At 77.4% G+C, this 56351-nt stretch carries 53 protein-coding genes; 23 read left to right on the top strand and 30 right to left on the bottom strand.

Annotated features, from left to right (window positions below; all coding sequences use genetic code 11):
- Window positions 1-4: 4 nt before the first annotated feature.
- From cydB to D0Z06_RS19495, 3 genes are read left to right on the top strand one after another with little or no spacing between them, the layout of a single operon-like run.
- Window positions 5-1015 carry a cytochrome d ubiquinol oxidase subunit II gene (gene cydB / locus D0Z06_RS19505; RefSeq protein ID WP_117379205.1) on the top strand — a complete coding sequence of 337 codons (1011 nt, stop codon included), beginning with the start codon at window positions 5-7 and terminating at the stop codon, window positions 1013-1015.
- Window positions 1012-4407, top strand: a complete 3396-nt coding sequence (gene cydC, locus D0Z06_RS19500; RefSeq protein ID WP_117379204.1) for a thiol reductant ABC exporter subunit CydC — start codon at window positions 1012-1014, stop codon at window positions 4405-4407. The genes cydB and cydC overlap by 4 nt, the downstream gene beginning before the upstream one ends.
- Before the next feature lie 60 nt (window positions 4408-4467).
- Window positions 4468-5025, top strand: a complete 558-nt coding sequence (locus tag D0Z06_RS19495) for a dihydrofolate reductase family protein (protein ID WP_117379203.1) — start codon at window positions 4468-4470, stop codon at window positions 5023-5025.
- A 1-nt stretch (window position 5026) separates the two neighbouring features.
- On the opposite strand, the gene D0Z06_RS19490 is transcribed toward D0Z06_RS19495, so the two are convergent.
- Window positions 5027-5671, bottom strand: a complete 645-nt coding sequence (locus D0Z06_RS19490) for a hypothetical protein (RefSeq protein ID WP_117379202.1) — start codon at window positions 5669-5671, stop codon at window positions 5027-5029.
- 19 nt (window positions 5672-5690) lie between these two features.
- Between D0Z06_RS19490 and D0Z06_RS19485 the strand changes: the two genes are divergently transcribed.
- The 3 genes from D0Z06_RS19485 to D0Z06_RS19475 all read left to right on the top strand — a co-directional run bounded on the left by D0Z06_RS19485 (window position 5691) and on the right by D0Z06_RS19475 (window position 7888).
- Complete coding sequence (locus tag D0Z06_RS19485) at window positions 5691-5921, top strand: hypothetical protein (protein WP_117379201.1); 231 nt, start codon at window positions 5691-5693, stop codon at window positions 5919-5921.
- A 48-nt stretch (window positions 5922-5969) separates the two neighbouring features.
- The gene (locus tag D0Z06_RS19480) at window positions 5970-7256 is read left to right on the top strand and encodes a PP2C family protein-serine/threonine phosphatase (RefSeq protein WP_117379200.1); all 1287 of its coding nucleotides are present in this window, start codon (window positions 5970-5972) and stop codon (window positions 7254-7256) included.
- 239 nt (window positions 7257-7495) lie between these two features.
- Window positions 7496-7888, top strand: a complete 393-nt coding sequence (locus D0Z06_RS19475) for a nuclear transport factor 2 family protein (protein WP_117379199.1) — start codon at window positions 7496-7498, stop codon at window positions 7886-7888.
- 21 nt (window positions 7889-7909) lie between these two features.
- Here D0Z06_RS19475 and eutC read toward each other — a convergent pair whose 3' ends face one another.
- The 3 genes from eutC to eat are packed head-to-tail and all read right to left on the bottom strand — an operon-like array spanning window position 7910 to window position 11573.
- Window positions 7910-8656, bottom strand: coding sequence for an ethanolamine ammonia-lyase subunit EutC (gene eutC / locus D0Z06_RS19470; protein WP_117379198.1), 747 nt, complete (start codon window positions 8654-8656; stop codon window positions 7910-7912).
- Window positions 8657-8682: 26 nt separating this feature from the next.
- Complete coding sequence (locus D0Z06_RS19465; RefSeq protein WP_117379197.1) at window positions 8683-10095, bottom strand: ethanolamine ammonia-lyase subunit EutB; 1413 nt, start codon at window positions 10093-10095, stop codon at window positions 8683-8685.
- Window positions 10092-11573 (bottom strand): ethanolamine permease, encoded by a 1482-nt coding sequence (gene eat, locus D0Z06_RS19460; protein ID WP_199522427.1) that lies wholly within the window; start codon window positions 11571-11573, stop codon window positions 10092-10094. The genes D0Z06_RS19465 and eat overlap by 4 nt, the downstream gene beginning before the upstream one ends.
- A gap of 198 nt (window positions 11574-11771) precedes the next feature.
- Between eat and D0Z06_RS19455 the strand changes: the two genes are divergently transcribed.
- Window positions 11772-12497 (top strand): GAF and ANTAR domain-containing protein, encoded by a 726-nt coding sequence (locus tag D0Z06_RS19455; protein ID WP_117379196.1) that lies wholly within the window; start codon window positions 11772-11774, stop codon window positions 12495-12497.
- A gap of 4 nt (window positions 12498-12501) precedes the next feature.
- On the opposite strand, the gene D0Z06_RS19450 is transcribed toward D0Z06_RS19455, so the two are convergent.
- Both D0Z06_RS19450 and D0Z06_RS19445 read right to left on the bottom strand, forming a co-directional pair.
- A complete protein-coding gene (locus D0Z06_RS19450; protein WP_117379195.1) occupies window positions 12502-13389 on the bottom strand; it encodes an SDR family NAD(P)-dependent oxidoreductase in 888 nt (295 codons plus the stop codon).
- A gap of 59 nt (window positions 13390-13448) precedes the next feature.
- Window positions 13449-13865: a hypothetical protein gene (locus tag D0Z06_RS19445; protein WP_117379194.1), complete on the bottom strand. Its 417-nt coding sequence runs from the start codon at window positions 13863-13865 to the stop codon at window positions 13449-13451.
- Between the two features lie 75 nt (window positions 13866-13940).
- On the opposite strand from D0Z06_RS19445, the gene D0Z06_RS19440 reads away from it, so the two are divergent.
- Window positions 13941-14210: a DUF2277 domain-containing protein gene (locus D0Z06_RS19440; protein ID WP_117379193.1), complete on the top strand. Its 270-nt coding sequence runs from the start codon at window positions 13941-13943 to the stop codon at window positions 14208-14210.
- A gap of 201 nt (window positions 14211-14411) precedes the next feature.
- On the opposite strand, the gene D0Z06_RS19435 is transcribed toward D0Z06_RS19440, so the two are convergent.
- Entirely contained in the window at window positions 14412-15062 is a 651-nt protein-coding gene (locus D0Z06_RS19435) for a hypothetical protein (RefSeq protein WP_117379192.1), read from the bottom strand.
- A 194-nt stretch (window positions 15063-15256) separates the two neighbouring features.
- On the opposite strand from D0Z06_RS19435, the gene D0Z06_RS19430 reads away from it, so the two are divergent.
- Window positions 15257-15784 (top strand): DUF6328 family protein, encoded by a 528-nt coding sequence (locus D0Z06_RS19430; RefSeq protein ID WP_117379191.1) that lies wholly within the window; start codon window positions 15257-15259, stop codon window positions 15782-15784.
- 4 nt (window positions 15785-15788) lie between these two features.
- Here the strand turns inward: D0Z06_RS19430 and D0Z06_RS25920 are convergent, their stop codons facing one another.
- Window positions 15789-16673, bottom strand: coding sequence for an ABC transporter substrate-binding protein (locus D0Z06_RS25920; RefSeq protein ID WP_199522426.1), 885 nt, complete (start codon window positions 16671-16673; stop codon window positions 15789-15791).
- A gap of 23 nt (window positions 16674-16696) precedes the next feature.
- Window positions 16697-17299: a TetR/AcrR family transcriptional regulator gene (locus D0Z06_RS25915; RefSeq protein WP_199522425.1), complete on the bottom strand. Its 603-nt coding sequence runs from the start codon at window positions 17297-17299 to the stop codon at window positions 16697-16699.
- Window positions 17300-17380: 81 nt separating this feature from the next.
- On the opposite strand from D0Z06_RS25915, the gene D0Z06_RS19420 reads away from it, so the two are divergent.
- A complete protein-coding gene (locus tag D0Z06_RS19420) occupies window positions 17381-18931 on the top strand; it encodes a DHA2 family efflux MFS transporter permease subunit (RefSeq protein WP_117379190.1) in 1551 nt (516 codons plus the stop codon).
- 95 nt (window positions 18932-19026) lie between these two features.
- Here D0Z06_RS19420 and D0Z06_RS19415 read toward each other — a convergent pair whose 3' ends face one another.
- Window positions 19027-19254: a hypothetical protein gene (locus D0Z06_RS19415; RefSeq protein WP_117379238.1), complete on the bottom strand. Its 228-nt coding sequence runs from the start codon at window positions 19252-19254 to the stop codon at window positions 19027-19029.
- A gap of 170 nt (window positions 19255-19424) precedes the next feature.
- On the opposite strand from D0Z06_RS19415, the gene D0Z06_RS19410 reads away from it, so the two are divergent.
- Window positions 19425-20891 carry a glycosyltransferase family 39 protein gene (locus D0Z06_RS19410; RefSeq protein ID WP_233517819.1) on the top strand — a complete coding sequence of 489 codons (1467 nt, stop codon included), beginning with the start codon at window positions 19425-19427 and terminating at the stop codon, window positions 20889-20891.
- Here D0Z06_RS19410 and D0Z06_RS19405 read toward each other — a convergent pair.
- The 6 genes from D0Z06_RS19405 to D0Z06_RS19380 are packed head-to-tail and all read right to left on the bottom strand — an operon-like array spanning window position 20854 to window position 26945.
- Window positions 20854-21579: a glycosyltransferase gene (locus D0Z06_RS19405; RefSeq protein WP_233517818.1), complete on the bottom strand. Its 726-nt coding sequence runs from the start codon at window positions 21577-21579 to the stop codon at window positions 20854-20856. The genes D0Z06_RS19410 and D0Z06_RS19405 overlap by 38 nt on opposite strands.
- Window positions 21576-22442 (bottom strand): NAD-dependent epimerase/dehydratase family protein, encoded by an 867-nt coding sequence (locus D0Z06_RS19400; RefSeq protein WP_117379189.1) that lies wholly within the window; start codon window positions 22440-22442, stop codon window positions 21576-21578. The genes D0Z06_RS19405 and D0Z06_RS19400 overlap by 4 nt, the downstream gene beginning before the upstream one ends.
- Window positions 22439-23233, bottom strand: coding sequence for an aldolase (locus tag D0Z06_RS19395; protein WP_117379188.1), 795 nt, complete (start codon window positions 23231-23233; stop codon window positions 22439-22441). The genes D0Z06_RS19400 and D0Z06_RS19395 overlap by 4 nt, the downstream gene beginning before the upstream one ends.
- Window positions 23234-23254: 21 nt before the next feature.
- Window positions 23255-24346 carry an ABC transporter ATP-binding protein gene (locus D0Z06_RS19390; protein WP_117379187.1) on the bottom strand — a complete coding sequence of 364 codons (1092 nt, stop codon included), beginning with the start codon at window positions 24344-24346 and terminating at the stop codon, window positions 23255-23257.
- Window positions 24343-25887, bottom strand: a complete 1545-nt coding sequence (locus D0Z06_RS19385) for an ABC transporter permease (RefSeq protein ID WP_233517817.1) — start codon at window positions 25885-25887, stop codon at window positions 24343-24345. The genes D0Z06_RS19390 and D0Z06_RS19385 overlap by 4 nt, the downstream gene beginning before the upstream one ends.
- A gap of 35 nt (window positions 25888-25922) precedes the next feature.
- On the bottom strand, window positions 25923-26945 hold the full coding sequence (locus D0Z06_RS19380) for an iron ABC transporter substrate-binding protein (protein ID WP_117379186.1): 1023 nt from the start codon (window positions 26943-26945) through the stop codon (window positions 25923-25925).
- Window positions 26946-27038: 93 nt separating this feature from the next.
- Here D0Z06_RS19380 and D0Z06_RS19375 point away from each other — a divergent pair, with 93 nt between their 5' ends.
- Window positions 27039-27482, top strand: coding sequence for a GNAT family N-acetyltransferase (locus D0Z06_RS19375; RefSeq protein WP_117379185.1), 444 nt, complete (start codon window positions 27039-27041; stop codon window positions 27480-27482).
- Between the two features lie 6 nt (window positions 27483-27488).
- Window positions 27489-27800 carry a hypothetical protein gene (locus D0Z06_RS19370; RefSeq protein WP_117379184.1) on the top strand — a complete coding sequence of 104 codons (312 nt, stop codon included), beginning with the start codon at window positions 27489-27491 and terminating at the stop codon, window positions 27798-27800.
- Window positions 27801-27912: 112 nt separating this feature from the next.
- On the opposite strand, the gene D0Z06_RS19365 is transcribed toward D0Z06_RS19370, so the two are convergent.
- Entirely contained in the window at window positions 27913-28452 is a 540-nt protein-coding gene (locus D0Z06_RS19365) for a DM13 domain-containing protein (RefSeq protein ID WP_199522424.1), read from the bottom strand.
- A gap of 71 nt (window positions 28453-28523) precedes the next feature.
- Between D0Z06_RS19365 and D0Z06_RS19360 the strand changes: the two genes are divergently transcribed.
- The gene (locus D0Z06_RS19360; RefSeq protein WP_117379183.1) at window positions 28524-29204 is read left to right on the top strand and encodes a hypothetical protein; all 681 of its coding nucleotides are present in this window, start codon (window positions 28524-28526) and stop codon (window positions 29202-29204) included.
- A gap of 31 nt (window positions 29205-29235) precedes the next feature.
- On the opposite strand, the gene D0Z06_RS19355 is transcribed toward D0Z06_RS19360, so the two are convergent.
- The gene (locus D0Z06_RS19355; protein WP_158580041.1) at window positions 29236-29925 is read right to left on the bottom strand and encodes a maleylpyruvate isomerase family mycothiol-dependent enzyme; all 690 of its coding nucleotides are present in this window, start codon (window positions 29923-29925) and stop codon (window positions 29236-29238) included.
- Window positions 29926-30145: 220 nt separating this feature from the next.
- On the opposite strand from D0Z06_RS19355, the gene D0Z06_RS19350 reads away from it, so the two are divergent.
- Both D0Z06_RS19350 and D0Z06_RS19345 read left to right on the top strand, forming a co-directional pair.
- Window positions 30146-30529, top strand: coding sequence for a PaaI family thioesterase (locus D0Z06_RS19350; RefSeq protein ID WP_117379181.1), 384 nt, complete (start codon window positions 30146-30148; stop codon window positions 30527-30529).
- Between the two features lie 74 nt (window positions 30530-30603).
- On the top strand, window positions 30604-30873 hold the full coding sequence (locus D0Z06_RS19345) for a DUF4242 domain-containing protein (RefSeq protein WP_117379180.1): 270 nt from the start codon (window positions 30604-30606) through the stop codon (window positions 30871-30873).
- Here D0Z06_RS19345 and D0Z06_RS19340 read toward each other — a convergent pair.
- Window positions 30856-33795: a helix-turn-helix transcriptional regulator gene (locus D0Z06_RS19340; protein ID WP_158580040.1), complete on the bottom strand. Its 2940-nt coding sequence runs from the start codon at window positions 33793-33795 to the stop codon at window positions 30856-30858. The genes D0Z06_RS19345 and D0Z06_RS19340 overlap by 18 nt on opposite strands.
- A 147-nt stretch (window positions 33796-33942) precedes the next feature.
- Between D0Z06_RS19340 and D0Z06_RS19335 the strand changes: the two genes are divergently transcribed.
- From D0Z06_RS19335 to D0Z06_RS19325, 3 genes are all read left to right on the top strand, one after another.
- A complete protein-coding gene (locus tag D0Z06_RS19335) occupies window positions 33943-35313 on the top strand; it encodes an FAD-binding oxidoreductase (RefSeq protein ID WP_117379178.1) in 1371 nt (456 codons plus the stop codon).
- Window positions 35314-35326: 13 nt separating this feature from the next.
- Window positions 35327-35683: a cupin domain-containing protein gene (locus D0Z06_RS19330; protein ID WP_117379233.1), complete on the top strand. Its 357-nt coding sequence runs from the start codon at window positions 35327-35329 to the stop codon at window positions 35681-35683.
- 66 nt (window positions 35684-35749) lie between these two features.
- Window positions 35750-36031, top strand: coding sequence for a DUF427 domain-containing protein (locus D0Z06_RS19325; RefSeq protein WP_117379177.1), 282 nt, complete (start codon window positions 35750-35752; stop codon window positions 36029-36031).
- Here D0Z06_RS19325 and D0Z06_RS19320 read toward each other — a convergent pair.
- The 8 genes from D0Z06_RS19320 to D0Z06_RS19290 form a co-directional block, all read right to left on the bottom strand.
- On the bottom strand, window positions 36024-36464 hold the full coding sequence (locus D0Z06_RS19320; protein WP_117379176.1) for a hypothetical protein: 441 nt from the start codon (window positions 36462-36464) through the stop codon (window positions 36024-36026). The two genes, D0Z06_RS19325 and D0Z06_RS19320, sit on opposite strands and share 8 nt — an antisense overlap.
- A gap of 167 nt (window positions 36465-36631) precedes the next feature.
- Entirely contained in the window at window positions 36632-37609 is a 978-nt protein-coding gene (locus tag D0Z06_RS19315; RefSeq protein ID WP_233517816.1) for a ferritin-like domain-containing protein, read from the bottom strand.
- 105 nt (window positions 37610-37714) lie between these two features.
- Entirely contained in the window at window positions 37715-37888 is a 174-nt protein-coding gene (locus D0Z06_RS25500; RefSeq protein WP_158580039.1) for a hypothetical protein, read from the bottom strand.
- A gap of 148 nt (window positions 37889-38036) precedes the next feature.
- Entirely contained in the window at window positions 38037-38498 is a 462-nt protein-coding gene (locus D0Z06_RS19310; protein WP_117379175.1) for an NUDIX domain-containing protein, read from the bottom strand.
- A gap of 82 nt (window positions 38499-38580) precedes the next feature.
- Window positions 38581-39210 carry an isochorismatase family protein gene (locus D0Z06_RS19305; protein ID WP_233517815.1) on the bottom strand — a complete coding sequence of 210 codons (630 nt, stop codon included), beginning with the start codon at window positions 39208-39210 and terminating at the stop codon, window positions 38581-38583.
- Entirely contained in the window at window positions 39207-41084 is a 1878-nt protein-coding gene (locus tag D0Z06_RS19300) for a hydantoinase B/oxoprolinase family protein (protein WP_117379174.1), read from the bottom strand. Before D0Z06_RS19300 ends, D0Z06_RS19305 begins: the two co-directional genes overlap by 4 nt.
- 3 nt (window positions 41085-41087) lie before the next feature.
- On the bottom strand, window positions 41088-43151 hold the full coding sequence (locus tag D0Z06_RS19295) for a hydantoinase/oxoprolinase family protein (RefSeq protein WP_117379173.1): 2064 nt from the start codon (window positions 43149-43151) through the stop codon (window positions 41088-41090).
- Window positions 43148-43777 (bottom strand): GntR family transcriptional regulator, encoded by a 630-nt coding sequence (locus D0Z06_RS19290; RefSeq protein ID WP_233517814.1) that lies wholly within the window; start codon window positions 43775-43777, stop codon window positions 43148-43150. The genes D0Z06_RS19295 and D0Z06_RS19290 overlap by 4 nt, the downstream gene beginning before the upstream one ends.
- Before the next feature lie 158 nt (window positions 43778-43935).
- Here D0Z06_RS19290 and D0Z06_RS19285 point away from each other — a divergent pair, with 158 nt between their 5' ends.
- On the top strand, window positions 43936-44826 hold the full coding sequence (locus D0Z06_RS19285) for an isocitrate lyase/PEP mutase family protein (protein WP_117379171.1): 891 nt from the start codon (window positions 43936-43938) through the stop codon (window positions 44824-44826).
- A gap of 40 nt (window positions 44827-44866) precedes the next feature.
- Here the strand turns inward: D0Z06_RS19285 and D0Z06_RS19280 are convergent, their stop codons facing one another.
- From D0Z06_RS19280 to D0Z06_RS19270, 3 genes are all read right to left on the bottom strand, one after another.
- Window positions 44867-45478, bottom strand: a complete 612-nt coding sequence (locus D0Z06_RS19280) for a DUF4234 domain-containing protein (protein WP_233517813.1) — start codon at window positions 45476-45478, stop codon at window positions 44867-44869.
- A gap of 137 nt (window positions 45479-45615) precedes the next feature.
- Window positions 45616-46410, bottom strand: coding sequence for an enoyl-CoA hydratase/isomerase family protein (locus tag D0Z06_RS19275; RefSeq protein ID WP_117379170.1), 795 nt, complete (start codon window positions 46408-46410; stop codon window positions 45616-45618).
- A 298-nt stretch (window positions 46411-46708) separates the two neighbouring features.
- Entirely contained in the window at window positions 46709-47188 is a 480-nt protein-coding gene (locus D0Z06_RS19270) for a hypothetical protein (protein ID WP_117379169.1), read from the bottom strand.
- Between the two features lie 170 nt (window positions 47189-47358).
- Between D0Z06_RS19270 and D0Z06_RS19265 the strand changes: the two genes are divergently transcribed.
- The 3 genes from D0Z06_RS19265 (at window position 47359) to D0Z06_RS19255 (ending at window position 56096) form a co-directional block, all read left to right on the top strand.
- Window positions 47359-49314 (top strand): sensor histidine kinase, encoded by a 1956-nt coding sequence (locus D0Z06_RS19265; protein WP_117379168.1) that lies wholly within the window; start codon window positions 47359-47361, stop codon window positions 49312-49314.
- Window positions 49311-49967, top strand: coding sequence for a response regulator transcription factor (locus D0Z06_RS19260; protein ID WP_199522423.1), 657 nt, complete (start codon window positions 49311-49313; stop codon window positions 49965-49967). Before D0Z06_RS19265 ends, D0Z06_RS19260 begins: the two co-directional genes overlap by 4 nt.
- Window positions 49968-50111: 144 nt before the next feature.
- Window positions 50112-56096: a DUF3320 domain-containing protein gene (locus D0Z06_RS19255; protein ID WP_117379167.1), complete on the top strand. Its 5985-nt coding sequence runs from the start codon at window positions 50112-50114 to the stop codon at window positions 56094-56096.
- The last annotated feature ends 255 nt before the right edge of the window (window positions 56097-56351 follow it).

Here is a 56351-nt window from a genome sequence, read left to right as displayed (position 1 = left end):
ACCCGTGGACCTGCAGACCCTCTGGTTCATCGCCGTCGCGGTGCTCTGGACCGGCTTCCTCCTCCTCGAGGGCTTCGACTTCGGCGTGGCGGCCCTGCTGCCCGTGCTGGGCCGCCGCGCCGCCGACCGGCACCTGATGCTGCGGACCATCGGCCCGGTGTGGGACGGCAACGAGGTCTGGCTGATCACCGCCGCCGGCGCCGTCTTCGCCGCGTTCCCCGGCTGGTACGCCACCTGGCTGCCGGCGCTGTACCTGCCGTTCGTGCTGGTGCTGTTCGGGCTGATCATCCGGGCGGTGGCCTTCGAGTGGCGGCACGCCCACCACACCGCCGCGTGGGACACCACCTGGACCCACGTGATCACCGCCGGGTCGCTGATCGCCGCGCTCGGCGTCGGGGCCGCGCTGGGCGCGACCACCCTCGGCCTGCCGATCGACGCCGACGGCACCCGGGTGGGCGGGGCGTTCTCCGGCCTCGGCTGGCCGGCGCTGCTCGGCGCGGTCGCCGTCGGCGCGTTCTCGGTGGTGCACGGCGCGATGTTCCTGGCGCTCAAGACCGACGGGCCGGTCCGGGAGGCCGCGCGGCGGTTCGCGGTGCGCTGGGCGCCGATCGCCGCGGTGCCGCTGCTGGGCTGGGCCGGCGTGGTGCACCTGCGGTACGGGACGCCGGCGACCGCGGTGCTGTGGCTGGTGGCGGCCCTGGCCGTGGTGGTGGCCTGGGCACGGATCCGGGTCGGCCGGGAGGGCCAGGGCTTCGCGGCGTGGGGCACGGTGCTCGTCGCCGCGGCGGCCACGCTGTTCGGTGCCGCCTACCCGGTCGTCGTCCCCTCGACCGTGGACCGGGCCTTCGACCTCACCGTGGCGCAGGCGTCGGTCAGCGACTACACGCTCACGGTGATGACCTGGGCGGCCGCGGTCGGCCTGCCCGTGGTGCTGGCCTACCAGGCCTGGACGTACTGGGTGTTCCGCCGGCGCCTGACCGCCGAGCCGCAGCACGAGGAGCCGGTGCACGCGTGAGGAGGAGCTCACCGCACGCGGAGGCCCGCGAGCCGCGGGGCCCGCTCGCCCCGCTGGCGGGTGTCCCGGGCGTGACCGGCGCACTGGCCCGGCAGGCGGCCGCGGCGCTGGGCGCGGCCACCGGGCTGGTGCTGCTGTCGGCCGGTCTGGCGCACGCGATCGCGCGGGCGGCCGGCCAGGCCGAGGGCACGGTGACCGGCCCGCTGGCACTGGCCGTGGCCGGCATCGCGCTGCGCTCGGCCGCCGGCGCGCTCGGCGAGCTGGCCGCGGCGCGGGACGCCCGCCGCGCCGAGGAGGAGCTGCGGGCCCGGCTGGTCGAGCGGCTGGCCGCCTCCCCGGCGGCGGTGGCAGCGGCGGGTGGCCCGGGTCCGGCGGCGGCCCTCGCCACCACCCGGCTGGCCGGCCTCGCCCCCGGCCTGGCCACCTACCTGCCGGCCCTGGCCCAGACCCTCGTCGTCCCCCCGGCCCTGCTGCTGGTGCTCGCCCGGACCGACCTGCTCTCCGCCGTGCTGGTCGCGGTGACCCTGCCCCTCGTGCCGGTGTTCCTGGCGCTGGTCGGGCTGGCCACCCGCGACGGCAGCACCTCCGCGGCGCGGGCGCTGGACCGGATCGCCGCGCACGTCGCCGAGCTGGTCCGGGGCCTGCCCGTGCTGGTCGGGCTGGGCCGGGCCGCCGAGCAGGCCGCCGCGCTGGCCGAGCTCGGCGAGACCTCGCGCCGGCGCACGCTGGCCACCCTGCGGCTGGCCTTCCTCTCCTCCCTGGTGCTGGAGTTGCTGGCCACGCTGTCGGTGGCCCTGGTCGCGGTGACCGTCGGCCTGCGGCTGGTGCACGGCGAGCTGGCGCTGGCGGTCGGCCTGACCGCGCTGCTGCTGGCCCCGGAGGCCTTCGCCCCGCTGCGGGCCCTCGGTGCGGCGCACCACGCCACCGAGGACGCCGCGCTCGCCGCGGCCGAGGCCCGGGCGGTGCTCGGCGCTCCCGTCACGCCGGCCGCCCCGGCCTCCGGCGAGGGTGCGGACGCCGACCCGCGCGGTGCCGACGTCGCGGTCACCGGCCTGGGCGTCCGCTACCCCGGTCGCACGGTGCCCGCGCTGGCGCCGGTGGACCTCGCCGTCCGCCCCGGCGAGCTGGTGGCGGTGCGCGGGCCGAGCGGCTCGGGCAAGTCGACGCTGCTGGCCGCGCTGGCCGGGCTGCTCCCGCCCGGGGCCGACGTCGAGGGCCGGGTCACCGGTGTCCCGGCCGGCGGGGTCGCGTGGGTGCCGCAGTCCCCGCGCACCACCGGGGAGACCGTCGTCGACGAGCTGCGCCGGCACGCCGGGGACGACCCCGGGGACGACGTCCCCGCCGCCCTGGCGCAGGTGGGCGCCGCCGACCTCGCCGCCCGGCGCTGCACGACCCTCTCCCCCGGCGAGCTGCAGCGGGTGGCGGTCGCCCGGGCCCTCCTGCGCGTGCGCCGCGGCGCCCGGCTGCTGCTGCTCGACGAGCCCACCGCCCACCTCGACACCGCGAGCGCCGCGCGGGTCGCCGCCGTCCTGGCCGGGCTGCGCGGCACGGTCACCGTGCTGCTGGTCACCCACGACCCCGCGCTGGCGGCGCTGGCCGACCGGGGCGTGGACCTGCCCGCGCCGGCCCTCCCCGCCGCCGACCCGGCCGCGCCGGCCACCGGGGACGCCGCCCCGGCGACCGCGACGAGGCCGTGGCCGTCGGCGCCCGAGGGCCACGGGTCCGCCGCACCGGCGGGCGGGCACCGGGCACCGGGCACCCGGCTCGGCTGGCCACCGCGCGCGCTGGCCCGCGCCGTGGCGGCCGGCACCGCCTCGGCCGGGGCGGGGGTCGCCCTCGCCGCGGTCTCCGGCTGGCTGATCGTGCGGGCGGCCGAGGCACCGCCGGTGCTCACCCTCCTGGTCGCCATCGTCGGGGTCCGGTTCTTCGGCCTGGGCCGGGCCGGGCTGCGCTGGCTGGAGCGGGTGGCCGCCCACGACGCGGCGCTGCGCACGGCCGCCGACCTGCGGGTCCGGGTCTGGCAGGCCCTGGCCGCCCAGGGCGTGGCCGCCGACCGCACCCCCGGCGCCGCGCTGGCCCGCGTCGTCGGCGACGTGGCCCTCGTGCAGGAGCTCTCGGTGCGCGTCGTGCCCCCCGCCCTGGTCGCCGGCGCGGTGACGGCCGGCACGGTCGGTGCCCTCGCGCTGGTCTCGGCACCGGTCGCGGGCGTCGTCGGTCCCGTGCTGCTGGCCACCGTCGCCGCGGTGCTGCTGCTGCACCGCGGCGTCGACGCCGGCGCCGCGCGCACCGAGGCGGCCCTGCGGGTCGCGGCTCTCCGCGACACCGCCACCGTGCTCGAGGGCGCACCGGACCTGCGGGCCCACGGCCTGGCCGGCCGCACCGCCGCCGACCTCGCCGCCCCGGCCCGCCGCCGGGCCGGGGCCGCGCGCACCGGCGCCCGCGCCGGGGCGCTCGGCACCGCGGTCGTCGCGCTGGGGACCGGCCTGGCCGCGGTCGCCGGGGCCGCCACCGGCGCCGCGGCCGGCGTGCCGGGCACGACGCTGGCGGTCCTCGCGCTGGCCCCGCTCGCGCTGGCCGACCCGCTGGCCGGGCTGGTCGCCGCCCTCCAGCGGCGGGGGGCGCTCGCCGACGCCCGGGGCCGGCTGGACGCCGTCCTCACCGCACCGGTGCCGGCCGACCCCGCCGACCCGGTGCCGGCCCCGGCGCGGGTCGACCGCCTGGCGGTGGCGGACCTGACCGCCGGCTGGCCCGGCGGCCCGGACGTGCTGCGCGCGCTGTCGGCCGACGCCGCGGCCGACGGCGGCTGGCTGGTGGTGCGCGGGCCGTCGGGCTCGGGCAAGTCGACGCTGCTCGCCGTGCTGCTGGCCGCGCTGCGCCCCCGCGCCGGCCGCTACGAGCTCGCCGGGGTCGACACCGCGCGGCTCACCGGGGAGACCGTCCGCGCGGCGACCGCCTGGGTACCGCAGGAGTCGCACGTGTTCGCCTCGAGCATCCGGGCCAACCTCGCGGTCGCCGCGCCCCGCGGCGCGCTGACCGGCCCGGGCGGCGAGGCCCGGATGCGGGCCGCGCTGGCCGCGGCGGGGCTGCTCCCGCTCGTGGACCGGCTGCCCCGCGGCCTGGACACGCCGGTGGGTGCCGGCGGCACCGCGCTCTCCGGCGGGGAGCGCCGCCGGCTGGCCGTGGCGCGGGCGCTGCTGGCCGACCGGGACGTCGTGCTGCTCGACGAGCCGACCGCCCACCTCGACCCGCCCACCGCGGCCGCGCTGCTCGCCGACCTGCGGGCGGCCCTGGCCGGCCGGGTGGTCGTCTGCGTCACCCACGACGACGCGGTCGAGCGGGCCGGGGACGCCGTCGTCCGGCTGGGCGGGCGGGCCGCCGCGCTGGTGGCCTGACCGCCGTCCCGGGGGGCCGGCTCCCGGGAACCGTCGTACCGCTGCGGCACGCTGCGCGCCATGGACGCGCCCTTCACCGCAGCGGTCTTCCTCGGCATGAGCGTCGACGGGTTCATCGCCCGCACCGACGGCGACCTCACCTGGCTCACCGGCGGCCCGGCGGAGGCCGGCCCGCCGGACGACGGGGCCGGCGGCGACTTCGGCTTCGGCGAGTTCGTCGCCGGGGTCGACGCCCTGGTGATGGGCCGCGCCACCTACGAGTTCATCGCCCCGTTCGCCGAGTGGCCCTACCAGGGCCGGCCGGTGCACGTGCTGAGCACGACCCTGGAGCCGGGCGCCGACGCGCGGATCACCGTGCACCGCTCGCTCGGCGAGGTGGTGGCCGCGCTCACCGCCGCCGGCTGCCGGCGCGTGTACGTCGACGGCGGCCGCACGGTGCACGCCTTCCTCGCCGCCGGGCTGGTCGGGGAGCTGACGCTCTCGCGGGTGCCGGTCCTCATCGGCACCGGCCTGACCCCGTTCGGGGCGCTGCCGGCCGACGTCCCGCTGGAGCACCAGGGCACGCGGACCTTCCCGGGCGGGATGGTCCAGTCGACCTACCGGGTGCGGCGCGGGTGAGTCACGCCCGCCGGCCCGGGGGCACCGGCACCTCGACCGGGATCTCCGGGCCGAGCCGGGCGCCCTGCTCCAGGCGCAGGTCGTCGCCGGACCAGAAGCTCCCCGGGTCGTAGGCGTTGCGCGGCAGCCCGCCGTCGAGCAGGCCCATCGCGGTGTACGTGGCCGCGACCAGCTCGGCGCAGTAGACGGTCTCGGCGGGCGTGCCCCGGCGCAGCCGGCCGTTGACCCACCCGCGGACCAGCCCGGGCGTGGTCGGGAACGGCCGGCCGTCGAAGCGGGCGATGGTGCGCAGCACGGCGTCCTCCATCGCCGGGGTCACGCCGCCGTCGTCGGCCGGGCCCACCAGCTGGCGCAGCCACGGCCGCTGCCCGTAGCGGTGCACCCACGTGCGGACGGCGTCGGCCAGGTCGTGCAGCTGGACGCCGCGCTGGTGCCGGCCGGTCCACACGTCGGGCAGCGAGCGGCCGAGCTCGGCGTGCCAGAGCAGCGGCGGGAGGTCCTCCAGGACGACGGCCATCCCGACGTGGTTGACCGGCGCGTTGGTGACCGCGCGGATGGCCCGGTCGGCCACCGAGCCGCCGCGGAAGACCCAGACGTCGCCGGTGCGGGTCAGCTCGACGGCCTCGTCCAGGCTCAGCGCGGGCACGGCGCTACGTTAGGCGACCGTGCGCGTGTGGAAGCTGCTCGGACTGGCCGGCCTCGCCGGTGTGGCTGCGACCGGGGCGGTGCTGGCCCGCGGCGAGCGGCAGCGCCGGGCCGCCACCCCCGAGGAGGTGCGCGCCCGCCTGCGGGAGCGGCACGCCGCGCTCGCCGAGGAGGAGGCGCCGCCCCCGACGGCCGGCGAGCTGGCCGCGGGCCGCACCCACCGGCTCGCCCGGCTGCTGCGTCGCCGGTGACGGGCCCGGCGGGGTTTGAGCCCCGCCCGGGGTGATCAGGGAGCACAGGTGCCGGACGAGACGCCCGCCGCGGGCTTCCGCGATCCGACCGGTGAGCTGCCCAGCGCGGAGAGCACGGGCGAGCGGCTGCTGGGGTCGCTGCTCGACCGCGCCCACCTCATCCCGCCCCGGCTGATCGGCCCGCTGGTCGCCCAGGAGCTGCACCTGGTCGGCGCGTCCGAGGTGAGCATCCACCTGCAGGACTACGACCAGCGGGTGCTCCGCCCGCTCCCCGGGCGGCGGCTGGTCGGCCGGCCCACGCCGATCGACGGCAGCCCCGAGGGGCGGGCGTTCGCCACCGACAGCCGCGTCGAGCAGCCGCAGCCCGGTGGAGGTGTGCGGCTGCACCTGCCCATGCTCGACGGCTCCGACCGGGTGGGGGTCCTGTCGTTCACGCTGCCGGCCGTCACCGACCCCGACCGGGTCCTGGCCCAGCGGGTGGCCGGGCTGGTCGCCGACCTCGTCGTCACCAAGAACCTCTACACCGACACCTTCGCGCGGGTCCGGACCAACCGGCCGATGACGCTGGCCGCCCAGCTGCAGTGGCAGAGCCTCCCGCCGCTGTCGATGACGACCCCGGACATCGACCTGGCCGGCGTGCTGGAACCGGCCTACGAGGTGGGCGGTGACAGCTTCGACTACGCGCTGGACCACCACGTCCTGCACCTGGCCGTCTTCGACGCCATGGGGCACGGGCTCGAGGCCGCGACGATGGCGAGCGTCGTCCTGGCCGCCTACCGGCACGGCCGGCGCCGGGACGTCCCGCTCGACGAGCTGTACACCGAGATGGACGCCGTGGTCAGCCGCTCCTTCCCCGGCCGGTTCGCCACCGGTCAGCTGGGCCGCCTGGACTCCGACACCGGGGAGCTGAGCTGGGTCAACGCCGGTCACCCACCCGCGCTGTGGGTGCGCCGCAGCCGGGTGATCGGCGAGCTCACCGGTGCCCCGACCCGCCCGGTCGGCTTCGGGGGCGCGGCACCGGCGGTGCACTCGGTGCGGCTCGAGCCCGGCGACCGCGTGCTGTTCTTCACCGACGGGGTGGTCGAGGAGCGGCTCGACGGCGGCGAGCAGTTCGGCGACCGGCGGCTGCGCGAGCTGATCGAGCAGACGACCGCCGACCGGCTGGCCGCCCCGGAGACGGTCCGCCGGCTCTCGCACGCCCTCACGGCGGCGCGGGAGGGCCGCACCAGCGACGACGCCACGCTGCTGCTGGTCGAGTGGAAGTCCCCGCCGCGGGACGACGAGCTGGCCCGCGACATCCCGGAGGCCTCGCCCGGCGGCGCCCAGGAGCGCTGACCCACGGGCCCCGGCGGCCCGGTCACCCAGGGTGAGCGGATCGCCGGGGCGCGCCCCGGTGCGTTCCCCGGTGGGGCGCGCGGGTCGACACTGCTGCCGCCCGCCGGTGCCGCCGGGTGTCGTCTGGGTCGTCCGCCCGGCGGCGCCGACGCGGTGGTCCGCCCGTGCGGCCCTCCTGCAGCGGCCCGGCGCGAGAAGGCCGGCCGCGGGGAGGGGCGCTCCCCGGCGAGGAGGCAGCCATGTCCGAGCACCCCAACGTGCAGCGCATCCGGGACGCCTACGAGGCCTTCGGCAAGGGGGACCTCGCCGCCGTGCCGCGGTACTGGGCCGACGACATCCGGTGGCACTCGCCGGGGCGCAACGCGCTCACCGGCACCTACCGGGGCGCCGACGAGGTCCTCGGGCTCTTCGGCCGGCTCGTGGAGCTGACCGGGGGCACCCTCCGCGTCGAGCCGCAGGCGGTCTTCGCCGACGACACCCACGCCGTGGCGCTGGTGCACACGACCGGGCACCGGGACGGTCGCTCCCTCGACGCGCTCGACGCGCACGTCATGCGCGTGGCCGACGGCCTCGTGACCGAGTTCTGGTCCGCCCCCACCGACCCGGTGGCCACGGACGAGTTCTGGGCCTGACCCCACCGCGCAGGAGGCGGGTCAGCCCGCGCCCGGGGGCAGCACCGGCCCCTCGTCCTTGAGCGCGACGCCCGAGGCGCCGAGCTCGCGCGCCGCCGTGAGCAGCGCGGCGACGGTGTCGGCGGCCCGGGCGTAGGAGAGCCCGTGCGGCGGGCGGACGTTCGAGACGCAGTTGCGCTCGGAGTCCGCCCGCCCCGGCCGCGGGTCCCAGGTGAGGTAGACGCCCAGCGAGTCGGCCGAGGAGAGGCCGGGCCGCTCGCCGATCAGCACGACCACCGCCCGGGCGCCGAGGGCCTCCCCGACCGCGTCACCGAGCGCCACCCGCGCCTGGTGCGCGAGCACCACCGGGGACAGCGTCCAGCCGGTCAGCCGCTCGCGCAGCGCGACCACCAGGCCGGGGGCGTGCTCGTGCACCGCGGCCGGCGAGAGCCCGTCGGCCATCACCACCGCCAGGTCGGCGCCGGTGCGCGGCAGCTCGGTGCCGGCCGCGAGCTGCCGGCCGAGGTCGGGCCGCTGCAGGTAGGTGGCCCGGTCGGGTGCCGCGGAGCGCACCTCCAGCAGCTCCTCCCCCGGCAGCGCCGACCGGAGGACCGCCGGGTCCAGCGGCTGGTGCACCGCGTCACGGGCGGCGGCGTGGGCGGCGCGGAACTCCAGCTCGCGGGAGGTGGGCAGCGCGTCACCGGCCCGGCCGAGCGCGACCCGCGCCCGGGTGGCCGCGCGCAGCACCGCCCACGGGTCCCCCTGGTGGAGGGGATCGGTCGGCGTCACGCCGACCGATCCCCTCCGCTCCCCGTTCACGGCGTGGCCGCCGCGAGCAGGGCCCGCGCGGTCGGCGCGTCGGCGGTCAGCTCCCGCACCCGGCCGGCGTCGTCGAGCAGCTCCATGCGGGCCAGCCAGGCCTCGAACTCCGGCGCCGGGCGCAGCCCCAGCACCGAGCGGGCGGTGAGCACGTCGGAGAACGACAGCGACTGGTAGTGCAGCATCACGTCGTCGGCCCCCGGCACCGCGATGAGGAAGGTGCAGCCCGCCGCGCCCAGCAGCAGCATGAGCGAGTCGGTGTCGTCGCCGTCGACCTCGGCGTGGTTGGTGTAGCAGACGTCCACCCCCATGGGCAGGCCGAGCAGCTTGCCGCAGAAGTGGTCCTCGAGGCCGGCCCGCAGCACCTGCTTGCCGTCGTAGAGGTACTCGGGCCCGATGAACCCGACGACGGTGTTCACCAGCAGCGGCGAGAACTCCCGGGCCACCGCGTACGCGCGGGCCTCCAGGGTCTGCTGGTCGACCGGCCGGCCGCCGACCCCGCGGTGCGCGTCGGCCGACAGCGCCGAGCCCTGGCCGGTCTCGAAGTAGGTGACGTTCCTGCCCACGGTGCCGCGGCCGAGCGCCAGCGCCCCGGCCCGGGCCTCGGCGAGCAGGTCGAGGGTGACGCCGAAGCCCCGGTTGGCCGGCTGGGTGCCGGCCACCGACTGGAAGACCAGGTCCACGGGCGCCCCCTGCTCGAGGACCCGCAGCGTGGTGGTCACGTGGGCCAGCACGCAGGACTGCGTCGGGATCCCGTAGCGGCGGATCACCGCGTCGACCAGCTCCAGCAGCGCCGCGGTGCGGGCCGGGGAGTCGGTGGCGGGGTTGATCCCGATGACGGCGTCCCCGCAGCCGGACAGCAGGCCGTCGACGATGGCGGCGGTCACGCCGACCGGGTCGTCCGTGGGGTGGTTGGGCTGCAGCCGGGAGGCCAGCCGCCCGGGCAGGCCGAGCGTGCTGCGCAACCCGGTGACCACCCGGGTGCGCCGGCCGACCGCCACCAGGTCGGCGTTGCGCATCAGCTTGGCGGTCGCGGCCACCATCTCGGGGGTCAGCCCCCGGGCCAGCCCGCTGATCGCCGCCTCGTCACCGGCGGCCGCCCACGCCAGGAGCCGGTCGCGCAACCCGCCCACGGTCAGGGCGGCCACCGGCGCGAAGGCCGCCCGGTCGTGGGTGTCCAGGATCAGCCGGGTCACGTCGTCCTCGTCGTAGCCGACCACCTGCTCCTCCAGGAAGGTCGCCAGCGGGAGGTCGGCCAGCACGGTCTGCGCGGCCACCCGCTCGGCCGCCGACCCGGCCGCGCACCCGGCGAGCACGTCCCCGGAGCGCAGCGGCGTCGCCCGCGCCATCAGCTCGACGAGGGTCGGGAACTCGTAGGTGTGCCCGCCCACCGTCGCCCGGCGCCTCACTCGACCTCCTCCTCGGCGGCGGCGAGCAGCTCGAACTCCTCCTCGGGGGCCGAGGCGACCAGGTGGTGCCGGCTGTAGAGGGCGAACCAGGCGAGGAAGACGACGTAGGCGGCGAGGGTCCAGAACGCGGCGGTGACGTCGACGAGGAAGGTGGCGACGACGGCCGCGGCGGCCAGCACGAGGGCGACCCCGGTCGTGACCGTGCCGCCGGGCGTGCGGTACGGGCGCGGCAGGTCGGGCTCGCGGCGGCGCAGCACGATGTGGCTCACCATCATCAGCACGTAGGAGACCGTGGCGCCGAAGACCGCCATGTTGAGCAGCATGGCGCCCTGCCCGGTCAGCGACAGGGCGAATCCGATGGCGCCGGGCACCAGCAGCGCCAGCACCGGGGCCTTGCGGCCGTTGGTGACCGACAGCGCCCGCGGCAGGTACCCGGCCCGGGACAGCGCGAAGGTCTGCCGCGAGTAGGCGTAGATGATCGAGAAGAAGCTCGCCACCAGCCCGAAGAGCCCGGCGTAGTTGACCACCGTGGTGATCCCCTCGCCGGCGCCGGAGCCCTCCAGCGCGTCCACCGGCGGGTTGCCCGACTCCGCGATCGCCGCCGACCCGGCCGCGCCGGGGGTGAACACGAGCATGAGCAGGGCCAGCAGCAGGAGCAGGCCCATGGCCGCGACGATCCCCCGCGGCATCGACCGCGCCGGGTCCCGCGCCTCCTCCGCGGCCAGCGGCACGCTCTCCACGGCGAGGAAGAACCAGATGGCGAACGGGAAGGCCGCCCAGATGCCGATCAGCCCGTACGGCAGGAAGGACGAGGCGCCGGCCGCGTCGGTCGGGGCGATGTCGAGGAGGTTGCCCGCGTCGAACTGCGGGACGGCGCCGGCGAGGAACACCACCAGGCCGAGGACGGCGATGGCGGCCACCACGAACATGGCCTTGAGCGCCTCCCCGACGCCCATCAGGTGGATGCCGATGAACAGCGCGTAGGCGGCGAGGTAGACCCACCACCCGTCGGTGATGCCGAACAACCCCAGGGACTCGACGTACGCGCCGATGAAGGTGGCGATGGCGGCTGGTGCGATGGCGTACTCGATGAGCACCGCGACGCCGGTCGCGTAGCCGCCCCACGGGCCGAGCGCCCGCCGGGCGAAGGTGTAGCCGCCGCCGGCGGTCGGCAGCGCCGAGCCGAGCTCGGCCAGCCCGAAGACCATCGCGGTGTACATGACGGCCATGAGGACGACGGCGATGAGCAGCCCGCCGAACCCGCCCTCGGCCAGGCCGAAGTTCCAGCCGGCGTAGTCGCCGGAGATGACCGCCGAGACGCCGAGGCCGGCGAGCAGCAGCCAGCCGGCCGTGCCGGTGCGCAGCTGGCGCCTGTGCAGGTACCCCTCCTCGACCCGCTCGGCTTCGACACCGGCGTGGTGGCCGGGGCGGGTGCCCGGCCGGGAGGGGGTGGGTCGGGCACTCGGGTCGACGGTCATGCCGGGCCTTCCGCGACGGGCCCCCCGGGGGACGGGTGGGGTCAGCGTTCTCCCGACCCCGGGGGCGGTCAACCTGCGGCGGTGCGCCGGAACACGCTGTTCACCTGCGGCGGCGCCGGACGCCGGGACGGGAGCGGACCTGAAATAATATTCGGTCGAGCACCACCGGATGCCCCCCGACGTGGAAGGGACGAGGAGATGACCGGGTCCGCGGGCGACCGGACCGACGACACCGACCTGCTGCCGCTGCTGGCCGCCGGCGGGGACCTCACGCGCTTCCTCCGGGGGCTGGTCGACCTGGCCGTCGAGCAGGTGCCCGGCGCGCAGGCGTGCGGGCTCACCCTGGCCCGGTCCTCGCGCGCCGTCACGGTCGCCAGCACCGGGCCGCTGGCGCAGCAGGCCGACGAGCACCAGTACGCCGCCGACGACGGTCCCTGCCTGCAGTCCCTGCGCCAGGACGTCGTCGTCCTGGTCGACGACATGGCCGAGGAGACCCGCTGGGGCGGCTTCCCCGGCTGGGCCGTGGACATCGGGGTCCGGTCCTCGCTGTCCCTGCCCCTGGTCGTCGACGAGGTCCGCCGCGGCGCGCTCAACCTGTACTCCGCGCGGCCCCGGGCGTTCGCCGAGCAGGACCGGGGGACCGCCGCCCGCTGGGCCTCGTACGCGGCCGACGCGCTCGCGGTCGCGCTGCGCATCGCCGACAGCGACGACCGCGCCGGGCACCTGGCCGACGGCCTGGACTCCCGGACGGCGATCGGCCAGGCGGTCGGCCTGCTCATGGCGCAGGAGCGCTGCACCACCGAGCAGGCCTTCCAGCTGCTCAAGCACGCCTCGCAGCGCCGCAACGTCAAGCTGCGGGAGGTCGCCGCCGGCGTGGTGGAGGCCTTCGAGCGGAGCCTCGGGGACCGCCCGGCCCGCTGGTGAGGGCTCAGCGGCCGCGCCAGCGGGCGTCGCGCGCGTTGCGCTCCTCCCGGGAGGTGAGCACGTTGCCGGGGGTGGGCGCGGCACCGTCCCGGGTGAGGCCGAAGGCCCGCAGCAGCGGCCCGACCAGCGCGTCGTAGACCCCGGGCAGCAGCCGGAACCCGGCGATGACCACGGGGTTGGCGAACCCGGACTGCACCAGCCGGCGCGGGGAGTCCAGCCGGGCGACCACCGAGCGGGCCACCCGGCGGGCCGAGTAGACCGGGGGCGGCGGCCGGCCGGTGCTGCCGGCGAACGTGCCGCCCTGGTAGTAGATCGGGGTGCTGACCCCACCCGGGGCGACCGCGGAGACGTGCACCCCCGGGGCGTCGCGGACCTCCTGCTGCAGGGTGCGGACCAGGCCGAGCTGGCCCCACTTGGCCGCCACGTAGGAGCCCATGAGCGGGGTGCTGACCGAGGCCAGCAGGGAACTCACCACGACGAGGTGCCCGGCGCCCTGCCGGCGGAACAGCGGGACCACCGTGCGGGCCAGGTTCGCGGTGCCGTGCAGGCTGGTGTCGACGACGGCCTCGAAGACCTCCCGGGGGACGTCCTCGATGCGGCCGTAGGACATGACCGCGGCCGAGTGGACGACGGCGTCGAGCCGGCCGAACCGCTGCACCGCGGTGTCCACCGCGCGCCGCACCGCGTCGGCGTCGTTGACGTCCGCCGGGCAGACCACCACGTCGGCGGCCCCGAGGCGGCGCAGGTCGGCGGCGGCCTCCTCGAGCGCACGGGGTCCGCGGGCCACGATCAGCAGCCGGGCGCCGCGCTCGGCGAACTCCTCGGCGGTGGCCCGGCCGATGCCGCTGGAGGCACCGGTGACGAGCACGGACAGGGGGCTGGGCGGCGGCATGCGGCTCCTCGGGGTCGGCCGGGGCTCGGCGTGCCCGCCGGTACCCCGGCCCCACCCCGTCATGCACAACCCGGTGGGACCACCTCCTCCAGGGCGGCGAGCAGCCACCGCGGCCCGGTGACCGCGGCGCCCGGCGGCAGGCGGGCCCGCAGCCCCCGGTCGGCGGTCACCACCAGGACGCCGTCGCCGAGGGCAGCGGCCCGCTCGGCCAGGGCGTCGTCCCCGCTGCCGGGGGCCCGGACGACCGTGAGGGGCTCCGGGGCCGGGACGTCCCGCGCGGCGCCCTCGACGACGACCACCACGGCGGCCAGGTGCACCGGCGCGCCTCCGGGACCGGCGAGGGTCCGGCCGGGCAGCGCGGCCAGCCGGCCCAGCAGCCGCGCCGCCGCCCCGGCCCGGTCCCGCCACCAGCCGTCGGGCCGGGAGCCCACCACGTTGGCCGCGTCCACGAGCAGCACCGTCTCCCGAGCTCCCACGGCCCGATCGTGCCCCACCGCCCGCGGGGGCCGATCCCCGCCCGACCGTCGGCGCCCGCTCCTACGCTGCCGGGCATGTGCCGGAACATCCGCCCGCTGGCCAACTTCGAGCCGCCGGTCACCGACGAGGAGATCAGCGCCGCCGCGTTGCAGTACGTCCGCAAGATCAGCGGCTCGGCGCGGCCGTCCCGGGCCAACGCGGCGGCGTTCGACCGCGCGGTCGCGGAGGTCGCCGAGGCCTCGGCGCGGCTGCTGTCCTCGCTGGTGACCTCCGCCCCGCCGCGCGACCGCGAGGTGGAGGCGGCCAGGGCACGGGCCCGGGCGGCCGCCCGGTACGGCACGTGAGGCGGTCGGCCGCGTCATCCCCCGCCACGACCGCGCCGAGGGCTGACCGCGACCTCGCTCCCGGGGGTCCACGCCCCGGGCCACGCACGCCACCCGAGCGCCTGCGTCTGCGGGTGCAGCGGCACTCCGAGACGTAGGGCGCCGGGGACGACGTCCCCGGGTCGGCTCGCCCGACACCGCCGGGAGGCGCCCCGCGCCGGGTCAGGCCGCCGCGCCTCCCGCCGCGCGGGTGCGCGCCTGCTCGGCGACGGCCCGCAGGGCCGCCCGCATGATGTGCCCGACGAACGGCTCGACGACCCGCCAGTAGCGGGCGAACCTCCGCCGCGACGGGGCGTCGGGCACGGCGGTGCGCGCCTCGTAGCTGAGCAGGGTCCGGCCCCGGCCGTAGGGACGCAGCGAGAAGTTGGCCGCGATGCGCCCCCACCCGGGCTCGTCGAAGGCGGCGAACTCCTCCGGGGAGCCGGCGCCGCGCCAGGTGATGTCCGGCTGCCAGAACCGGCCGATGGCGCCGAGGGCGAGCTCGCGCTGCTCCCGGCGGCCGAGCGCGAGCCACCCCTCCATGGCCACGTCCCCGCCCAGGCGCAGCGACGCCGGCTCCGCGCGTCCCTGCGCGCCGCGCAGCCGCTCGGGCAGCCCGCGCACCCAGAAGGCCGCGTCCAGCAGCGGGGTGTGCACGTCGAGCAGGTCGGTGTCGAGCAGCGCGTCCCAGGTCGTCGCCACGTCGGCGTCGACGACGAGGTGCTCGGCGCGGGTGACGTCGAAGCGCGGCAGGGCGTCGTCGATCAGCATCGGCTCCGCGGCCGGGGCGGCCGCCGCGGGCTCGGGGGCGGCCGGACGAGGGGTCGTCTCCATGCCACCAGCGTCGGTCGGCCGGGCGGACGACGGCAGGGCGGAACGGCCCGCGGTGCACGGCCCGACGTCCCCCGGGCGACTCCTCCACCCGCGAGGAGGACGGACGTGGAGCAGCCGCCTCCGGAGCACTACCGTCATCCCTCCCAGGTGAACGGCAGGTGAACGGCAGGCGGACGCCGAGGGCGGTGAGGGTGATGACGGAGGTGGGTGCCCCGCGCCACGGGCGCCGCGACGGCGGGTCGCCGGAGGAGACCCACAAGGAGCGGATCGACCGGGAGCTGCTCGAGCTGCTCAACGAGCTGCGGGTCGCGCTGCCGGGCGTGCAGTTCCTGTTCGCGTTCCTGCTCATCGTCCCGTTCCAGCAGCGCGGCGCCGAGCTGACCACCTTCCAGCAGGACGTCTACTACGCCACCCTGCTCGCCGCGGCGGTGGCCACCGGGCTGCTCATCGCACCGGCGGCCCAGCACCGGGTGCTGTTCCGGCAGAAGGACAAGGAGGCGCTGCTGCGCCGCAGCAGCAGGTCGGCCCTCGCCGGGCTGGTCGTGCTGGCCTTCGCGATCAGCTCCGCGGTGCTGCTGGTCACCGACGTCATCTTCGACATGACCCAGGCCTGGATCGCCGCGATCGCCATCGCCGCGCTGCTGGTCTGGTGGTGGATCGTCTTCCCGTTCTGGCGGCGCGCGCAGACCGAGACCGACGACCCGCACGACCACGAGGCGTGACCGCTCACCCGCCGGGCCCCCGCACGCGCGCCACCGACGGGGACGGCGGGACGGCGTCCGGGTGCAGCACCGACGCGATCGCCGCCACGCCCTCGACCAGGCGCGGCCCCGGGCGGACGACGAGACCGTCGGCGTCGATCGCCCAGACCGGCACCCCGGGCAGCTCGTCGCGCACCGACCGCGCCTGCTCGACCGCGGCCGCCAGGCCGTAGCCGCACGGGGCGACCAGCACGAGGTCCGCGGTGGCCCGGCGCACCTCGTCCCACGTCGTCGGGACCGAGCGGGCACCGCTCGTCGCGCCGACCGGCTCACCCCCGGCCGCGGTCACGAGGTCGGGCACCCAGTGCCCGGCGGTGAACGGCGGGTCGACCCACTCCACCACGACCACGCGGGGCCGGGGCCGCCCGGCGACCGCCGCGGCCACCGCGTCGAGCCGGCCGCGCAGCCGCGCCACCAGGTCCGCCGCGCGGTCGGGCACCCCCGCCGCCCGCCCCACCGCGGTGACCGTGGCGAGGACGTCGTCGAGGGTGTGCGGGTCGAGCGTCAGCACCTGCGCGGTGCTGCCGAGGTGACCGAGCGCCTCGGCGACGGTGGCCCCGGGCAGGGCGCACACCCGGCACAGGTCCTGGGTGAGCACGAGGTCGGCGTCCAGGCCGGCCAGGGCGTCGGCGTGCAGGGTGTAGAGGTCCTCCCCGGCGGACGCCCGCGCCCGCACCGCGGCGTCGACCTCCCCCGGCGTCATCCCGGCCGTCTCCAGCCCCCCGACGACGACCACCGGGGCGCTGCCCTCCGGGGCGGTGCACTCGAACGTCATCCCGACCAGGTCGGCACCCAGACCCAGGGCGGCGACCACGTCGGTGGCCGAGGGCAGCAGCGACACGATCCGCACGCCCCTGACCGTAGGCCGGTCGCTCAGGGCGCGAGGCCGGCGGCGACCATCCGCAGCAGGCGGTCGAAGGCGGCCCCGGCGTCGGCTGCCTGGACCACCCCGGCCAGCTCCAGCGAGACCGCGCCGTGCACCGCCGACCAGACCACCTGGGCGGTCTCGACGGGGTCGGCCCGGCCCAGCACCCCGGCGGCCATGGCCATGGTCACCGTCTCCACCAGCACGCCGAACGCCGCGCCGGCGTGCTCGGCCAGCTCGCCGCCGTCGTCCAGCTGCTCGATCGCGGCGGGCTTGGCCGCCCCGAACATCGCCGCGTAGTGCGCCGGGTTCCCCAGGGCGAAGCGCCGGTAGGCGCGGCCGCAGGCCACCAGGCGGTCCGCGGGGTCGGCGGACCGGACGGCGGTGAGCGCGGCGGTCAGCCCGTCGAAGCCGCGCACGAGGACGGCGGCGACCAGGCCGTCCTTGCTCCCGAAGCGGTTGTACACCCCCATGGGCGCCACGCCCGCCTCGCTCGCGACCGCCCGCACCGTCACCGCGTCCAGCCCGTCGCGCACGAGCACCCGCTCGGCGGCGTCGAGCAGGGCGGCGCCCACGTCCCGACTGGGGGTCCGCTGCCCGCTCTCCGTCACGCGCCCATCCTGCCCTTGACCGTGTGTAGAACGCTGTTCTAGCGTTGTAGCACATCGTTCCACACATCTGAGGAGCACCCCATGGCGCAGCCGGTCCCGACCTCCGATCCCCGCCGCTGGTGGGTGCTCGTCGTCCTCTGCCTGTCGGTGCTCCTGGTGAGCGTCGACAACACGATCGTGAACGTCGCCCTGCCGACCTTCGGCCGCGAGCTGGGCGCCTCGACCAGCGGCCTGCAGTGGATCGTCGACGGCTACACGCTGGCCTTCGCGGCGCTGCTGCTCCTGGGCGGGCACCTCGGCGACCGGTTCGGCCGCCGGCGCGTGCTGCAGCTGGGGCTGGTCGGCTTCGCGGTCACCTCGTACCTGGCCACGCTGGCCGACACCACCGGCGAGCTGGTGGCCGGCCGCGCCGCGATGGGGGTGAGCGCCGCGCTGGTCTACCCGGCCACGCTGGCGCTGCTGGTCGCCACCTTCACCGACCGGCGGGAGCGGGCCACGGCCATCGGCGTGTGGTCGGCGGTCACCGGGCTGGCCGTGGCGATCGGGCCGGTGACCGGCGGCCTGCTCCTCGAGCACTTCGCCTGGAGCTCGGTGTTCCTGGTCAACCTCCCGGTGGCGGCGCTGGCCCTGGTCGCGGGGTGGCTGGTCGTGCCGGAGTCCCGGTCCGGCGAGGGCGGTGGGCTCGACGCGGTCGGCGTCCTGGGCTCGGTGGCCGCCATCGGCCTGCTGGTGTGGACGACGATCGAGGCGCCGAACCACGGCTGGACCTCGGCGACCACGATCGCCGGCTACGCGGGCGCCGCGGTCGCCCTCGCCGGCTTCGTGGCCTGGGAGCTGCGCCGCCGGCACCCGCTGCTGGACGTGCGGCTGTTCGGCGACGCCCGCTTCTCGGTCGCCAGCGGCTCCATCGCCCTGGCCTTCTTCGCGCTCTTCGGCTTCATCTTCCTGATCACCCAGTACTTCCAGGTGGTCCGCGGCTACGACACCCTCGCCGCCGGGCTGGCCACGCTGCCCTTCGCCGTCGTGATCGGCGCGACCTCGCCGCTGGCCATCGTCGCCATGCGCGCCGTCGGCACGAAGGCCGTCGTCACCGCCGGGCTGCTCACCATGGCGGCGGGCTTCGCGGTGGCCGCCGGCACCGCCGCCGACTCCGCCTACTGGGGCCGGGTCATCGTCGCGATGGTGCTCATGGCCGGCGGGCTCGGCCTGGTCACCAGCCCGGCCACCGAGGCCGTCATGGGGGCCCTGCGCACCGACGACCAGGCCGGCGCGGGGTCGGCGGTCAACGACACCGTCCGCGAGGTCGGCGGCACCCTCGGCGTCGCCGTCGTCGGCTCGGTGATGGCCACCGTCTACGGCCCGGCGGTGCGCGACGGTCTGGCCGGGCTGCCCGCAGCGGTCCGCGAGGCGGCCGCCGACTCGGTGGTGGCCGGCGCCGCGGTGGCCGAGCGGGTCCCCGGCGGGACGGCGGCGGACGTCGTCCGGACCGCGTTCCTCGACGGCCTGTCCGCCGGGTCCTGGGTCTGCGCCGGGGTGTGCCTCGCCGGCGCGCTGGCCGCCGCCGCCTGGCTGCCCGCCCGGCACCGCGCGGGCACGCAGGTGCCGGCGCCGGTCCCGGTCCCGGCCGGCTGACCGGGCACCGGCCGGCGCCCGTCCGGGGCCGCCCGCGCCGGGCCCCGAGGCCGCCGCGCCGTCCCCTCCGTGCGGGACGGCGCGGCGGCCGCCGGTCAGCGACCCCCGTCCGGGCCGACCCGGTCGGGGTCCGGCGTCGGGAGGGGCGGGTCGTCGTCGGCGTGCGCCGCCTCCACGGGCGACCGGCCCGGCTCGGGCACGTCGGGCTCCTCCGCCCCGGGACCGAAGCCCTCGGCCGGCTCGGGGGCGCCGCGGCCGGGGTCGGCCGCGGGGATGCCGCCGCCCTGGTCTCCCTCGCCCTGGAACGGGTCCAGCGGGGCCATGTACGTCACGGAGGTCTCCTCGCTCGTCGGGGCGGCCGGCGGCCGCGCTCCCGCAGCCGTACCCGCGACCGCCCCCGCCCACCGTCCGGTGCCGGGTGAACGGTCCGTGCACCGCGGGGGACGCGGACCGCGGCGCCGCACGCCGGGCAAGGGTCACCTAACCTGCCGGGGTGCGCATCCCGGCGACCCCCGTCCTCGACCGGCCGACGGCGCTCGCCGCACCGCGCTCGCCGCGGTGGGCCCCGGTGGAGCTGCTGCCGCCGGCGTCGCTGCTCCTCCTGGGCGCCGTGCTCCTGGCCCCCGGCCACGGGCTGTGGTTCGACGAGCTGTTCACCGCGGAGGTGGCCCGGCTCCCCCTGGCGGAGATCCTGCGCGCGGTCGTCTCCGGGCGGGGGACGACGAGCTACCTCGCCGACGTCCCCCCGAGCTACAACGCGCCCTACTACGTCGTGGCCCACGCCTGGGTCTCGCTGCCCGGGGTGGGGGGCGACACCTCGCTGCGGCTGCTGTCGCTGCTCGCCGCGGCCGGCGGCCTGGCCCTGGTCACCCGAGCGGTGGCCCGGCTGGCCGGGCGCGCGACGGGGGTGGTGGCCGGCTCGGTGCTCGCCGCCGCCCCGCTGCTGCTGGAGCAGGCGGTGGAGGCGCGCAGCTACGGCCTGGTCGTGCTCGCCACGGGAGGTGCGCTGCTGGGGCTGGTGCGCTGGCTGCAGGAGCGCCCCCGCGGGCTGCTGCTGTTCGGGGTGGCCGGGGCCGGCATGGGGCTCATGCACTGGTACGCGGTCACCGCCCTGGCCGCGTTCGTCGTCGCGGCCCTGCTCCTGCGCGGCCGCCGGGCGCTGCGCGTCGTCCTCACCGGGGCCGCGGCCGCCCTCCCCGTCGCCGGGCTGGTCGGGGTCAACCTCCTCAACGGCACCGGCGCCCGCAACGCCGAGCACCTCACGACCACCGACGGCGCCCTGGCCGACCTGGCCGTCGCCGCCTGGGCCGGGGGCTCCCGGGTGCTGCTGCACCTGACCGTGGGCCTGGCGCTCGTCGGCGCGCTGCGCGCCACCGGCGTGCGCGTGATCGGGGCGTGCTGGGTGCTGGTGCCGCTGCTGCTCCTGACGGCCGCGGAGCTGGTCCGGCCGGTGTACCTGCCGCGCTACCTGCTGGCCGGGCTGCTGGGCCTCGGGGTCCTGGCCGCCGCCGGGGCGCTGGCCCTCCCCCGCGCCGCCCGCGCCCCGGCCGCGGCCCTGCTGGTCGCCCTGTCGCTGCTCGCCGCCTCGCCGCTGGCCACCCGCGAGCCGCGGGAGCGGGCCGACGACGTGGTCGCGTTCCTCGCCGCCGAGCAGCGGGCGGGCGAGCCCGTGGTGGCCGCCGACCAGCGGGCGGCGACCGGCCTGGACCACTACGTGCGCACCGCCGCGCCGCGGCTGCGGCCCGACGTGGTCCTCCCACCGGACGATGCCCCCGTCACCGCCCCCGTCACCGCCCCCGTCACCGACGGCCGGGTCTGGCTGGTCCGCCGGCTCATCGACGGCGAGCCGGTCCCGACCGACGACGACGGGATCCTCCGGGCCGCGGGCTGGCGGCTCACCGGGGAGACCGCCTTCCCGGCCGTCAAGACCGACCTGGTGGTCCAGCGCTGGGAGCGCTGACCCGCGCCCGGCGGGCCCACGCCAGCGAGCGGGCGGACTGGGCCAGCCGCGCCCGCGCCGTCCACGCCGAGCGGCCCTCGGGGCGGCGGTCCCGCACGACCGGGACGCTGGCCACGGGACGGCGCGCGGCCGCCACGGCCAGGACCACGCTCGGCGCCCCCGCGGTGAGGACGGCGGCGCGGACGTCCGGCCCCATCGCCAGGAAGGCACCCGCGTCCGGGGGGAGCCCGGTGAGGCGGGCCGCGACCCGGCGGTGCAGCTCCCCGGTCAGCCGCCGTCCCGGCGCCTGGTAGGCACCGCGCCGGCCGGCGAAGACGGCCCCGACGTCACCGCCGGCCAGCCGGTCGAGCAGCAGGGGCACGGCCTCGGGCGGGTCCTGCAGGTCGGCGTCCATGCACACCCAGGCGCCGGCGGCCGGCTCGTCGGCCAGGCCCCGGGCCAGCGCGGCGTGCTGGCCGCCGTTGACCGGGAGCACGGTGACCCCGACCCGCGGGTCGGCGGCCGCGAGACCGCGCGCCACCCCGGCGCTGCCGTCGGGCGAGGCGTCCACGACCAGGCGCACCCGCCACTCCCGGCCGGTCAGCGCGGCGGCGAGCCGGTCCACGAGCGGGCGCAGCGTCGCCTCGTTGCGGTAGACGGGGACGACGACGGCGACCGCCGGCACCGCGCCGGTGCGGGCTCCGCTCACCGCCCGGCCGCCCACGTCCGGGCCAGCCCCTCGGCGAGGTCCACCGTCGGCGTCCAGCCGAGCAGCTCGCGCGCCAGCCGGGGGTCGCTGACCCAGCAGTCGGTGTCCCACTCCCGCCCCGGGTGGGCGCCGGGCACGGTGGCGATCGGCCGCCCGGTCACCCGGGCCGCGGTGGCGACCAGCTCCTCGGTCGCGGTCTGCACGCCGGTGCCGACGTTGAGGACCTGCCCGGGCGGCAGGTCGTCGGCGAGGGCGGCCCGGACGCAGGCGTCCACGACGTCGCCGACCCACACCCAGTCGCGCCGGCTGACCCGGGCCGGCAGCGGCACGGCGGCCCCGGTGCGCGCGGCGTCCAGCACGACGGGCACCAGCCGGGTCGGGTGGTCGCCGGGGCCGTAGACCTGGAAGGCCCGCAGCACGGCCGCGCGCACCCCCCGCTCGGCCGCCGCGGCCTGCAGGAGCAGCGAGCCCGCGGCCTTGGTGGCGCCGAAGAACCCGCGGGGGCGCAGCGCGGCGTCCTCCGCCAGCGGGGCGGGACCGGCGGCGTACTCGGTGGACGACCCGAGCCGGACGACGACCCGGCACCGGTCGGGCAGCGCGTCGACCAGCCACGGGCTGGTGTTCACGGCCGTGGTGGCGGCCCGCTCGGCGGGCGACCCCTTGGCCCGCCCGGCGGCCAGGGAGAACACGACGTCGGGGTCGGCGGCCCGCACCGCGGCGGCCCCGGCGCCGGGGTCGGCCAGGTCGACCGCCGCCCGCGTGAGCGGGGTGACGTCCCACCCGTCGGACCGCAGCCGGGCGACCAGGTGCCGGCCGACGAACCCCCCGGCTCCGGTGACCGCCGCCCGGGAGCGGGTCCTCACGCCGGCCGGGCGGCCCCGCCGCCGCTCACCCCGGTGACCGCGGCCACGAAGGCGTCGCGGTGGGCGGCGGCGCGCCCGGGCCCGGCCACGCGCAGGTCGTCGAGCGAGGCGAGCAGGCGGGGCACCTCCACGAACGGGTCCCGCCCGGCCATGTCGGCGGTGAAGGAGCGGCGCAGGAAGGTGAAGTCCGTGCCGGTGCGGAGCAGCTCGGCGGCCAGGAGCCACGCGGGCACCGGCGCACCCCGCTCGGGCAGGGTCAGCCCGCCGACCCCGAACGGCTGCCGGGTGGCGGCGCGGACGGCCTCCACCGTGCCGTCGCACAGCGGCAGGAACAGCGACGTCGCCCGCCCGTCGATGCGCAGGTCGTTGAGGCCCACGTACACCCGCGACAGGGGCCTGCGGGCCAGCTCGGCGGCCGCGGCCACGGCGTCGACGGTCTCGACCAGGATGCCGAGCCCGCAGCGGCCGCCGACGAGCTCCAGGGTGCGGTCGACCTCCTCGGCGGTGCGGACCATGGGCAGCAGCACCTCGTCGGCGCCGCGGGCGACGGCGTCGTCCACCTCGGCCGCCGTCCACGGGCCGTAGCCGTTGACCCGGCACAGCAGCCGGCCGTCGGTGGCGGCGCGCATCCTGGCGAGGTCGCCGGGGGTGTCGGCGTTGATCTGGGTGCCCTCCCCCCGCTGGCGGCGGTGCTTGCCGCGCCGCTCCCAGTCGACGACGATCCCGGCCGCGCCCGCCGCGACCACGTCGGCACCCCAGCCGGGGTCGACGGTGAAGAGGAAGAGGTCCACGGCAGGTGAGCTTAGGCACACCTAACCGAGCTGGGGCACCGGGTCCTGCGCGGACGGCACCACGGGGCCGGCCCCGGCCGGGCCGGCGGGGTAGGGCAGCCCCGCGCCGACGACGTCGACGCCGACGTCGTCGCCCGCCGCGGGCAGCTCCCCGCCCTCGACCCGGGCGGTGACCGCCTCGCCCGAGAGCAGCTCGAGGCGGACGCGGGCGTCGTGGCCGAAGAAGTCCACCCCCCGCACCCGGGCCGGCACCCGGCCGACGCCCGGCGGGGCCAGGCGCAGCTGCTCGGGCCGCACGAGCACGCGGGCCGGCCCGTCCGGGCAGGGCCGCGCCAGCCGGAGGAGGCCGAGCACGGTGCCCGCGACGCCGTCCCGGACCTCCCCGCGGAGCACGACGGCCTCCCCCACGAACGCGGCCACGTCGAGGTCCTGCGGCGCCCGGTACAGCGTGCGCGGGTCGGCCAGCTGCACCAGCCGCCCCCCGCGGAGCACCGCCACCTGGTCGGCCGTCGACAGGGCCTCGGCCTGGTCGTGGGTCACCACCACGGCGGTCGCCCCCGCGGCGGACAGGGCGTCGGCGACCGCCCGGCGCGTCTCCTCGCGCAGGGACGCGTCCAGCGAGGAGAACGGCTCGTCGAGGAGGACGAGGGACGGGCCGGGGGCCAGCGCCCGGGCCAGGGCGACCCGCTGCTGCTGGCCGCCGGAGAGCTGGTGCGGCGAGCGCCCGGCCAGGTCGGCGTCCAGGCCGACCAGGCCGAGGAGCTCGCGCACCCGGCCGGCGTCCCGGCGCTGCCGGCGGGGCAGGCCGAAGGTGACGTTGCCGGCCACCGACAGGTGCGGGAACAGCCCGCCCTCCTGCGGCACGAAGCCGATGCGGCGGTGCCGGGCGGGGACGCTGCGCCCCGCGCCGGCGACGACCCGCCCGCCGACGGCGATGGTCCCGGTGTCCGGGTCGTCGAAGCCGGCCACCAGCCGCAGCAGCGTCGTCTTGCCGCACCCCGAGGGCCCGAGCAGCGCGGTGAGGCTGCCCTCCGGGACGTGCAGGTCCACCCCGGCGAGGACCGGGGTGGACCCGAAGGACCGGCCCACGGCGGTGACGGTCAGGGAGCTCACGGGGTCGCACCTCGCCAGGCGTCGCGGGACAGGAGGACCGCGGCCGGCGCCGAGAGCAGCACCATGACCACGGCGTACGGCGCGGCGGCCCCGTACTCCAGCGCGCTGCTGGCCGACCAGAACGCGGTGGCCAGCGTCGACGTGCCGGTGGGGGCCAGCAGCAGCGTGGCCGTGAGCTCGGTGACGACCGCGAGGAAGACCAGGGCGGCGCCGGCTGCGATGCCCGGTGCCAGCAGCGGCAGGGTGACCCGCCGCAGCCGCTCGGGCGCCGACGCGCCCAGCGAGGCCGCCACCTCGTCGTGCACCCGCGGCGACTGCTCCACGGCGGCGCGCACGGTCACGACGGCCCTCGGGAGGAAGAGCACGGCGTACGCGACCAGCAGCACCGGCACCGTCTGGTAGAGCCACGGGGTGACGTCGATGGCGAAGGTGACCAGTGCCAGCGCGATGACGATCGCCGGCACCGAGCTGCCCAGGTAGGTGCTGCGCTCGAGGAGGGTGGCCACCCGCCCCCGCGCGCGCACGGCCAGCCACCCGGTGGGCAGCGCCATGGCGGTGGTCACCGCGGCGGCGACCGCGGCCAGGCCGAGCGTCGTGCCGGTGGTCTGCAGCAGGGCACCGGTGTCGAGGGCGGCCGACGAGCCGCGGACCAGCCAGGTGGCGAGGGCGGCCAGCGGCACCAGCACCGCGAGGACGACCAGGGCGGCGAGCGCGGCCAGCGCGGGCGCGGTCAGCCGGCCCAGCCGGAGCGGGCGCCCGGCCCGGGCCACCCCGGCGCCGGTGCGCGCGTAGCCGTGCCGGCCGCGCAGCCGCACCTCGGCCAGCAGCAGCACCACGCACAGCAGCACGAGGACGCCGGCCAGCGCCGTGGCGCCCGGCCCGTCGAAGGTCGCCCGGTACTGGTCGTAGATCGCGGTCGTGAACGTCGCGTACCGCAGCATCTGCAGCGCGCCGAACTCGGCCAGGACGTGCAGCCCCACGAGCAGGCCACCGCCGAGCACCGCCACCCGCAGCTGCGGCAGCTGGACGCGGCGGAACACCGACCAGGTGGACAGCCCGAGGCCTCGGGCGGTCTCCTCCAGGGCGGGGTCGAGGCCGCGGAAGGCGGCGACGACGGGCAGGTAGACGAACGGGAAGTAGGACAGCGTGACGACCAGCAGCGCCCCGCCGTAGGTGTCCAGCCCGGGCAGCAGGGAGATCCAGGCGTAGCCGTTGACGAACGCCGGGACGGCGAGCGGGGCGACCAGGAGCACGTGCCAGACCCGGCGCCCGGGCAGCGCCGTCCGCTCGACCAGCCAGGCCGCGCCGACGCCGAGGACCACGCTGAGCAGCACGGTCCCGCCGGCCAGCCGGACGGTGTTCCAGAGCAGCTCGCCGACCCGCGGGCGCCAGACCAGCTCGCGGAGCCCGGTCCAGCCGACCCCGCCGGCGGAGACGAGGACGTACCCGAGCGGCAGCAGCGCGAGCGCGGCCACCGCGACCGCGAGCGCCACCGTGACCGGCGTGCGGCGCAGCGGGGCCCGGACCGCGGGCGCCGTCACGGGACCCGCCGCGGCCTCCGGGGCCCGGACGGCGCTCAGAGCAGCCCGACCTCCTGCATCAGCTCGGTGACCCGCCGCTGGTCGAGCTCACCCGGGTCGACCGGCGGCGCCTCCAGCGTGTCGAGGGCGGGGAGCGCGTCGGCGGAGTCGACACCCGCGCCCACCGCGTACTCCAGCGCGCTGCTCTCGGCCAGCTTGCGCTGCGCCTCGGGGCCGGTCAGGTAGGCGACCAGCTGCTGGGCCTCCTCGGGCTGGTCGGAGGAGGCGAGCACGCCGGCACCGGAGACGCTGAGGAAGGCGCCCGGGTCCTGCCCGCGGAAGTAGTGCAGCCGGGCGTCGTCCCCCTTGAGCGCGTTCTCCGCCTGGTCGCGGTACCAGTAGTAGTGGTACATGACCCCGGCGTCGATCTCGCCCTCGTCGGCGGCGACCATCACGGCGGTGTTGCTCTGGTAGACGTCGGCGTTGCGCTCGAGCCCCTCCAGCCAGGCGCGGGTGGCCTCCTCGCCCTCCATCGCCAGGACGGCGGCCACGATGGCCTGGAAGTCCGGGCCACCGGCGGCGATGCCGATGCGGCCCTCCCACGCCGGGTCCGCGAGGTCGAGGATCGAGGCGGGCAGCTCGGCCTCGGGCAGCTGCTCGGGGTTGTACACGAGGACGGTGGAGCGGGCGGCGAAGCCGGTCCAGGTGCCCGACGACGGCCGGTACCGCTCCCCCACCTGGTCGAGGGTGGACTGCTCGAGCGGCGCCAGCAGGCCCTCGTCGTCCAGGATGTCGATCGCCGGGCTGTTCTCGGTGAGGAAGACGTCGGCCGGCGAGGCCTCGCCCTCCTGCACGATCTGGTTGGCCAGCTCGGCGTCGTTGGCGTCGCGGAACTCCAGCTCGATGCCGGTCTCGGCGGTGAAGTCCTCGAGCATGGTGCGGACCAGGCTCTCGTGCTGGGCGCTGTAGACGGTGAGCGTCTCGGCGGCCGACGCGTCGTCCGCGCCGCAGCCGGCGAGCGCGGCGGCGGCGGTCAGGGCGCCGAGGACGGCGACGGCTGGGCGCGCGGGCCTGGTCACGGAACGGTCTCCCCCGGTTGGGATAGGCAAGGCATACCTCACAGAAGGTGTACCACGCCGGGGCGCCGGGGGGTGCTGGGGTAGAACTCCCGGGTGACCTCCGGCCCCCTCCCCCGCCTGCGGACGGCCCGCTTCGCCGAGCTGACGCCCTTCGAGGTGTACGCGCTGTGCCGGCTGCGGGTCGACGTCTTCGTGGTGGAGCAGCACTGCCCCTACCCGGAGCTCGACGGCCGGGACACCGAGCCGGGCACCGTGCACCTCTGGTTCGAGGAGGACGGCACGGTGCTGGCCACCCTCCGCCTGCTCGACGACGGGGCGACCCGGGCGATCGGCCGGGTCGCGACGGCGGCGCCCGCCCGCGGCCGCGGCCTGGCCGCCCGGCTGGTCGAGGCCGGGCTGGAGCTCTGCGGGGGGACGCCGGTGACGCTGGGCGCCCAGGCCCACCTGGAGGGCTGGTACGAGCGGTTCGGGTTCCGGCGCAGCGGCCCCGGCTACGTCGAGGACGGCATCCCGCACGTGCCGATGCGCCGCGGCTGACCCGGCGTGGACGAGCGCACCGCGCTGCGGGCGGCGGCCGACCGGCTCGCCGCCCTGGCCGCGCGCAGCACCCCCGGGGACTGGCGGCTGCAGGGCCTGCTGGCCAGCCGGCCGGAGGTGGTCGCGCACGCCCCCGGCGGCGGCACCGAGCACGTCGCGGAGGCCCGGGCCGGGACCGGCGCGTGGATCGCCGCGCTCTCCCCCGAGGTGGCCGGCCCGCTGGCGGCGTGGCTGCGGGCCGCGGCGGACGCCGACGCGGTCCCGGCCGAGGCGGTCGCCGTCGCCGGCGTCCTCCTGCGCCGCCTGCCCGGGGGCTGACCCGCCGGGGAGCACGCGGTGGCCGGGCACACCCCCGTCGCGCCGGGCCACCGCGGCACCGGCAGCCTACGAGACGGCGGGGTTCCCGAAGCGCTGACGCCCCGGGCGGGGCCTAGACGGCCGCGGCCGGGACGAGGTCCGCGGCGCCGAAGGAGGCCCGGAACCGCTCGCACCAGATCACCACGCTGGCCCAGTCCCCCGGGTCCACCCCGGTGGGGACGGCGTAGTTCTGGTCCCCCACGTTGCCCTTGAGCCGGCCCAGGTCGACGAACTCCTCGTCCACCGTCGCCTGGTCGCCGTCCGCCGGCGTGGCCGAGAGGTAGACGTACAGGTCGGGCCCGTTGGAGGTGTCGAGGCCCTCGAGGCGGACCACGACCTGGCCGTCGGGGAGCCGGAGCACCCGCACCGAACCGGACGTGGCGTGCTCGTGGGAGACGAAGGTGCCGCGGGCCAGCTCCACCGGCTCGCGGGCACCGGCGATCGACCCGCCGCCCGCCGCGCCCGCCGTCCCCGCCGTCGAGGGCAGGGCCTCGGCGACCGCGCTGTCGTAGAGCAGCTTCTGCGGCTGGAACCACACCAGCACGAACGCGCCCACCGCCACGACCGCCAGCAGCGCTGCCAGCCCGATCCAGGTCTTCCTCCGCACGGCCACGGCGGGGCAGGCTAGCCGCGACCCCGCCCGGGCACAGCAGGTCCGCGCGCGGTGCGGGGTAGGGCCGGTGCATGGCTGTCGAGGCGGGAGCGCGGACGCGGGCGGGCGACGAGGGGCCGGAGCGGGAGGGTCTGGCCCGGCGGCTGGACCGGCCCATGGGCGTCCTGGGCGTGCTGTTCGTCTTCGTCGTCCTCGGCCAGTCGCTGGCGCGCGAGCCGTGGCTGGTCACCGCGCTGGTGGTCGGCGGCTGGCTGCTCTGGGCGGTGTTCGTCGCCGAGTTCCTGCTCCGGGCGGCCACCGCACGCGACCGGCGCCGCTTCTGGACGCGCAACTGGTGGCAGGTGCTCTTCCTCGCCCTGCCGTTCCTGCGCTTCGCCCGTGCGCTGACCCTGCTGCGGGCCGCCCGGGTCGGCGGGGTGCTGTCGGCGGCGGTGCGCGGCTCGCGGTCGGCCGGCCGGCTGCTCTCGGGCCGGGTGGGGCTGCTGGGCGCCGTCACGGGGGTGGTCGTGCTGGCGGCCAGCCAGCTGCTCTACGTGGTGGGCGCCTACCCGAGCTACGGCCCGGCGCTGCACGAGGCGGCGCTCGCCACGGTCACCGGGGAGCCGCTGTCGGCCGGCGGCCCGGTGGCGCGGGTGCTCGACGTCGTCCTCGCGGTCTACTCGGTCGCCGTCTTCGCGACCCTGGCCGGCGCGCTGGGCGCCTACTTCCTGCAGCGCCGCCCGGAGCCGGCGACGGACCGCCCCGCGGGGTAGCCGCCGGCCCCGCCCGGGCGCCGTCCCGGCGTCACAGCCAGACCGGCACCGCCGGGATCCCGCCGTCGGCCTGCAGCCCGTCACCGGCCGAGCGCCCGGTCAGCCAGGCGGTCACCGCCGGGAGCGGGCCGGACACGGCGACCGCCCCGGTCCCCCACTCCCGGTCGCCGGCGAACACCACGACGTCGGGCACCGCGTCGCGGCGGTCCCACATGCGGAACACGTCGTCGACCATCGCGGCCTGCACCTCGTCGTCGACGTCCTCGAAACCGACGCCCGCGTCGAGGTCGACCGCGTGCACGTACACCTCCCGGCAGCGCATCCACGGCACCTCGGCGGCCGGCACCTCGCGGCCCTGCGCGGTGCGCACCGGGGCCGACCAGCGGTCCTCCGGCAGCGTGCGGACCGCCTCGGCCAGCCGGCGCGTCGCGTCCAGCACCTCGGCGCGCAGCACCGGCGGGTCCAGCGCGGCCGCCTCGGCGATCCCGGCGTCCCGCGCGCCGGTCGAGGGGTACATGGGCGTCTCGACGCCCGTGCGCGCCCAGGTGAGCAGGTTGACCAGCGCGTCGGCGTTGCGGGCGACGTGGCCGAGCACGTGCCGGCGGTCCCAGCCGGGCAGCAGCGTCGGCGCGTCGAACTCCTCGTCGGTCAGCCGGCCCAGCGCGGTGGCGAACAACCGCTCGCCGTCCTCCCACCAGGGCAGGGTCCCCGGGACGCTCACGGCCTGCACCCCCCGGCGCGGATCGTTCCGGACCTCATGCGGACACCTCCGTGCGCGACAGCGGCAACTCCTCGGACACCGGCGCGTCGGCGGGGGATCGGCGGCCCCGCGCCGCGCCGTCACGCCGAACCGTGCCACCACCGGGGAGGAGCTGCCACACCGGGCGGCCACCGCCGGCGTGCGCGCGTGGCCGGGGCCGCCCGCGGGTAGGGGGCCGCGGGTGACCGACTCGACCGACCCCGAGGGCTTCGCCGGACGGCTCGGCGCCGTCGTGACCCGTGCCGACGACGGTGCCGCCCACCTGGGGTTCACCGCCCGCGAGGAGCACCTGAACCCGGCCGGCACCGTGCACGGCGGCGTGCTGGCCACGCTGGTCGACACGGCGATGGGCCGGGCCGTGCGCAGCACCACCGAGGACCACGACGTCCCGGCGACCAGCCAGCTCACCGTCACCTACCTCCGCCCGGGCAGGCCCGGGGCGATGGAGGTGACCGCGCGGGTCCGCACCCGGGGCGAGCACCTGACCGTCTGCGAGGCCGACGTGGAGCAGGAGGGGCGGGCGCTGGTGCACGCGGTGGCCACCTTCGCGCTGCTCCACCACTGACCGGCCCCTGTGCCACCTGCGGAGACGTCGGTACGGTCGGGGGACGGTCGCCGCCCGGACCGGGAGGTCCTGCCATGCCCGTCTTCATGATCGAGCGCCGGTTCGCCGATGCCCTCGAGGTCAGCGCCGAGGCCGCCGACGGCGTCAACCAGGTCAACGACGAGGAGGGGGTGCGCTGGCTGTACTCGTTCCTCTCCGCCGACAAGCGCAAGACCTACTGCCTCTACGAGGCGCCCACCGCCGACGCCATCCGGCGGGCCGCCGTCCGGGCCGGCCTGCCGGCCGACGTGGTCGTCGAGCTGACCGCCACGGTGCGGCCGGACGGGTCACTGGCCGCCGTCTGACCCGTCGAGCAGCCCGTGGGTGGCCGCGTAGCGCGCCGCCTGCGTGCGGTTCCCGCTGCCCGTCTTGGCCAGGATGCTGCGGACGTGGTTGGCGACCGTGTTCTCGCTGATCACCAGGCGCGCCGAGATCTCCCGGTTGAGCAGGCCCTCGCCCACCAGCCGGAGCACCTCGGCCTCCCGCTCGGTGAGGCCGGCCGGGCGGGACGGCGGCCGCCCGTCCGCCCCGCGGGGCTGCTCCGGCGGGCCGATCCGGTCCAGCGCGGCCAGGACCCGCCGCAGCCCGAGCTCCCGCGCCGGCCGCCGCGCCTCCTCGGCGGCCTCCTGCACCCGGCGGGCCGGGGCGCCGGCGCGCCGCAGGTGCGCGGCCAGGGCGGCCAGGCTCTGCGCCCGGTGCAGCGTGGCCCCCATCCGGGTGTCCATCGCGACGGCCGACTCCAGCAGCGCCTCGGCGGACCCCCGCCCCCGCGCGGAGTCGATCTCCCCGAGGTAGCGGTCGGCGCTGCCGAAGACGGCGACGAACTGACCGGCGAGCAGGTTCGTCCCCGCGTACTCGGCCATCCGGGGCCGCAGCCGGGTCAGCGCCGCGTCGTCCCCCAGGTGCAGCGCGGCCTCGACCAGGAAGGCGAGCACGCCGGGCCACTGCGCGGAGTCCGCGTACCGCTCCAGCCGGCCGTCGAGCAGCCAGCCGAGCAGCCGCGCCGCCGGCCCGTCGAGACCGAGCTCCGTGTAGAGCGCGAGCAGCCCCGGCGCCCAGTGCTCCTCCGGCGCCTCGTCCCCGCGCAGCAGCGGCCGCACCGCGGCCAGCGCGCCGGACTCCCGCCGCACCATGTAGGCCTGGACCCCGTAGCTGCCCTCCGTGTCGTCGGTGCCGAAGGACTCCCCCAGCTCCAGCAGCCGCGCGCAGGTCCGGTCGGCTCCCGGGAGGTCGCCCACGGCGAACCGGCGGCCGTACTCGATGCACCCGCCCACGTACTCGTGGTAGAGCTCCCCCGTCGCCCGCACCACGGACCGCACGTCCTCGTGCGCCTCCGCGAGGTCCTGGGGTGCGCCCCGGACGTAGGACATGGCGGCCCGCCAGAAGGACGCCGGCCCCACGTGCCCGAGCGTGCCGGTCCGCCGGGCCAGCCGGACCACCTCGGTCGCCCGCGCCAGCTTCCCGGGGGCCTCGGCCGGGCCCAGCCCGTTCCACAGGCTCGCCGCCAGCACGTCGGCGAGCAGCGCCTCGTCGCCGAGGTCCCGGGCCAGCGCCACGGAGCGCCGGCCGAGCTCGGCGGACTGCGCGGTGGCCCCGGTGAACGCCAGGGCCCGGCCGAGGCCGGCGAGCGCCCGCACGTAGAGCGGGTCGGAGGCCTCGTGCGGCACCGCCTGCAGCGCGCCGGTGAGCATCTCCACCGCGCGGTGCCCGAGCAGCCCGGGGCGCCAGGACGCCGCCTCGAAGCCGATGGCCGCCTCGAGCCGCACCCGCGGGTCGGCCGAGCCGGCGACCTCGGCGAACAGCTCCCGCGCGCGGGTCGAGTCGCCGCCGAGCAGGTGGCTGCGCGCGGCCGCCAGCAGCAGCGGGTGCCGGGCGTCGGCGGACAGCCCCGCCGCCCGCTCCAGCCACCGGGCGGCGTCCTCGTGGGCGAGGCTGCGCGAGGCCGCCTGCGCCGCCTCCGTCAGGTACCGGACCGCCTGGTCGACGCAGCCGAGCGCCGCGGCCTCGGCGTAGTGGTGGGCCAGCCGCTGGGTGCGCCGACCCGGCGGCGCGCCGTTGCCCGGCGCACCGCTCCCCGGGGCACCATCGCCCGGCCCGCCGGCCTCCAGGACCCCGGCGACCCGGAGGTGCTCCCGGGCCCGGCGGGTGGCCGGCATCAGGTCGAGCACCGCCTGCCGGGCCAGGGCGTGCGGGAACCGGAAGACCGCCCCGGCCGGCTCCAGCAGCCCGAAGGAGACCGCGGTGTCGAGGGCGGCCAGGGTGGTGTCGGCGGCCCAGGAGGAGACCGCGAGGACCGTGGCGGGGTCGGGCTCCTCCCCCACGACGGCGGCCAGCTCGAGGGTCTGCCGCTCCGGCGTGGTGAGCCGGTCCAGCCGGCTGGCGACCATGTCGCGCACCGACAGCGGCGTCGCGGGGACCGCGTCCGGCGGGGTGCCCCGGCCGGCCCCCTCGCGCACCAGCTCCCGGAGGAGGAACGGGTTGCCGCCGGTGAGGTCCCGCAGCAGCGGGGCCGCGGCCCGCGCCCGGTGCGGCGCCAGCCCCGCCTCGGCGGCCAGGTACTCCGCGACGGCCTCGGTGGGCAGCCCGGGCAGGTCCAGCCGCCGGACGCCGTCGAGCCGGTACAGCGCGGCGATCGCGCCGGTCAGCTCCGCCGACCGCTCGGGCGCGGTCGTCCGGTGGGTGGCCAGCACCAGCAGGGGGCACTCCGCCGTCCGCCGCACGAGGTGGCCGAGCAGCTGCAGCCCGGCCGTGCCCGCCCAGTGCAGGTCCTCCAGGGCGAGGACGACCGGCCGGGTCGCGGCCAGCGCCCGGACCGCGGCCGCGGCGGCCTCGAACAGCTCCCGCCGGCCGTCGGGCTCCGGGCCGTCGGCGACCGCGACCCGGCCCGCGAGCCGGGCGAGCGCGTCCCGCCGCGCACCCGCCCACGGGCCGGACAGCAGCGCCTCGGCCGGCTCGACGAACGGCTGGTAGGGCGGGCCGAGCTCCTCGACGCACCCGCCGAGGAGCACCGCGGCACCGCGGCCGTGCAGCGTGCAGCAGAGCTCGGCGAGCAGCCGCGACTTGCCCGCCCCGGGTTCCCCGCCGAGGAGGACGACCTGGCGGGCGCCGCCGGTCACCGCGTCCCACGCGGCCTCCACCACGGCGATCTCCGTGCGCCGGCCGACGAGGGGCGGGCGCGCGGCCGCGGCCCAGCGCGCCGGCAGCGCGGGCGGCGTCCAGCCGGACACCCTCCCGGACGCTAGCCCCCTCCTCCCCGGGCTGTCGATGGCCAGAACTGACCATGCGCCCCGTCCCCCGCGATCCCCGCAGTTCTGGTCATGTGCGCACCCCCCGGCCCTCCCTACCGTCGCGGCACCGGAGAGCGAGGAGGGGACATGACCACACAGCTGCCGGGCACGCTGGCCGACCGCGTGCGGGGCCGGGTCGTGCGGCCGGGCGACGACGACTACGACGAGGCCCGCCGGGTCTACAACGCGATGATCGACGCGCGACCGCACGTGGTGGTCCGCTGCGCCGGGCCCGACGACGTGGCCGCCGCGGTCCGCTACGCCGCGGAGACCGGCCGCGCGCTCGCCGTCCGCGGCGGGGGGCACAGCGTCCCCGGCTTCGGCACCGCGGACGACGCCGTGGTGGCCGACCTGTCGCTGCTGCAGTCGGTGGACGTCGACCCGGAGGCGCGCACCGCCCGCGCCGGGGGCGGCACGACGTGGGGCCGGTTCAACGACGCCACGGCGGCCTCCGGGCTGGCCACGACCGGCGGCATCATCTCGACCACCGGGATCGGCGGGCTGACCCTCGGCGGCGGGATCGGCTACCTGTGCCGCGGCTACGGCCTGTCCTGCGACAACCTGCTGGCCGCCGAGGTGGTCACCGCGGACGGCTCGGTCGTCACCGCGAGCGCCGAGGAGGAGCCCGACCTGTTCTGGGCGCTGCGCGGCGGCGGCGGCAACTTCGGCGTCGTCACGTCGTTCACCTACCGGGTCCACCCGGTCGGGACGATCTACGGCGGCCCGATGTTCTTCGAGCTGGCCGACGCGCCGGCGGTGCTCGACTTCTTCCGCGACTTCATCGCCGACGCCCCGCGGGAGTACGGCGGTTTCCCGGCGTTCCAGATCGCCCCGCCGCTGCCGTTCGTGCCGGAGGACCGGGTCGGTGACACCTTCGTCGCCGTCGTCTCCTGCTGGTCGGGTTCGGCGGCCGAGGGCGAGCGCGTGGTCGACCGGTTCCGGCAGGTCGCCCGCCCGGTCGCCGAGCACGTGGGCCCGATGCCCTACCCGGCGCTCAACAGCGCCTTCGACCCGCTGGTCCCGCCCGGGCTGCAGCACTACTGGAAGGCCGCGTTCGTCACCGAGCTCACCGACGCGGCGATCGCCGCGCACGTGGAGCACGGCGCGCGGGTGCCGGTGGTCAACTCGACGATGCACCTGTACCCGATCAACGGCGCGGTCCACGACGTCGCCTCGGACGCGACCGCGTTCGGGCACCGCGACGCCTCGTTCGCCGCCGTGATCGCCGGCATGTGGCCCGACCCGGGCGACAACGAGGCCAACGTCCGCTGGGTGCGCGAGTACCACGCCGCGATCGCCCCGCACTCCGCGCCCGGCGGGTACACCAACTTCGCCTCCGCCGACGACGCCCACAAGGCGGCCGAGAACTACGGCGCGAACCACGAGCGGCTGCGCGAGCTCAAGCGCCGGTACGACCCCGGCAACCTGTTCCACCTGAACCAGAACATCCGGCCGTGAGGGGGTGCGGACCGTGCAGACCGTCGACCGGACCGACCTGCCCGTGGCCATCGAGGGCGACGGCGTCGAGTTCCGCACCGACCGCGTCGGTGACATGAGCATCGCCTGGGTGCGGCTGCCGGCCGGTGCCGACCTGCGCCCCGCCCTGGCCGGCCTGCCCGGCGACCGGTGCCCCTGCCCGCACTGGGGGTACATGATCAGCGGGCGGCTGGTGATGCACGGCGAGGGCGGCAGCACCACCTACGAGGCCGGCCAGGCGTTCTACTGGGCACCCGGCCACGCGCCGGAGGCGGTGACCGACTGCGAGTACGTGGACTTCTCGCCGTCCCAGCAGCTGGGGGAGGTCGTCCGGCACCTGCAGGGCGGGTGAGCCTGGGCCGCCGGACGCCGGCGCCGGGCCGGAATGCCCGGCCCGGCGCCGGCGGTTGCCGGGGGCATGGCCACCGCACGCTGGAACGGCACCGTGATCGCCGAGTCCGACGACGTCGTCACCGTCGAGGGCAACGCCTACTTCCCCCGCGCCGCGGTGCGGGACGACGTCCTGCGCGAGTCGGGCACGCACACGTACTGCCCGTGGAAGGGGACGGCGTCGTACTACACCGTGGAGGTCGACGGGCAGCGCAACCCGGACGCCGCCTGGTACTACCCCGAGCCGCGGGACGCCGCCCGTGAGATCACCGGGCGGGTCGCCTTCTGGCGCGGCGTCGAGGTCAGCTGACCGTCCCGCCCTCCGGGCGGGCCCCGGCCAGCTCGCGGGCCGCGGAGGCGGCGTCGGCGTCGAGCACCTGCGCGCGCTCGTGCCGGGCGATGAGCTCGGTGTAGGAGGTCCACGCCTGCTGCGGCGTCAGGCCGAGGGCGGCGGCGATCTGGGTCCAGCTCGCCCCGCCGCGCAGGGCCGCGCGGAAGCCGACCAGCTGGCTGTCGTGCGCCTTGCGGGCGACGACCTCGCCGAGGGCGAGCAGCTCCAGGGACTCGGGCACGTCCAGCGAGGTCGCGGCGTCCTTGAAGGTGCTCCAGTCCTCGGCGTCGACCTCGGCGGCGGTGTTGAGCGTGGTGGCACCGCTGTCGCGGCGGCTGAGGAAGTCCAGCCGGGTGACCGCGGTGCTCAGGGAGAACTCCTGCTCGAGTTCGTCCGGGGTGATGCTGTCCATTGCTCCAGCTTCCCCGGCCGGGAGGACGCGGTCGAACGCGCCGGCCGGCCGGACGGGGAGGAGCCGCGGACCCGCACCCGATCGGGGGTGCGGGTCCGCGGCGTGCTCACGGTGCGCGAGCGGGCCGTGCCCGGCTCGCCGCTGCGGCGCTCCGGCCGTCGCCGGGCTCAGCCGTCGATGCCCACGGCCTCCTTGGCCAGGTCGGCCAGCCGGGTCTGCGTGGCGCTGATGACGCCCGAGCGGTTCTTGTGGGTCTCCTCGTAGCGGATCACCACGCGCAGCTCGTGCGGGCTGGTCAGCCCCTTGACCGCCTTGACCGCGTCCTGGGTGGACAGCGAGTCGTAGCCCTTGACCGGCAGCTCGTCGGCGGTCACGTCGCCGAGCTCCTCGCGGGCGGCCTTGGCGGCCTCGGCGGCCTCGCGGTGGCCGTCGCGGCGGGCGATCCGCTCGGCCCGGCGCAGCGACGCGCTGCGACCGACGGTGAGGGTCTCCCGGACGGCGTCGGAGAACGACCCGGCCTTGCCGGCCACGGCGCCCAGCTTGTCGCGCTGCTGCTGGGCGCTGTCGATGGCCACGTTGACGCGGTCGGCGACGAACCGCACCGGCGCGTTGGCGGCGCGGGCGGCCGTGCCGGCCACCCACTGGAACGGCGTCGGCCGCAGCGCGGCCGGCCCGCCCATGGCGTGCTCGGCGAGGACGACGGTCAGCCACTCGACGGTGGCCCGGTGGGCGGTGACCAGCCGCTCGGCCAGGCGCTGCACCGCGGGCAGCTCGGCCTGCTCGGCGAGCACCTTCAGGTAGGTGGCGCGGTCGAGCAGCTGGTGCTCGAGCTGCAGGTCCTGCAGCAGCGCCTCGTCGAGCGGCTCGGCCTGCTCGACGCCGGCCTTGAGCAGCGCGGCCAGCCGGCCGAGGGCGGGCGTCACGACGTCCGGCACGCCACCGAGCGCGCGCAGCTGCTCGGTGAGGGCGCGGGTGCGCTCGGCGGCGTGGTCGGCGTTCTGCTGCAGCTCGCGGCGGACCGCGTCGGTGCGGGCCTGCGCCACGCGGGTGCGGGCGACCTGCTCCTCGGTCTGGGTCAGCAGGACGAGGGCCCGCAGCTGCTCGACGACGGTCGAGGTGAGGGTGGGACGGATCGTGTCGGTCACGGGGGCTCCAGACTTCGGGGATGACCTGACGTCGGAGTGGGTGCCCAGGTGCTGCCTGCTGCAAGCGCCTTGCTAGCGGTGAGACGCGTCACGCCCGCCCGGGGCTCACCGCGCCGGGACGGCGGGCTTGCCCGGCCGGTCGAGCCGCAGCACCGGCTGGGTGAGCTCGTCGACGAGCGGGGAGCGCGGGCGCGGGGTCTCCCGCGGGGGCACGGCGCGGCCGCAGCCGACGCAGAACCGGCCGGCCTGCGCGAGGGCGCCGCACTGGGTGCAGGACATGGTGCCTCCTGGGGTCCGGGGAGCACGGGGCTCCGCTCGACCGGGGACCCTGCCACCCCCGGGGCCGGGCCCGCCCCGTCCCGGGATGGGTGGGACGACACGTCACCAAGCCGTCATGCGGGCCGGCTGCCGGGCGGGGCCGTGCAGGTCAGCCGGTCAGCGCCGCGAGCCGGTCGAGGAAGGGGAGCTGGCCGCGGACCAGCTTGGTGCGCGCCTCGGCCAGGCCGAACCAGGCGGCCCGGTCGATCTCCGGGAAGTGCTGCACCCGCCCCGACCGCGGGGGCCACTCCAGCGGGAAGGTGGTGCTCCGGCAGGCGGCGGCGTCCAGGTCGCCCTCGGCCGCCCAGAGCGCGAGCAGCTTGCCGCTCGCCCGGTGCTCGCCGAGCGGGACCAGCTCGGCGGCCGGCACCGGGGAGCCGAGCTCCTCCTCGAACTCCCGGCGCGCCGCGGCCAGCGCGTCCTCGCCGGCCGCGTACTCCCCCTTGGGCACCGACCAGGCGCCGTCGTCCCTGCGCGCCCAGAACGGCCCGCCCATGTGCCCGAGCAGCACCTGCACCCCGCCGTCCGGGCCGCGCCGCCACAGCAGCACCCCCGCGCTCGTCCTCGCCACGGGTGCAGCCTGCCCCGGGGTGAGCGGCGCCGCCCGGCGCTGGGGGGAGGCAGCCGGGCGGCGCCGCGGTCGGGGGCCGGCGCTACAGGTGCGCGAGGGCCTCGGTCAGGTCGACCACGTCGGCGTACTTGGCGTCGAGGTCGGCGAGGTTGGCCTCGTGGACGGCGGCGCTCCGGTCGGCGCAGGCCTCGCGGACCACCTGGGGCCGGAAGCCGGAGTTGAGCGCGTCCATCGCCGTGGCCCGCACGCAGCCCGACGTCGACACCCCGGTGACCACCACGGTGTCCACCCCGGCCGCGTGCAGCGTCGGGGCCAGCGAGGTGCCGAAGAAGGCCGAGGCGTACTGCTTGACCACCAGCGGCTCGCCCGGGGCCGGTTCCAGCGCCAGCGCCCCCCAGTCGCCCGGCGCGCCGTCGGCGAAGCAGGCCAGCGCCGGGACCTTCCGCGCGAACAGCCCGGCGTCCTCCAGCCCGGCGGCGTACCGGACGGCCGTCCAGACCACCGGGTGGCCGGCGGCCCGGGCCGACCCGACGAGGGCCGCCGTCGCCGCGACCGCGGGGCCGGGGTCGGGCAGCGCGAACGGCCCGCCCGGCTCCGTGTAGGCGCGGCAGAGGTCGATCACCAGCACCGCCGGGCGGGTGCCCCAGCCGACCCGCCCGGAGAACGCCGCCCCGTGCGGCCCGCCCACGACCCCGTCCCCGCTCCCGCTCACCCCGCCGTCCACACCGGGCGCTTCGGGGCGGGCAGGCCGGTCTCCTCCTCGCACCGGGCCAGCAGCTCCTCGATCGGCGGGCCGGGGTCGAACACCGGCAGCTCGGCGGGCCGGTCGGCGCGCAGCTGGTCGCGCAGCGTCTCGGTCGCCTCGCCGTCCACCTCCCCGCCGTCGCAGACCACGACCCCGTACCGGCGGGCGCCCTCCTGGGTCACCAGCCCGCGCCGGACCTCGCGCGAGACCAGCTCCGGGTCGCGCTCCAGCGGGTCCCCCCACCCACCGCCGCCCCAGGTGACGAAGTGCAGGACGTCGCCCGGCCGCACCGGCACCCCGTGGCACTTGCTGGGCAGCACCTCGCGGGTGCCGTCGGCGCGGTCGATCCACTTGCGCCCGCGCGCGCCCGGCTGCCCGCCGTTGACGCCCCACGGGTAGGTCAGCCAGCGGTCGTCGTGGATGGCGATCTCGCCCGGCTCCTCGAAGACGTAGGCGACGTCGACGCCGTTGCCGCCGCGGTGCAGGCCGGCCCCGCCGGTGTCCGGGACCGTCTCCCACCGTTCGATCCGCAGCGGGTAGTAGGACTCCAGGTACTCGCAGGGGATGTTGACGAAGCTCGGCCACAGCGAGTGCCCGTCCGGGCCGTCACCCAGGGGTCGGCCCGGGATGCCGCCGAACCCGATCGAGTAGAGCTGGAACCACTCCCCCGTCCGCTCGCCCGAGGAGTAGTGCCCGGAGTACATGAAGTGCGGCGAGGAGGAGAACCCAGCGGCGTTGAGCAGCGCCGGGTTGGTCTGCCCGAGCAGCCCGCCGAACAGGTCGAAGACCCGGCCGATGCCGTGGTTGCGGCCGTTGAGCGCGGCCGGGTGCGCGGGCTTCCAGTACGACCCGTCCGGGATGGTGACGTCGACCAGCGGGTAGAAGCCGTCGTTCCAGAGGATCTGCGGGTCGGCGACGGTGATCATGTAGATCCCGAAGAACATCCGGGTCAGGTTCTCGTTGATGTAGTAGTTGATCGGCCCGGCGGCCTGCGGCGAGGACCCGGTGAAGTCCAGGTGCACCTTCTCGCCGGTGCGGGTCAGCGACAGCTTCAGCTCGTACGGGCCGTTGCCCACGCCGTCGTCGCAGATGTAGTCGGTGAACGAGAGCGTGCGGCCCTCCTCGAAGACCGTCTGCAGCAGCACCTTCATGGCGTCGTGGTTGCGCTGGAGCAGCGCGTCCAGCGCGGAGAGGTAGGTGGCGGTGCCGAAGCGCTCGCACATCTCGACCACCCGCCGCCCGGCCGTGCGGCAGGCGGCGACCAGGCCGTTGAGGTCGGCGCGGTTCCAGTCGGGCATCCGGACCTGGTTGAGGATGGTCCGCAGCGCGTCCTCGTTGGGCACCCCCGCGCGGTACAGCTTGAAGGGCGGGATGACCACGCCCTCCTCGTAGATCGTGCGCGCGTCGGTGGGCATGGACGACGGCGTCTTGCCGCCCACGTCGGACATGTGGCCGAACATCGACGCCCAGCCCACGACCCGGCCCTCGTGGAAGACCGGCATCACGACCAGCCAGTCGTTGGCGTGGCTGATCGCCGCCCCGCAGGCGTACGGGTCGCTGGTGAGCAGGACGTCGCCCTCCTCGACGGTGTCGTCGAAGCCGTCGAGGAAGTCGGGGATGGACAGGCCGAACTGGCCGACGACCATCTTGCCGCTCGGGTCGCCGATCAGCGGGAACTCGTCGTGCTGCTCGCGGATGCCCGGGGACAGCGCGGTGCGGAACAGCACCTCGTCCATCTCGTAGCGGGCGTTGCGCAGGCCGTTCTCGATGAGGTCGAGGGTCACCGGGTCGACGTCGACCCGCTCCACCTCGCCGGTCGCGGTCTCGACGATGCGTGCCATCGCTCAGCCCTCCTGGACGGGGTTGATGAGCAGCGAGCCCGAGCGGTGCACGGCGGCCGCGTGCCCGGGCAGGACGAGGGTCGTGGAGTCCATCTCGGTGACGATCGCCGGGCCGGTCACCACGTCGCCGGCCCGCAGCCGCGCCCGGTCGTAGACCCGCGCGGTCACCTGCTCGCCCCCGACGTGCACGGGGTGCTCGGTGACCAGCGCCGCCGACGGGTCGCCGTCGCCCTGCTCGAGGTGGACCGGCGCGACGTCCGGCCGGGGACCGGTGACCGTGGCCCGGGCGTTGACCAGCTCGTGGTCGACGTCGAGCAGGAAGGAGAACAGCCGGTCGTGCTCGGCATCGAAGGCCTTCCCGAGCTCGGCCAGCGGGTCCCCGGCGTCCAGCCAGGACGGGTCGACCTGCACCGGGATCTCGAAGCCCTGCCCGTGGTACCGGACGTCGACCTGGAACCCGACGGCCTGCTCCTCGCGGGCCAGCCCCTGCCCGGCCAGGCGGGCCCCGGCCTCGTCGGCGAGCTCCCGCAGCACCTGCGCCAGCTCCGCGCCGGTCAGCTGGCCGAAGCGGCGCAGCACGGTGCGCGCGGACTCGTCGCGCAGGCTCGTCGTCGCGTCCCCGAGGGCGCAGAGCACGCCGGGGGACGGCGGCACGATGACCGGCCAGGCGCCGGTGAGCCTGCCGAGCGCGTTGGCGTGCAGCGGCCCCGCGCCGCCGAAGGCCACCAGGGCGAAGTCGCGCGGGTCGAAGCCCTGCTGCACCGAGACCAGCCGCAGGCCGCCGAGCATGTTCTCGTTGACGATGTCGACGATGCCCGCGGCCGCCGCCTCGGGGGACTCCAGCCCCATCGCCTCGGCCACCTTGGAGACCGCCGCCCGCGCGGCCTCGGCGTCGAGGGTGATCTCCCCGCCGGCCAGCGCGGAGGGCAGGTACCCCAGGACGACGTCGGCGTCGGTGACCGTGGGCTCGGTGCCGCCCTTGCCGTAGGCGGCCGGGCCGGGGTCGGCGCCGGCCGACTGCGGGCCGACCCGCAGCGCCCGGGTCAGCTCCGGCACGTGCGCGATCGACCCGCCGCCGGCACCGACGGTGCGGACGTCGACGCTCGAGGCCCGCACGGTCAGGTCGCCGACCTTCGTCTCCCGGCCGATCCGCGGGGCGAGGTCGCGGACCAGCGCGACGTCGGTGGAGGTGCCGCCCATGTCGAAGGTGATCAGGTCCCGGTACCCGCACTGCTCGGCCACCCAGACCGCGCCGGTGACGCCGCCGGCCGGGCCCGACAGCAGCATGGTGACCGGGGCGGCCACCGCGGCCCCGGCCGCGGAGAGCCCGCCGTCGCTGCGCAGGATAGACAGGTCGCCGGTCACGCCGCCCTGGCGCAGCCCCTCGGAGAGGTGCTGGACGTAGCGGGCGACCTGCGGCTGCACGTAGCCGTTGGCCACGGTGGTGAGCGTGCGCTCGTACTCGCGCAGCTCGGGCAGGACGTCGGAGGACAGCGACACCGGCACGCCCGGCAGCACCTCGGCGGCGATCTCCGCGACCCGCCGCTCGTGCGCGGGGTCGGCGAAGGAGTTGATCAGGCTGACGGCGAGCGCCTGGATGCCGCGGCCGGCGAGCCTGCCCAGCTGCCGGCGGACGTCGTCCTCGTCGAGCGGGCGCACCACGCCGCCGTCGGAGGCGATGCGCTCGTCGACCTCGACGGTGTTCTCCAGGTCGGCCAGCGGCTCGGGCTTCGGCCAGATGATCCAGCCGGCCAGCCCGCCGGGGACGAAGGAGCGGGCGATCTGCAGCACCTGCCGGAAGCCGCGGGTCGTGACCAGGCCGACGGTGGCGCCCTTGCCCTCGAGGATCGCGTTGGTGGCGACCGTGGTGCCGTGCAGCACCTGGGCGACCTCGGTGAGCCCGATGCCGGCCTCGGCGCACACCCGCTCGATGCCGTGCAGCACGCCGACGGCCTGGTCGGCGGGGGTCGAGGCGGTCTTGGCCCGCCAGGTGGCCCCGCTGTCCTCGTCGACGAGCAGGACGTCGGTGAAGGTGCCGCCGACGTCCACTCCGAGCCGGTAGCTCATGCGGACTCCTCTTCTCGGGTGGCGTGGTCACGGGCGGCCCGGACCATCACGGCGCGGGCGTTGGCGATGTGCGCGGTCATGACCGCTCGGGCCCAGTCGGCGTCACCGGCACGCACGGCCGCGACGATCTCGGCGTGGTGGCCCAGGCTGCGCCGCAGCGAGGCCTCGTCGTAGGTGAGGAAGTTGCGCCGGACGATCGGCGGGTGGATGGCCGCGGCCAGCGCGGTCGCCAGCGCCGGGTGGCCGGCCAGGGCGACCAGCCGGTCGTGGAAGGCCCGGTTGAGCGGGACCAGCGCGTCGAGGTCCTGGTCCGGCCCGGGCGAGCCGACGGCCAGCATCCGGCGGGCGAGGTCGTCGAGCTCGGCGACGTCGGCGGGGGTCGCGTTCGGGACGGCGTGGGCGGTCAGCCGCGGCTCGAGGCTGGACCGCAGGTCGAAGACGCCCTCGAGCTCGGCCACCGTCCAGGTCGCGACCCGGGCGCCGCGATTGGGTGTGATCTGGACCAGGCCCTCGGCCGCCAGGCGGGACAGCGCCTCGCGCACCGGTGTGCGGCTGACGCCGAGCCGGTCGGCCAGCTCCACCTCGCCCAGGCGCGCGCCGGGGGCGAGCTCCCCGCTCATGATCATGTCGCGCAGGGTGGACAGCGCCCGCCCCGCCGACGTCAGCGACCGTGTCAGCCGTCACACCCCCTCGGAGATTGTGTGCAAAGGTAGGGGTGCGTGCGTCGCTTGACAACGCCGCTGCGGGATTTCGCGGCGAGCTGCATACAACCTGGGAGGCGGGCGTGGGGGATCTGATCGGGGGTGGCCGCGCTCCGCGGTCCCGGCTGCGGGAGCTGCTGGCCGATCCGCGGCCGCTGGTGGCGCCCGGCGCGTACGACGCGCTGTCGGCCCGGCTGGTCGAGCAGGCCGGCTTCGCGGCCGTCTACATGACCGGGTTCGGGACGACGGCCTCGCTCATCGGCCGCCCCGACGTCGGGCTGCTCACCGGCACCGAGATGGTGGACAACGCCCGACGCATCGCCGCCGCCGTCGACCTGCCCGTGGTCGCCGACGCCGACACCGGCTACGGCAACGCGCTCAACGTCGTCCGCACGGTGCAGCTCTACGAGCAGGCCGGCGTCGCCGGCATCCAGCTCGAGGACCAGGTGATGCCCAAGAAGTGCGGGCACATGAGCGGCAAGGAGCTGATCGGCACCGACGAGATGGCGGGCAAGATCCGGGCTGCGGCGGCCGCCCGGCGCGACCCGGACCTGGTGCTGATCGCGCGCACCGACGCGGTCGCGGTGACCGGGGTGGACGACGCGCTGGCCCGCGCCCGCGCCTACGCCGACGCCGGCGCCGACGTGCTGTTCGTCGAGGCGCCGACCAGCGAGGCCGACGTCGAGCGGGTGGCGCGCGAGCTCTCCGGGGTCGCGCCGCTGGTGTTCAACTGGGCCGAGGGCGGGCGCACCCCGCCGCTGCCGCTGGCGCGGATCACCGAGCTCGGCTTCTCGCTGGTCATCTACCCGATCGGCACGCTGCTGGCGGCCACGGCGGGGATGCGCGCGCTGCTGGCCGCGCTGCGCCGTGACGGCGTGCCCGCGCTGGAGGGGCTGCCGGCCTTCGACGAGTTCACCGACCTGGTCGGCCTGCCGGAGGTCCAAGAGCTGGAGCAGCGCTTCTCGGGGCGCTGACCCGCGCACCGGGCATCGTCCGGTGCGCGGGCCGGCCGGGTCACACCAGCGTCGTCTGCGTGACGCCGAGGCTGCGCCAGTACTCGTTGAGCGCGTTGTTGGTGCGGACGAACCAGACGATCGGCAGCACCAGCAGGAAGATGCCCGGGAAGACCCACAGCCCGGTCAGCGCGCTGACCGGCTTGACCTGCCCGCGGCGCTCGTAGAGCTGGCCGACCTCGTGGCTGGTCAGGAACGGCATGACGATGCCGAAGAACAGCGAGATCACCAGGGCGACGATGCCGCCGAGCCCCTCGCCGCTGTGCCGCCGCATCTCCTCGTGGACCTGGTAGTACCAGATGAAGCCCCAGATCCCGAAGGTGACGAAGAAGAGCAGGATGGTCAGGCCGGTGGGCCGCATCCGGCCGGGCACACCGGTGGGCTGGCCCTGCTGCGCCCAGGGCGGCGGCGCGGGCATGGGGGCCCACCCGGCCGGGCCGGGCCCCGGCTGCCCGTAGTCGGGTTGCCCGTACCCGGGCGGCGCCCAGCCCGGCTGCCCGTAGCCCGGGGGGCCGTAGCCCGGCTGCGCGGAGCCCGGCTGCGCGGGGCCCGGCCCGCCCGGGTCCTGGCCGGGGGTCTTCTTCGTGAGGTCCGGGCGGTCGCCGGTGGCCATGGCCGTGCCTCCCTCTCGCCGGTGCCCGTGCGCGCCTCTCGCCAGGGCGCGTGCACGCTGACGGCAACGTAACCCGCGGACCGCGCCCGCAGGGCTGCCACGCCCGCGGTCATCGGGGTGCGGTCGGCACGCTGCGGTCAGCGACCGCTCCACCGCGGCGCCCGGCCCTCCAGCCGCGCAGCGATCCCCTCCCGGCGGTCCTCGGAGAGGTAGGGGTTGGGCCCGACGTCCAGCCGCAGCGCCTGCCACAGCGGCAGCTCCAGGGCCTTGACCGCGGTCTCCTTCATCCGGCGGACCGACACCGGCGCGTTCGCCGCGATCCGCCCCGCCAGCTCCAGCGCGGTGGGCAGCACCTGCTCGGCGGGGACCAACCGGTTGACCAGCCCCCAGCGCTCGGCGACCTCGCTGGTCACGTGCTCGCCGGTGTAGAGCATCTCCAGGGCGATGCCCATCGGGATGCGCTTGGGCAGGACGACGGAGCCGAAGTTGGCGCCCATGCCGATGCGGGCCTCGGGCAGTCCCATCGGCACGCCGGGCGCGGCCACCCGCAGGTCGCAGGCCAGCGCGAGCTCGAAGCCGCCGGCGACCGCGGCCCCCGCGACGGCCGCCACCACCGGCACCGGCACCTGGGTGAGGACCTCGAAGACGGTGCGCCCCGGCCGGTCCATGGGCGGGCGGAACCGCTCCCCCCGCCGGTCGGCCTCCCGGATCTCGTGCAGGTCGAAGCCGGCGCAGAAGGCGGGGCCGTTGCCGGCCAGGACGGCGGCGCGGACCCCGTCGTCCTCCCCGCAGCGCAGCAGCTCCTCGACGAGGTCGGCCTGCAGCGGGGTGGACAGCGCGTTGCGCCGCTCGGGCCGGTCGAGCGTGAGCAGCCGGACGTGCCCCCGGTCCTCGACGAGCAGACCCGATCCCCGCCGCTGCACCTCGCCCATGCCCCGCAACCTGCGCCCGGCCGGGGGCGCGCGCAACCCGGGTCGCCGGCGACGCGGCACGGGGGCAGGGTGCGCGCCGGCATCGGGTCCGTCATGTGTTTCACATCACATCCAGGGGTTCAGGAAGATACGCCCTCCGGACCGCGGGCCGGGTATCGCCACGCCGCGGGTCGCCCCCGCCCGCGCGCCCGGAGGCGAAGCCCTGGTCGAGGACCCTCTCTCCGCCCTTCCCACGCCCTGCGGTGGGCGCACGGACAGGGCGGCCCGGGGTAGACGGGCCGCCCTGCGGAGCGGGCGATCAGCCGGTGAAGGCGAGCCACACGGCGCCCGCCACCGTGACCGCGGCCAGGGTCGCCGCGACCGCAGCCACGGGCGGCAGCGCCCCGGTCCGGCGCCGGACGTCCACCGACAGCCCGACGGCACCGCCGGCGAGGACGGCCGGCAGCCCCGTCCAGAAGACCAGGACCGACAGCGCGCCCAGGGTGGCGAGGACCGCGGCCCGCCGGGCGGTGCGCTCGGGCGGCACCGCCCGGGCGCGCGCGGTCGCCAGAGCGACCAGCACCAGCGCCACGGCCACGAAGGCGACGAGCAGCGCCAGGCCGGCCCACCCCCCGCCGCCGGCGAGGTCGATCCCCCACCCGCCGGATCCCGCCTTCCACGGGGTGCTGACGAACTGGCCGACCAGCGCGCAGGCCAGGGCCGTACCGGCACCGGCGAGGGTCCACCCGTCGGGTGACCGGGTGGCGGAGGTCGGGGGGGCGGCGGGGGCGGCGGTCATGGCGGTCCTCCTCGGGTCGGTCCCGGCCCGCACGGCCGGACGGGGACCACCGTGGCCGTCCCGGGTGTCCCGCCGGATGGGGCAGCGGGCCGGTCGACCCGGGAGGACCTCCCGGGTCGACCGGGACGTCGGGCACCCCGCTCGGGACGCCCCGGCGAAACACTGGCGCGGTGCGCTCACGCGTCCTCACGACCGGCGCCGCCGTCACGGCGACGCTGCTGTGCCTCGCGGCCTTCACCCTGGCGGCCTGGGTGGGCCCCCGGGTGCCGGAGGGCGACCGCTCGGTCCTCGGGTGCGTCTTCGCCGTCGCCTGCGCCGGGACCGGGGCCCTCCTGGTGCACCTCCGGCCGCGCAACGCGATCGGCTGGCTGCTCGTGCTGACCGGGCTGCTGCAGGCCCTGAGCGCCGGCGGCAACGCCTACGGCGCCTACGGGGTCGAGGTCGCCGAACCTGACTGGCCGCTGGCCCGGCCGGTGACCCAGCTCGGGATGCTCTACCTGCCCTCCCTCGTGCTCCCGGCCACCGTCCTGGTGGCGCTCTACCCCTCGGGCCGGCTGCCCGCGCGGTGGTGGCGCTGGCCGGTGCGTGCGGTGTGGGCCGGGCTCGCGGTCGTCACGGTGATGACCGCCCTGTCGCAGGAGGCCTTCGACGACGTGGTCTCCGGGCCGGCGCCGCTCGTGCTGCCGCGGACCTGGTGGACGGTGGCGGCCGGTGCCGCCGCGGTCGTCGCCCTGGTCGCGGGCGTGCTGGTCATCTGGGTCGCGACGGTGGTGCGCCTGGTCCGGGCACGGGCGCCGGAGCGCCAGCAGCTGGCCTGGCTGGTCTGCGTGGTGTTCCCGCTGATGCTGCTGACGTTCGCCGTCCCGGCACCCGACTGGGTGTTCATCGGCCTGGCCCTCATGGTCCCCGGGTCGATCATCGTCGGGGTCGTCCGCTACCGGCTGCTGGGGATCGTGGTGAGCCGCGCGCTGGCGTACGGGGCGCTGACCGCGGCGGTCGCGACCGTCTACCTGGTGGTGGCAGGGCTGGCCGCGGCGGTGCTCGGCCGCACCCTCACCCCCGTGCCGGGCGCCGTCGTCGCGGTCCTGCTGGCCCTGGCCCTCGGCCCGGCGCGGGATCGGCTCCAGGCGGGTGCCGACCGGCTGGTCTACGGCCGGCGGCGGGACCCGGTCGCCGCCGTGACGGAGCTGGGTGACCGGGTGGCCGGCGCCGACGAGGCCGACCTGCTGCCCGCGGTCCTGGGCACGGTGAGCACCGCACTCCGCACCTCGGCCGCGCGGATCGTCCGGCCTGGGGACGCCGCCCCCGGCGGCGCCGGCACGATCGCCGTGCCGTTGCGCGTGGGCGGGCGGGACGTCGGCACCCTGCACGTGCCCGAGCGGCGCCCCGGTGAGCCCTTCACGGCCGGTGACCGGAGATTGCTCGCGGCGCTCGCCCCCCAGGTCGCCGTCGTGGTGCGGGCGCTGGAGCTGACCGGCCGGCTGGAGCGGGAGCGGGAGCGCGTGCTGACCGCCACGCACGCCGAGCGCGACCGCATCCGCCGGGACCTGCACGACGGGCTGGGCCCGTCGCTGGCGGGCATCGGCCTCGGGGTGCAGGCCGTCCAGGCCCAGCTCGACGGCCGGGCCGGCCCGCTCGTCGGCTCCCTGCTCACCCGGCTCAAGGACGAGGTGGACGGCACCGTGGGCGAGGTGCGGCGGATCCTCGACGGCCTGCGACCGACTCCGCTCGACGACGTCGGGCTGGTCCCGGCGCTCCAGCGGCACGCCTGCACGCTGTCGCCGTCCCTCGCGGTGCGGGTGACGGCCGCCGAGCTCCCGGCCCTGCCCCCCGACGTGGAGACCGCCGCCTACCGGATCGCCCAGGAGGCCCTGACGAACGTGGCCCGGCACGCCGGCGCACGGTCGGCCGAGGTGGCGCTGCGCACCGCGGGGGGACGCCTGCGGGTGACCGTCGCGGACGACGGCGCCGGCTTTCCGCCCGAGGCGGACACCCGCCGGCCCGGCGGGCTGGGGCTCGGGTCGATGCGGGGACGGGCGCAGGCGGTCGGCGGCGAGCTGTCGGTCACCAGCGGCGCCAACGGGACGAGCGTGGTGGCGGAGCTGCCGCTGGGCGGACGGTCGTGACCGTCCGCGTCGTCCTGGCCGACGACCACCCGATGTACCGGTTCGGCCTGCGCGCCGTCCTCGACGCCTCCCCCGAGGTCGCGGTGGTCGGCGAGGCGGCCGACGGGGCGGAACTCCTCGCGCTCGTGGCCACGACGACCCCGGACGTCGTCCTCACCGACCTCTCCATGCCACGGCTCTCCGGGACCGCCGCGATCGACGAGCTGACCCGGCGGTACCCCGGTGTCGTCGTCCTCGTGCTCACCATGCACGAGGACGACGCCTCGCTGTTCGGCGCCCTGCGGGCGGGGGCGCGCGGGTACCTGCTCAAGGGCGCCGACCGGGAGGAGATCGTGCGGGCCGTGCTGGCGGTGGCCGGCGGCGACGCCGTGTACGGCGGCGCGGTCGCCCGTCGGGTGGTGGACTCGTTGACCGGGGCCTCCGCCCGGGTGCCGGCGCTGCCCGAGCTCACGGCCCGGGAACGCGAGGTCCTCGACCTCCTTGCGGCCGGCTTGCGGACCTCCCAGGTCGCCCGGAGGCTGGGGCTGTCCGAGAAGACCGTGCGCAACCACGTCTCCGCGGTCCTCACCAAGCTGCAGGTCCCGGACCGCGCGGCCGCCGTCGCCCGCGCCCGCGAGGCCGGCCTGGGGCCCCCGGGGGTCAGGGGTCGCTGATCGGCACCCGGGAGCCGGGGCATGACCGCCCGGGACCACCCCCGGGGTGCTCCGCAGCCCGAGCGGGCACACCCGTCACAGGCACCCCAGACGCCTCCGCCGCCTGACCGGACCGGTCCGTCCAGCCCGGTAGACACGTCCACCATGAGCGCCACGGACCTGCGGTCGACCGAGACCACCACCCGGCCGGCCGTGGCGATCCAGGCGACCTCGACGCCGGTGCTCAGCTACGCCCTCGCGCACAACCGCGTCCCGGTGGTCAGCCGGCTGTCGTTCACCAACCACGGGGCGGCCGTCCGCGGGGCGACGGTGCGGCTCGGCGTCCAGGACGCCGAGGGCCCGATCGGCGCCCCGGTCGAGCTGCTGGTCGACCTCGACGAGGGCCGCACCACCGTGCTCAGCGACGTCGGCCTGGTCATGGAGCCCGCCGCGATGCTGCCCATCGAGGAGCAGCGGCCCGGGTCGGTCGAGATCGACCTGCTGGTGGGCGGCGAGGACGTCGCCGGCACCGCGGTCCCGGTGCAGGTGCTCGCCGCGGGGCAGTGGCTGGCCGCCCCGGTGCCGCTGGCGCTGGAGATGCTGGCCGCGCACGTGCTCCCGCACCACCCCGCGGTCGCGGCGCTGGTCGGCGAGGCCGGGGCGCTGCTGGCCGAGCGCACCGGGGACCCGTCGGTGGAGGGCCGGGACGCCTCCCCCGAGCGGGTCGACGCCGTCGTCGCCGCGCTGGCCGAGGCCGTGCGCCGGCGCGGGGTCCGGCACAGCGAGGCCGCGGCGGGCTGGGCGGACGTCGGCCAGAAGGTGCGCACGCCCGGGGACGTCCTCGACGGCCGGGTCGGCACCTGCCTGGACACCACCGTCACCCTGGCCGCGGCGCTGGAGCGGGTCGGGATCCGGCCGCTGCTGTGGCTGACCGACGGCGGCCTGCCCGGCTCCTCCGGCGGGCACGCCTTCCTCGGCTACTGGCGCGAGGAGCGCAGCGGCGAGAGCGCGGCGACCACCGACGTGGCGCCGCTGGTGAACCTGGTCGACCTGGGCCTGGTCCGCCTCGTCGAGACCACCCTGCTGACCACGCGGGGCGGCGAGGACCCGGCCGAGCCGGCGGCGCTGCACGCCGCGGCCTACGACCGGTGGCTGGCCGGGGACCTCGACCGGGTCCTCGGGGTCACCGACGTCCACCGGGCCCGCCGGGACGGCATCCTCCCGCTGCCGGCCCGCACCCGCGGCCGCGACGGCACGGTGCAGGTCGTCGAGTACCGCCCGGCCGAGCACGGCGCGGCCCCCGCCCTGCCGCCGTCCCCGCCCGCGGCGGACCCCGGCCGCCCGGCCACCCCCGCCCGCGTGCAGCAGTGGAAGAACAGCCTGCTCGACCTGTCGCTGCGCAACCGGCTGATCAACTACACCGAGCGCTCGGGGCTGCCCCTGGCCGTGCCCGCCGAGCACCTCGGCACCCTGGAGCGGCTGCTGCGCAGCGGGGTGTCCGTCGCGGTGCTCCCCAGCGACCGCATCCCGGCCGTCGCCCGGGAGCGCGGCGCGACCGCCGCCGCGGACCTGCCGCCGGCCCAGCTGGCCGAGGTGCTGCTGGAGCGCAAGGCGGTGCACGCCGGGGTCACCGAGGGCAGCTACCTGCCGCGGCTGCGCAACCTGGCCTACAAGGCGAAGACGGTCGTCGAGGAGACCGGCGCCAACAACCTCTACCTGGCCCTGGGCAGCCTGGTCTGGGAGGTCGACGGGCGGCCGCTGCGCTCCCCCCTGGTGCTCGTGCCGGTCACCCTGGTGCCCACCGGCCGCACCGGCAGCTACCGGCTGGCCCTCGACGACACCGGCGCGAGCACGCCCAACCACTGCCTGCTGGAGAAGCTGCGCCAGCAGCACGGGCTGACCGTCCCGGGGCTCACCGACCCCGCCGACGAGGCCGCCGGCATCGACGTCGACCGCGCGCTGCAGGCCGTGCGGCAGGCGGTCGCCGACGCCGAGCTGCCCGCGCGGGTCGAGCCGAGCGCCGACCTCGCGGTCCTCCAGTTCGCCAAGTACCGGTTGTGGCGCGACCTCGACGAGCACTGGGCCGAGCTGGCCGCCAGCCCGCTGGTCGACCACCTCGTGCGCCGGCCCACCGAGGCCTTCGCCGACCCGGTGCCCGCCCCGGCCCGCGTGGACCTCGACGAGCTCGCCACGCGGTGCCCGGCCCCCGCGGACGCCTCGCAGCTGCGGGCCGTCGCCGAGGCCGCCGCGGGGCGCACCTTCGTCCTCGAGGGCCCGCCCGGCACCGGCAAGTCGCAGACCATCACCAACCTGCTGACCCGCGCGGTCGCCGACGGCAAGCGGGTGCTCTTCGTCGCCGAGAAGCGGGCCGCGCTCGACGTCGTCGCCCGCCGGCTCGACGCGGTGGGCATGGGGCCCTTCGCCCTGGACCTGCACGACAAGGGCAGCACCGCCGCCCAGGTGCGGGCGCAGGTCAAGGCCGCGCTGGAGCACGCCGTCACCGTCGACGAGCAGGGCCTGGCCGCCGACGGGGAGGACCTGCGCGCGGCCCGCCGGACCCTCGCCCGCTACGCCGACCGGCTGCACGCGGAGAACGCCGCCGGGCTGAGCTGCTACTCCGCGCGGACGGCGGTGCTGTCGGTGCGGGACGACGTCCCCCGGCTGCCGCTGCCGTCGGTGTTCGTGGCCGCGGCCGCCCCGGAGACGCTGACCGCCGTCCGCCGGTCGCTGGCGCTGCTGCCCGACATCGCCGACCTGGTCCGGCCCTCGCCGCGGCACGCCTGGGCCTTCGTCGACACCCCGCGGGTCGACCTGGTGGCCGCCCAGCAGGCCGCCGCCGCGGTGGACGCCGCCATCCGCGACCTGCCGGCGGAGCCGCACCTGGTGCGGGCGCTGCGCGAGGTCCGCACGCCGGCCCACCTCGACGCGCTGGCCCACCTGCTCTCGGGCCCCCCGGTCGGGCTCGACGTGCTCGACGAGGTGCCGACCGGGCGCTGGAGCGCGGCGACCCGGGCGCTGCTGGCCGAGGTGGCCGCCTTCGCCACCGCCGTGCACCCGGGTCTGGAGCGGGCCACCCCGGAGGTGCTGGGGCTGCCGCTCGGCGAGCTGTTCGTCGCCGCGCAGACCGCGCAGGCGGCCCGGTTCTTCCCGCGGCGGGCCGGGCTGCGGGCGGTCCGCGAGCAGCTGCGCCCGGCGCTGCGCCCCGGCGTGAAGCTCCCGCTGAGCGAGGTGCCGGAGTTCACCGCCCAGCTGTGGCGGCTGCAGCAGGCGGGGCAGGCGCTGGCCGCGCGGGTGGCCGTCGTCCCGGGGCTGTCCACCCCGCCCGGCTGGAACCCGCTGCTGGACCCGGGCGTGGTCGAGGCCCAGGTGGCGTGGCTGCGCACCGCGGGGGCCGCGGCCGACAGCGCCGCCGACTTCGCCGTCGCGCTGCGCCGCTACGTCGTCGCCGGGCCCGGCCCGGGCGCCGCCGCGGCCGCCGCCGTCGTCCGGCTGCGGGACGCGCTCACCGCGCTGCTGCGGGTGTGCAGCAGCGACCCGGCGCGGCTGGCGCGCTGGTGCGGGGACGACGGCGTGGTGCTGCGCTGGCAGATGACCCGGCCCGAGCGCGGGGTCGAGCACACCGGGCTGATGTCGCTGCGCCGGTGGGCCGACTTCCTCGACACCCTGGAGCCGCTGCGCGCCGCGGGCCTGCACGACGCCCGCGCCCTCCTGCTGTCGGGCCGGCTGCCCGCCGACGACGCCGTCCGGGCCTTCGAGCACGGCGTGGCGCGCAGCTCCGAGGCCGAGCGGCGGCACGCCAGCGGCCTCGACGACTTCGACGCGACCGCGCACGAGCGGGCGATCACCCGGTTCACCGCCGCCTCGCGCGCCGTGCGGGCCCACCTGCGGGCCGCGCTCCCCGCCGCGGTGCTGGCCGGCCGCCCGGCCGCGGACGACGACCGGCTCGGCGCGCTGCACCGCGAGCTGGGGCGCTCCCGCCGCGGGCTGGGGGTGCGCGGGCTGCTGGAGCGCTACGGGGACCTGGTCACCGCGGTGATGCCCTGCGTCCTGGTCAGCCCGGACTCGGTGGCCCGGTTCTTCCCGGCGCGGGCCGGCCTGTTCGACCTGGTCGTCTTCGACGAGGCCTCGCAGATCCGGGTGGCCGACGCGGTGGGCGCGCTCGGCCGGGCCCGCGCCGCGGTCGTGGTCGGCGACAGCCGGCAGATGCCGCCGACGTCGTTCATGGAGCCGTCGTCCGGCTCCGCCGACGACGACGCCGCCGACCTGCTCGGCAGCGCCGTGGAGGACGAGGAGTCGATCCTGTCGGAGTGCGTCCAGGCGCGGGTGCCGCGGCACTGGCTGTCGTGGCACTACCGCAGCCAGGACGAGTCGCTGATCGCCTTCAGCAACGCCACCTACTACGACAACCGGCTCTCCTCGTTCCCGGCCCCCACGCACGGCCGGCCCTCCCCCGCGGTCGACGGCCGCGGCATCTCGCTGGTGCGGGTCGAGGGCACCTTCCACCGCACCGGCGCCGGGCGGCTGCTCCGCACCAACCCGCTGGAGGCCAAGGCGGTCGTCGCCGAGATCCGCCGCCGCTTCGACGCCTCCCCGGACCGGGTGCCCTCGATCGGCGTGGTCACGTTCAACGCCCAGCAGCGCTCCTACATCGAGGGCCTGCTGCGCGACGCCGGGGACGAGCGGCTGGTCGACGCCCTGGACCGCACCGACGGCGAGGGGGTGTTCGTGAAGAACCTGGAGAACGTCCAGGGCGACGAGCGCGACGTCGTGCTCTTCTCCACCGCCTTCAGCGTCGACGACCGCGGTGTCCTGCCGCTGAACTTCGGGCCGCTGAACCGGGTCGGCGGCGAGCGGCGGCTCAACGTCGCGGTGACCCGCGCCCGCCGCCAGGTGGTCGTCTTCTCCTCCTTCGACCCCGCCCAGCTGCGCGCCGAGCAGACCTCCTCCGTGGGCGTCAAGCACCTGCGCGCCTACCTGGACCTGGCGGCCCTGGGCACCGACGCGCTGCCCCGGGACGCCCGGCCCGCCGCCGTCCCCGACCGGCACCGCGAGCAGATCGCCGCGGCGCTGCGCGAGCGCGGGCTGGTCGTGCGCACCGACGTCGGGCTGTCGGACTTCCGGGTCGACCTGTCGGTGGCCCGCGCCGCGCACCCCGACGTGCCGGTCATGGCGGTGCTGCTCGACGGGCCGGCCTGGGCTCGCCGGCGCACCGTGGGCGACCGCGACGGGCTGCCGGTCGAGGTCCTCTCCGGGATGCTCGGCTGGCCGGTGGTCGAGCGGGTGTGGCTGCCGACCTGGCTGCGCGACCGCCCGGCGGTGCTCGACCGGCTGGTCGCCGCCGTGGACGCCGTGCCGCCGCCTCCCGCCGACGGGCCGACCCCGGTCGCCGCCCCGGGACCGGTCGCCGCCCCGGTCGTGGAGCCGGCCGCGGCGGCGCTGCCCGCCCCCCGGGTGGTGGCCCCGCTGCTGTCCTCGGCGCCGGCCGCCGTCGCGGTGGCCGAGCCGGTCGCCGAGCCGGTCGCCGAGCCGGCCCCCGCGCCCGGCCCCCGGGCCGCCGCGCCGCGGACGGCCCGGCGGCCGGCGCGCACCGCGCCGGCCCTCGAGGGCGAGGCGCCGTTCGTGCCGTGGCTGCCCCGGCCGGCCGGTGAGCGCAAGGCCCTGGACCAGCTCGCCGACGCCAAGGTGGCCCGCACCGTGCGCCGGGTGCTGCACGCCGGGCTCAAGGCCGAGGGGCCGGTGCACCGCGACCGGCTCACCCGCCTGGCCGCGGGCGCCTTCGGCCTCAGCCGGGTCGGCGAGGCCCGCCGCGACGCGCTGCTCGCCCTGCTGCCCGCCGACTGCCTCGACGGCGAGTTCGTCTGGCCCCCGGCCCTGGACCGCGCCGGCTGGACCGCCTTCCGCCGCCAGGCCTCCGCCGCGGACCGCCCCCTGGAGCACGTTGCCCCGCAGGAGCTCGGCAACGCGATGGTGGCGCTCTGCCGGGCCGCGGGCCCGCTGACCCGGGAGGAGCTGTTCCCGGCCGCCGCGGAGGTGTTCGGGGCCCGCCGCCGCGCCGCGTCGGCCGCCCCGCTGCTGGCCGCGGCCCTCGACGGCGCAGTGGCCGCCGGCCGGCTCGCGGAGCGGGAGGACGGCGCCGTCGTCGTCCCCTGAGCCTCGATCCACCGTCGATCTTGGTGGACCCGGCCGGCTCGTGACCTGATTGTGGTTGTCTGATCTGGGCGTGGGTGGGCCGCCGGTCTGTCCGGCTCTTCCACGGTCGGTCTCCGATCGGGCCCTGCGGGCGGTGGTCGGCTCAGGCCGCTGCCGGTGGTCCGCAGGTGGTGGAGAACAGCTGGGACCAGGCGGTCTGCCACGGCCAGTCGCGGGGCAGGTGCAGCCGCAGCCGGCGGGCGGAGCGGGCGATCC

It is taken from the genome of Geodermatophilus marinus, assembly GCF_003428645.1.
Classification (GTDB): domain Bacteria; phylum Actinomycetota; class Actinomycetes; order Mycobacteriales; family Geodermatophilaceae; genus Geodermatophilus.
This window is presented reverse-complemented; position numbering and strand designations above follow the sequence as displayed.

Bases quoted from the DNA above. Each gene is read 5' to 3' on its own strand.
- D0Z06_RS19495 (WP_117379203.1), top strand. From the start codon at position 4,468: ATGGACGCGCCCTTCACCGCAGCGGTCTTCCTCGGCATGAGCGTCGAC.
- D0Z06_RS19475 (WP_117379199.1), top strand. From the start codon at position 7,496: ATGTCCGAGCACCCCAACGTGCAGCGCATCCGGGACGCCTACGAGGCC.
- eat (WP_199522427.1), bottom strand. From the start codon at position 11,573: ATGACCGTCGACCCGAGTGCCCGACCCACCCCCTCCCGGCCGGGCACC.
- D0Z06_RS19455 (WP_117379196.1), top strand. From the start codon at position 11,772: ATGACCGGGTCCGCGGGCGACCGGACCGACGACACCGACCTGCTGCCG.
- D0Z06_RS19450 (WP_117379195.1), bottom strand. From the start codon at position 13,389: ATGCCGCCGCCCAGCCCCCTGTCCGTGCTCGTCACCGGTGCCTCCAGC.
- D0Z06_RS19440 (WP_117379193.1), top strand. From the start codon at position 13,941: ATGTGCCGGAACATCCGCCCGCTGGCCAACTTCGAGCCGCCGGTCACC.
- D0Z06_RS19435 (WP_117379192.1), bottom strand. From the start codon at position 15,062: ATGGAGACGACCCCTCGTCCGGCCGCCCCCGAGCCCGCGGCGGCCGCC.
- D0Z06_RS19430 (WP_117379191.1), top strand. From the start codon at position 15,257: ATGACGGAGGTGGGTGCCCCGCGCCACGGGCGCCGCGACGGCGGGTCG.
- D0Z06_RS19420 (WP_117379190.1), top strand. From the start codon at position 17,381: ATGGCGCAGCCGGTCCCGACCTCCGATCCCCGCCGCTGGTGGGTGCTC.
- D0Z06_RS19415 (WP_117379238.1), bottom strand. From the start codon at position 19,254: ATGGCCCCGCTGGACCCGTTCCAGGGCGAGGGAGACCAGGGCGGCGGC.
- D0Z06_RS19360 (WP_117379183.1), top strand. From the start codon at position 28,524: ATGGCTGTCGAGGCGGGAGCGCGGACGCGGGCGGGCGACGAGGGGCCG.
- D0Z06_RS19345 (WP_117379180.1), top strand. From the start codon at position 30,604: ATGCCCGTCTTCATGATCGAGCGCCGGTTCGCCGATGCCCTCGAGGTC.
- D0Z06_RS19335 (WP_117379178.1), top strand. From the start codon at position 33,943: ATGACCACACAGCTGCCGGGCACGCTGGCCGACCGCGTGCGGGGCCGG.
- D0Z06_RS19325 (WP_117379177.1), top strand. From the start codon at position 35,750: ATGGCCACCGCACGCTGGAACGGCACCGTGATCGCCGAGTCCGACGAC.
- D0Z06_RS19320 (WP_117379176.1), bottom strand. From the start codon at position 36,464: ATGGACAGCATCACCCCGGACGAACTCGAGCAGGAGTTCTCCCTGAGC.
- D0Z06_RS25500 (WP_158580039.1), bottom strand. From the start codon at position 37,888: ATGTCCTGCACCCAGTGCGGCGCCCTCGCGCAGGCCGGCCGGTTCTGC.
- D0Z06_RS19300 (WP_117379174.1), bottom strand. From the start codon at position 41,084: ATGGCACGCATCGTCGAGACCGCGACCGGCGAGGTGGAGCGGGTCGAC.
- D0Z06_RS19295 (WP_117379173.1), bottom strand. From the start codon at position 43,151: ATGAGCTACCGGCTCGGAGTGGACGTCGGCGGCACCTTCACCGACGTC.
- D0Z06_RS19290 (WP_233517814.1), bottom strand. From the start codon at position 43,777: ATGATCATGAGCGGGGAGCTCGCCCCCGGCGCGCGCCTGGGCGAGGTG.
- D0Z06_RS19280 (WP_233517813.1), bottom strand. From the start codon at position 45,478: ATGGCCACCGGCGACCGCCCGGACCTCACGAAGAAGACCCCCGGCCAG.
- D0Z06_RS19275 (WP_117379170.1), bottom strand. From the start codon at position 46,410: ATGGGCGAGGTGCAGCGGCGGGGATCGGGTCTGCTCGTCGAGGACCGG.
- D0Z06_RS19270 (WP_117379169.1), bottom strand. From the start codon at position 47,188: ATGACCGCCGCCCCCGCCGCCCCCCCGACCTCCGCCACCCGGTCACCC.
- D0Z06_RS19255 (WP_117379167.1), top strand. From the start codon at position 50,112: ATGAGCGCCACGGACCTGCGGTCGACCGAGACCACCACCCGGCCGGCC.